Origin of the sequence: Pseudomonas sp. B20(2017), assembly GCF_002113125.1 — a bacterium.
Taxonomy (GTDB): Bacteria; Pseudomonadota; Gammaproteobacteria; order Pseudomonadales; family Pseudomonadaceae; genus Aquipseudomonas.
Genome location: NZ_NEJP01000027.1, coordinates 1 through 56,051, shown reverse-complemented (window position 1 = coordinate 56,051; position 56,051 = coordinate 1). Strand labels below are relative to the sequence as shown.

General features: G+C 59.4%; 55 protein-coding genes and 2 pseudogenes. 30 read left to right on the top strand and 27 right to left on the bottom strand.

Features of this window, described 5'->3' with window-relative positions; genetic code table 11:
* Positions 1-123 precede the first annotated feature (123 nt).
* The 7 genes and pseudogenes from CAF63_RS27795 (at position 124) to CAF63_RS27765 (ending at position 10,770) form a co-directional block, all read left to right on the top strand.
* Positions 124-554 (top strand): annotated as a pseudogene (locus CAF63_RS27795) (bleomycin resistance protein).
* Between the two features lie 159 nt (positions 555-713).
* Positions 714-824 (top strand): annotated as a pseudogene (locus tag CAF63_RS27790) (gamma-glutamylcyclotransferase); the annotation flags it as partial.
* Between the two features lie 21 nt (positions 825-845).
* Positions 846-1,538, top strand: a complete 693-nt coding sequence (locus CAF63_RS27785) for a phytanoyl-CoA dioxygenase family protein (protein WP_085690559.1) — start codon at positions 846-848, stop codon at positions 1,536-1,538.
* Between the two features lie 57 nt (positions 1,539-1,595).
* Complete coding sequence (locus CAF63_RS27780) at positions 1,596-2,513, top strand: helix-turn-helix domain-containing GNAT family N-acetyltransferase (protein ID WP_085690558.1); 918 nt, start codon at positions 1,596-1,598, stop codon at positions 2,511-2,513.
* A gap of 192 nt (positions 2,514-2,705) precedes the next feature.
* Positions 2,706-4,964: a hypothetical protein gene (locus CAF63_RS27775; RefSeq protein WP_178081334.1), complete on the top strand. Its 2,259-nt coding sequence runs from the start codon at positions 2,706-2,708 to the stop codon at positions 4,962-4,964.
* Complete coding sequence (locus tag CAF63_RS27770; RefSeq protein ID WP_085690557.1) at positions 4,954-6,459, top strand: MBL fold metallo-hydrolase; 1,506 nt, start codon at positions 4,954-4,956, stop codon at positions 6,457-6,459. Before CAF63_RS27775 ends, CAF63_RS27770 begins: the two co-directional genes overlap by 11 nt.
* A gap of 168 nt (positions 6,460-6,627) precedes the next feature.
* Positions 6,628-10,770: a CheR family methyltransferase gene (locus CAF63_RS27765; protein WP_085690556.1), complete on the top strand. Its 4,143-nt coding sequence runs from the start codon at positions 6,628-6,630 to the stop codon at positions 10,768-10,770.
* Between the two features lie 4 nt (positions 10,771-10,774).
* Here the strand turns inward: CAF63_RS27765 and CAF63_RS27760 are convergent, their stop codons facing one another.
* Together CAF63_RS27760 and CAF63_RS27755 are read right to left on the bottom strand one after the other, a co-directional pair.
* Positions 10,775-11,314, bottom strand: a complete 540-nt coding sequence (locus tag CAF63_RS27760) for a hypothetical protein (RefSeq protein WP_085690555.1) — start codon at positions 11,312-11,314, stop codon at positions 10,775-10,777.
* A gap of 118 nt (positions 11,315-11,432) precedes the next feature.
* A complete protein-coding gene (locus tag CAF63_RS27755) occupies positions 11,433-11,978 on the bottom strand; it encodes a GNAT family N-acetyltransferase (protein ID WP_085690554.1) in 546 nt (181 codons plus the stop codon).
* Between the two features lie 517 nt (positions 11,979-12,495).
* On the opposite strand from CAF63_RS27755, the gene CAF63_RS27750 reads away from it, so the two are divergent.
* On the top strand, positions 12,496-12,858 hold the full coding sequence (locus CAF63_RS27750) for a DUF6124 family protein (RefSeq protein ID WP_085690553.1): 363 nt from the start codon (positions 12,496-12,498) through the stop codon (positions 12,856-12,858).
* 136 nt (positions 12,859-12,994) lie between these two features.
* Here CAF63_RS27750 and CAF63_RS27745 read toward each other — a convergent pair whose 3' ends face one another.
* Positions 12,995-13,933 carry a LysR family transcriptional regulator gene (locus CAF63_RS27745; RefSeq protein ID WP_085690552.1) on the bottom strand — a complete coding sequence of 313 codons (939 nt, stop codon included), beginning with the start codon at positions 13,931-13,933 and terminating at the stop codon, positions 12,995-12,997.
* A gap of 228 nt (positions 13,934-14,161) precedes the next feature.
* On the opposite strand from CAF63_RS27745, the gene CAF63_RS27740 reads away from it, so the two are divergent.
* From CAF63_RS27740 to CAF63_RS29105, 6 genes are all read left to right on the top strand, one after another.
* A complete protein-coding gene (locus CAF63_RS27740; protein WP_085690551.1) occupies positions 14,162-14,752 on the top strand; it encodes an NADPH-dependent FMN reductase in 591 nt (196 codons plus the stop codon).
* Positions 14,753-14,766: 14 nt separating this feature from the next.
* Entirely contained in the window at positions 14,767-15,633 is an 867-nt protein-coding gene (locus CAF63_RS27735; RefSeq protein ID WP_085690550.1) for a pirin family protein, read from the top strand.
* On the top strand, positions 15,623-16,255 hold the full coding sequence (locus CAF63_RS27730) for a malonic semialdehyde reductase (protein ID WP_256574557.1): 633 nt from the start codon (positions 15,623-15,625) through the stop codon (positions 16,253-16,255). The genes CAF63_RS27735 and CAF63_RS27730 overlap by 11 nt, the downstream gene beginning before the upstream one ends.
* A 13-nt stretch (positions 16,256-16,268) precedes the next feature.
* Positions 16,269-16,895, top strand: coding sequence for an NADPH-dependent F420 reductase (locus CAF63_RS27725; RefSeq protein ID WP_371807425.1), 627 nt, complete (start codon positions 16,269-16,271; stop codon positions 16,893-16,895).
* Positions 16,892-17,077 carry a hypothetical protein gene (locus CAF63_RS29110; protein ID WP_256574556.1) on the top strand — a complete coding sequence of 62 codons (186 nt, stop codon included), beginning with the start codon at positions 16,892-16,894 and terminating at the stop codon, positions 17,075-17,077. Before CAF63_RS27725 ends, CAF63_RS29110 begins: the two co-directional genes overlap by 4 nt.
* A 176-nt stretch (positions 17,078-17,253) precedes the next feature.
* Positions 17,254-17,547, top strand: coding sequence for a hypothetical protein (locus CAF63_RS29105; RefSeq protein ID WP_256574555.1), 294 nt, complete (start codon positions 17,254-17,256; stop codon positions 17,545-17,547).
* Between the two features lie 214 nt (positions 17,548-17,761).
* On the opposite strand, the gene CAF63_RS27715 is transcribed toward CAF63_RS29105, so the two are convergent.
* Positions 17,762-18,967 (bottom strand): MFS transporter, encoded by a 1,206-nt coding sequence (locus tag CAF63_RS27715; protein ID WP_085690580.1) that lies wholly within the window; start codon positions 18,965-18,967, stop codon positions 17,762-17,764.
* Positions 18,968-19,120: 153 nt separating this feature from the next.
* Between CAF63_RS27715 and CAF63_RS27710 the strand changes: the two genes are divergently transcribed.
* The gene (locus tag CAF63_RS27710; RefSeq protein ID WP_085690547.1) at positions 19,121-20,047 is read left to right on the top strand and encodes a LysR family transcriptional regulator; all 927 of its coding nucleotides are present in this window, start codon (positions 19,121-19,123) and stop codon (positions 20,045-20,047) included.
* Positions 20,048-20,225: 178 nt separating this feature from the next.
* Here the strand turns inward: CAF63_RS27710 and CAF63_RS27705 are convergent, their stop codons facing one another.
* From CAF63_RS27705 to CAF63_RS27690, 4 genes are all read right to left on the bottom strand, one after another.
* Positions 20,226-21,143: an AraC family transcriptional regulator gene (locus CAF63_RS27705; protein ID WP_085690579.1), complete on the bottom strand. Its 918-nt coding sequence runs from the start codon at positions 21,141-21,143 to the stop codon at positions 20,226-20,228.
* 81 nt (positions 21,144-21,224) lie between these two features.
* Positions 21,225-21,482, bottom strand: a complete 258-nt coding sequence (locus CAF63_RS27700; RefSeq protein ID WP_039773158.1) for an Atu4866 domain-containing protein — start codon at positions 21,480-21,482, stop codon at positions 21,225-21,227.
* 19 nt (positions 21,483-21,501) lie between these two features.
* On the bottom strand, positions 21,502-21,798 hold the full coding sequence (locus tag CAF63_RS27695) for a hypothetical protein (protein WP_085690546.1): 297 nt from the start codon (positions 21,796-21,798) through the stop codon (positions 21,502-21,504).
* Between the two features lie 177 nt (positions 21,799-21,975).
* Entirely contained in the window at positions 21,976-22,740 is a 765-nt protein-coding gene (locus CAF63_RS27690; protein ID WP_011333890.1) for an SDR family NAD(P)-dependent oxidoreductase, read from the bottom strand.
* A 285-nt stretch (positions 22,741-23,025) separates the two neighbouring features.
* Here CAF63_RS27690 and CAF63_RS27685 point away from each other — a divergent pair, with 285 nt between their 5' ends.
* From CAF63_RS27685 to arsH, 7 genes are all read left to right on the top strand, one after another.
* Positions 23,026-23,970 (top strand): AraC family transcriptional regulator, encoded by a 945-nt coding sequence (locus tag CAF63_RS27685; protein WP_085690545.1) that lies wholly within the window; start codon positions 23,026-23,028, stop codon positions 23,968-23,970.
* A gap of 180 nt (positions 23,971-24,150) precedes the next feature.
* The gene (locus CAF63_RS27680; protein ID WP_064595909.1) at positions 24,151-24,885 is read left to right on the top strand and encodes an SDR family oxidoreductase; all 735 of its coding nucleotides are present in this window, start codon (positions 24,151-24,153) and stop codon (positions 24,883-24,885) included.
* Positions 24,886-25,042: 157 nt separating this feature from the next.
* Positions 25,043-25,510 carry a metallophosphoesterase family protein gene (locus CAF63_RS27675; RefSeq protein WP_085690544.1) on the top strand — a complete coding sequence of 156 codons (468 nt, stop codon included), beginning with the start codon at positions 25,043-25,045 and terminating at the stop codon, positions 25,508-25,510.
* 44 nt (positions 25,511-25,554) lie between these two features.
* On the top strand, positions 25,555-26,175 hold the full coding sequence (locus tag CAF63_RS27670; protein WP_085690543.1) for a LysE family translocator: 621 nt from the start codon (positions 25,555-25,557) through the stop codon (positions 26,173-26,175).
* Positions 26,176-26,292: 117 nt separating this feature from the next.
* Positions 26,293-26,640: a metalloregulator ArsR/SmtB family transcription factor gene (locus CAF63_RS27665; protein ID WP_085690542.1), complete on the top strand. Its 348-nt coding sequence runs from the start codon at positions 26,293-26,295 to the stop codon at positions 26,638-26,640.
* A gap of 9 nt (positions 26,641-26,649) precedes the next feature.
* Positions 26,650-27,120 carry an arsenate reductase ArsC gene (locus CAF63_RS27660; RefSeq protein ID WP_085690541.1) on the top strand — a complete coding sequence of 157 codons (471 nt, stop codon included), beginning with the start codon at positions 26,650-26,652 and terminating at the stop codon, positions 27,118-27,120.
* 11 nt (positions 27,121-27,131) lie between these two features.
* Complete coding sequence (gene arsH / locus CAF63_RS27655; RefSeq protein WP_085690540.1) at positions 27,132-27,821, top strand: arsenical resistance protein ArsH; 690 nt, start codon at positions 27,132-27,134, stop codon at positions 27,819-27,821.
* A 54-nt stretch (positions 27,822-27,875) separates the two neighbouring features.
* Here arsH and CAF63_RS27650 read toward each other — a convergent pair whose 3' ends face one another.
* From CAF63_RS27650 to CAF63_RS27630, 5 genes are all read right to left on the bottom strand, one after another.
* A complete protein-coding gene (locus tag CAF63_RS27650; protein WP_085690539.1) occupies positions 27,876-28,226 on the bottom strand; it encodes a copper-binding protein in 351 nt (116 codons plus the stop codon).
* Positions 28,223-31,381, bottom strand: a complete 3,159-nt coding sequence (locus CAF63_RS27645; protein WP_085690538.1) for an efflux RND transporter permease subunit — start codon at positions 31,379-31,381, stop codon at positions 28,223-28,225. Before CAF63_RS27645 ends, CAF63_RS27650 begins: the two co-directional genes overlap by 4 nt.
* The gene (locus CAF63_RS27640; protein WP_085690537.1) at positions 31,378-32,625 is read right to left on the bottom strand and encodes an efflux RND transporter periplasmic adaptor subunit; all 1,248 of its coding nucleotides are present in this window, start codon (positions 32,623-32,625) and stop codon (positions 31,378-31,380) included. Before CAF63_RS27640 ends, CAF63_RS27645 begins: the two co-directional genes overlap by 4 nt.
* A complete protein-coding gene (locus CAF63_RS27635) occupies positions 32,622-33,878 on the bottom strand; it encodes a TolC family protein (protein ID WP_085690536.1) in 1,257 nt (418 codons plus the stop codon). Before CAF63_RS27635 ends, CAF63_RS27640 begins: the two co-directional genes overlap by 4 nt.
* Positions 33,879-33,977: 99 nt before the next feature.
* On the bottom strand, positions 33,978-34,319 hold the full coding sequence (locus CAF63_RS27630; protein ID WP_085690535.1) for a hypothetical protein: 342 nt from the start codon (positions 34,317-34,319) through the stop codon (positions 33,978-33,980).
* A gap of 159 nt (positions 34,320-34,478) precedes the next feature.
* Here CAF63_RS27630 and CAF63_RS27625 point away from each other — a divergent pair, with 159 nt between their 5' ends.
* On the top strand, positions 34,479-36,869 hold the full coding sequence (locus tag CAF63_RS27625) for a DUF3772 domain-containing protein (protein ID WP_085690534.1): 2,391 nt from the start codon (positions 34,479-34,481) through the stop codon (positions 36,867-36,869).
* Positions 36,870-36,897: 28 nt separating this feature from the next.
* Here the strand turns inward: CAF63_RS27625 and CAF63_RS27620 are convergent, their stop codons facing one another.
* The 5 genes from CAF63_RS27620 to CAF63_RS27600 form a co-directional block, all read right to left on the bottom strand.
* A complete protein-coding gene (locus CAF63_RS27620) occupies positions 36,898-37,062 on the bottom strand; it encodes a DUF2986 domain-containing protein (RefSeq protein ID WP_085690533.1) in 165 nt (54 codons plus the stop codon).
* A gap of 114 nt (positions 37,063-37,176) precedes the next feature.
* The gene (locus CAF63_RS27615) at positions 37,177-37,641 is read right to left on the bottom strand and encodes a nuclear transport factor 2 family protein (protein WP_085690532.1); all 465 of its coding nucleotides are present in this window, start codon (positions 37,639-37,641) and stop codon (positions 37,177-37,179) included.
* A 66-nt stretch (positions 37,642-37,707) separates the two neighbouring features.
* Positions 37,708-38,685 (bottom strand): trans-acting enoyl reductase family protein, encoded by a 978-nt coding sequence (locus CAF63_RS27610; RefSeq protein ID WP_085690531.1) that lies wholly within the window; start codon positions 38,683-38,685, stop codon positions 37,708-37,710.
* Positions 38,682-39,083, bottom strand: coding sequence for a VOC family protein (locus CAF63_RS27605; protein ID WP_085690530.1), 402 nt, complete (start codon positions 39,081-39,083; stop codon positions 38,682-38,684). Before CAF63_RS27605 ends, CAF63_RS27610 begins: the two co-directional genes overlap by 4 nt.
* A gap of 15 nt (positions 39,084-39,098) precedes the next feature.
* Positions 39,099-39,842 carry an SDR family NAD(P)-dependent oxidoreductase gene (locus CAF63_RS27600; protein ID WP_085690529.1) on the bottom strand — a complete coding sequence of 248 codons (744 nt, stop codon included), beginning with the start codon at positions 39,840-39,842 and terminating at the stop codon, positions 39,099-39,101.
* Positions 39,843-39,980: 138 nt separating this feature from the next.
* On the opposite strand from CAF63_RS27600, the gene CAF63_RS27595 reads away from it, so the two are divergent.
* Positions 39,981-40,877, top strand: a complete 897-nt coding sequence (locus CAF63_RS27595; protein ID WP_178081333.1) for an AraC family transcriptional regulator — start codon at positions 39,981-39,983, stop codon at positions 40,875-40,877.
* Between the two features lie 8 nt (positions 40,878-40,885).
* On the opposite strand, the gene CAF63_RS27590 is transcribed toward CAF63_RS27595, so the two are convergent.
* Positions 40,886-41,581 (bottom strand): tRNA (adenine(22)-N(1))-methyltransferase TrmK, encoded by a 696-nt coding sequence (locus CAF63_RS27590; protein ID WP_085690528.1) that lies wholly within the window; start codon positions 41,579-41,581, stop codon positions 40,886-40,888.
* Between CAF63_RS27590 and CAF63_RS27585 the strand changes: the two genes are divergently transcribed.
* Positions 41,566-43,140: a PBS lyase gene (locus CAF63_RS27585; RefSeq protein WP_256574554.1), complete on the top strand. Its 1,575-nt coding sequence runs from the start codon at positions 41,566-41,568 to the stop codon at positions 43,138-43,140. The genes CAF63_RS27590 and CAF63_RS27585 overlap by 16 nt on opposite strands.
* A 13-nt stretch (positions 43,141-43,153) precedes the next feature.
* On the opposite strand, the gene CAF63_RS27580 is transcribed toward CAF63_RS27585, so the two are convergent.
* Positions 43,154-43,750, bottom strand: a complete 597-nt coding sequence (locus CAF63_RS27580) for a LysE family translocator (RefSeq protein ID WP_085690526.1) — start codon at positions 43,748-43,750, stop codon at positions 43,154-43,156.
* 51 nt (positions 43,751-43,801) lie between these two features.
* The gene (locus CAF63_RS27575; RefSeq protein WP_085690525.1) at positions 43,802-44,638 is read right to left on the bottom strand and encodes an AraC family transcriptional regulator; all 837 of its coding nucleotides are present in this window, start codon (positions 44,636-44,638) and stop codon (positions 43,802-43,804) included.
* Positions 44,639-44,805: 167 nt separating this feature from the next.
* On the opposite strand from CAF63_RS27575, the gene CAF63_RS27570 reads away from it, so the two are divergent.
* Both CAF63_RS27570 and CAF63_RS27565 read left to right on the top strand, forming a co-directional pair.
* Positions 44,806-45,000 carry a PLDc N-terminal domain-containing protein gene (locus CAF63_RS27570; RefSeq protein WP_039773123.1) on the top strand — a complete coding sequence of 65 codons (195 nt, stop codon included), beginning with the start codon at positions 44,806-44,808 and terminating at the stop codon, positions 44,998-45,000.
* 211 nt (positions 45,001-45,211) lie between these two features.
* A complete protein-coding gene (locus tag CAF63_RS27565; RefSeq protein WP_085690524.1) occupies positions 45,212-46,276 on the top strand; it encodes an alpha/beta fold hydrolase in 1,065 nt (354 codons plus the stop codon).
* A 21-nt stretch (positions 46,277-46,297) separates the two neighbouring features.
* Here the strand turns inward: CAF63_RS27565 and CAF63_RS27560 are convergent, their stop codons facing one another.
* The gene (locus tag CAF63_RS27560; RefSeq protein WP_085690577.1) at positions 46,298-47,323 is read right to left on the bottom strand and encodes a GlxA family transcriptional regulator; all 1,026 of its coding nucleotides are present in this window, start codon (positions 47,321-47,323) and stop codon (positions 46,298-46,300) included.
* A 408-nt stretch (positions 47,324-47,731) separates the two neighbouring features.
* On the opposite strand from CAF63_RS27560, the gene CAF63_RS27555 reads away from it, so the two are divergent.
* The gene (locus tag CAF63_RS27555; RefSeq protein ID WP_085690523.1) at positions 47,732-49,042 is read left to right on the top strand and encodes an MFS transporter; all 1,311 of its coding nucleotides are present in this window, start codon (positions 47,732-47,734) and stop codon (positions 49,040-49,042) included.
* Positions 49,043-49,115: 73 nt separating this feature from the next.
* On the opposite strand, the gene CAF63_RS27550 is transcribed toward CAF63_RS27555, so the two are convergent.
* From CAF63_RS27550 to CAF63_RS27535, 4 genes are all read right to left on the bottom strand, one after another.
* Positions 49,116-51,104, bottom strand: a complete 1,989-nt coding sequence (locus CAF63_RS27550) for a U32 family peptidase (RefSeq protein ID WP_085690522.1) — start codon at positions 51,102-51,104, stop codon at positions 49,116-49,118.
* 275 nt (positions 51,105-51,379) lie between these two features.
* The gene (locus CAF63_RS27545) at positions 51,380-51,760 is read right to left on the bottom strand and encodes a RidA family protein (protein WP_007955413.1); all 381 of its coding nucleotides are present in this window, start codon (positions 51,758-51,760) and stop codon (positions 51,380-51,382) included.
* 101 nt (positions 51,761-51,861) lie between these two features.
* Positions 51,862-52,593 carry a DUF72 domain-containing protein gene (locus CAF63_RS27540; protein WP_085690521.1) on the bottom strand — a complete coding sequence of 244 codons (732 nt, stop codon included), beginning with the start codon at positions 52,591-52,593 and terminating at the stop codon, positions 51,862-51,864.
* Entirely contained in the window at positions 52,590-53,021 is a 432-nt protein-coding gene (locus tag CAF63_RS27535; RefSeq protein WP_085690520.1) for a DNA methylase, read from the bottom strand. Before CAF63_RS27535 ends, CAF63_RS27540 begins: the two co-directional genes overlap by 4 nt.
* Positions 53,022-53,478: 457 nt before the next feature.
* Between CAF63_RS27535 and CAF63_RS27530 the strand changes: the two genes are divergently transcribed.
* Positions 53,479-53,862, top strand: coding sequence for a DUF6124 family protein (locus CAF63_RS27530; protein WP_085690519.1), 384 nt, complete (start codon positions 53,479-53,481; stop codon positions 53,860-53,862).
* 679 nt (positions 53,863-54,541) lie between these two features.
* Positions 54,542-55,237: a transposase gene (locus CAF63_RS27525; RefSeq protein ID WP_085690518.1), complete on the top strand. Its 696-nt coding sequence runs from the start codon at positions 54,542-54,544 to the stop codon at positions 55,235-55,237.
* 266 nt (positions 55,238-55,503) lie between these two features.
* Here the strand turns inward: CAF63_RS27525 and CAF63_RS28705 are convergent, their stop codons facing one another.
* On the bottom strand, positions 55,504-55,812 hold the full coding sequence (locus CAF63_RS28705; RefSeq protein WP_143492496.1) for a hypothetical protein: 309 nt from the start codon (positions 55,810-55,812) through the stop codon (positions 55,504-55,506).
* Positions 55,813-56,051 lie beyond the last annotated feature (239 nt).

The following is a 56,051-nucleotide window of genomic DNA, read 5'->3' as shown; positions in this document are numbered from 1 at the left end:
ATTTTCGATGCGTGCAGCTTTCGGTGCTCCCCTATTCGCGCTTACCACGCGCCCTACTCGCATTGCCGCGGGGAAGAGGTCTGGCGCCGCCGTCCCGACTTCATCGAAAAGGAATTCCACCCCATGATTGAACGCAACAAACGGGTTCCAGAATTAATGGTCACGAATCTGCAGGCCAGCCTCGTTTTCTGGGTCTCCTGCCTGGGATTCAACGTCGCTTATCAACGCCCGGAAGATGGCTTCGCTTATCTCGACCTGAATGGCGCTCAGGTCATGCTCGAACAGATTGAACCAGATGCAGGCCAGTGGCTGACGGCGGATCTGAGCAAGCCTTTCGGAAGAGGCGTCAATCTGCAGATCGACGTTGAGGCGGTTGCTCCCATCATCGAAAAATTGGGCGCCCTCAAGTCTCACTTTATAAAACCTGCAAAGACACGTGGTATCGCGCTGACGATGTTGAAGTCGGCCAGCGTGAATTTCTCGTCCAGGATCCGGACGGTTACCTCTTAAGACTGGTAGAACGTCTGGGCGAACGCCCTGTTTGCCCGATTTGATCAAGGAAGATAAAAACAATGAAAAACGCTTACGGCATCATTTGCGGGGACGGAGGCGCTCGTTCGCGTGAGCAATCCAGCAACAAGTGGTGGCGTTGATCGACGGATTCCTGAGCCGGTCGACGCAGAACTGATCGCGGTGTTGCCTGCACATCGCGGCACTGGACCGCGCTGGATGAGTTTGAAGGGGCTGAGTATCAGCGCGTGTTGACCAAGGTGACGCTGGACGACGGCGCAATCGTCGAGGCTTTTGTCTACGCTCTGCGCTAGCCAACAAAACCGGGGACGTCTGTGGCTGACCGCGAGCAACTCCACCGAAACGGCTACGTGCTGCTGCGCCAGGCAATTGCGCCGGCATGGCTGGACAGGCTTCGCGTTGTCTTCGATGCAGGCCTGAAGCCTTCAAACGAATGGCCCGTGCCCCGCGGCATCGACTGGCGCCATTCACAGCTGGACACTGACGCCACCGTACAGACCGTGTGCCGACTGCCACACTTGCTGTCGGTCGTGGGCGAGTTGATCGGCGAACGCTTCTTCCTCTCTCAGGTCGAGGGCCGCGAACCGCTCGCCAATGGCGGCCTCCAGCAGTTGCACCGCGACTTGTCGGTGCAACGCCCCGGCGACACCGTCAACGCGCTGGTGTACCTCGACGATTACGGCCCCGAAAACGGCGCAACCCGCCTTGTTCCCGGCAGCCATCGCCCTGCACCGAACGACCCTGCGTTCGACTTCACTGACGAGTCCCGAGCCGTGCAACTGACGGGCAACGCGGGCGACATCCTGATCTTCGATGCCGACCTGATTCACGCCGGGAGCCTGAACGCCAGCGGCACACGCCGGCGCTCCCTGTTGATCACCTTTTTTTCCGAATCGCTCTATGCAACACACCTGGAAACGGTGAGCCTCAGAAGCATACGAATGGACACGACTGAGCGGTTCGATCCGGAAGACTTTGCGTTCGGGATCATCAAATCATTCATTTGACTTGTTTGCTTTAGGCAACTATATAGTTGCCTAAAGCAAACATATGAGCATCACGCCATGTCTACGATTACCGACCGCGCCGACATCGTCCGCCAGTTCAACCGTTTCTACACCCATCAGATCGGCGTGTTGCAGGAACACCTGCTGCAAAGCGATTACTCGCTGACCGAGCTGCGCATCCTTTATGAACTCGCCTCGGGCGGTGACCTGACCAGCGCCGACCTGCGGCAGATGCTCAGCCTGGACGCTGGTTACATGAGCCGGATCATCAGCGGTTTCGACAAAAAGGGTCTGATCCAGAAAGTCCCTTCCGCCACCGATGCCCGCGCGAGTCAGTTGCACATCACCGATCTTGGCCGCGAGATCCTGGCCCCACTTGAGCAAGCCTCCCGGCAAGAGGTCGTCACCCTGCTCGAACGCCTGACCGAGCCGCAGCAACTGCAACTGATTGCGTCCATGAAGCAGATCCAGGCACTGCTCGAAGGCGGCCAGCCGACGACCTACCTGCTGCGCGATCCGCAACCCGGCGACATGGGCCTGGTGGTGCATCAGCAGACCGCAATCTACAGCCGCGAATACGGCTGGAATTCGGAGTTCGAAGCGCTGGTGGCCGAGATCGTCGCCAAATACCTGCGCGAGTTCGACCCCACCGGCGAGCGCTGCTGGATTGCGGAAAAGGACGGCAAGGTTGTGGGTTCGGTGTTCGTCGTCCGCCACGACGAAACCACCGCCAAACTGCGCATGCTCTACGTCGATGCCAGTGCACGGGGCCTGGGAATCGGCAACCGACTAGTCGAGGAGTGCCTGCGCTTTGCCCGTGATGTCGGCTACAAAAAGATGATTCTGTGGACCACCAGCAATCTGGTGGACGCCCGCCGGTTGTATCAGCGGGCGGGGTTTGAGCTGGTTGAGGAAGAGCCGATATTCAGCTTTGGCAAGGAGCTTGTCAGTCAGACGTGGGCGATTGAATTTTAGGATTCGATTCTTTCGACACAGACGCGAAGCGCCCAAGGTTTGGTGCCTGTTCTGCGTAATCCAGAACGCACCAAAGCCTTGGGCGTTTTGTTTTTTCGAGTGCGGGAAAGCGGAGTCGTTTCCAGGACTGGAAGCCATTGCAAAATGGGCTAGAACCATTCAGATCGGTTCACTCATCAAGGGAGAGAAGAGATGGGGCAACAAAAGGCAAACAAAGCGCAAGCGCCAGCCTCTGCCAGGGATCTTCAGAAACCCTCTGCTTCGCAATCCGGATGGGGCTGGCTCGACATGATCCTGGGCGACGTCCGTCTTGGTTCGGGACAGCCACCCGAGACAGTCGAGATGTTCGCGCTCGAGTTGACACAGATGGCCCAGCGCAACCGGCTGGTAAATGACGCGATCCCGGACAGCGATGGCACCACCAGCGTTGCACCGGCCTTGCTCAACCGTTACCTCGAAGTGGCACTGGATGCGGGCAATCCATCGCCACCGTTGAAAGCCTTCCTGGAGCAACAGCTGGGCCGTCGACAAGCCACCGCTACCCCGGCAGTGGTCACCCCGGGACCTAGAATAGAGCGCAAAGCCAAAGTGCTGCCCACACCACCGCGACGCTTGCGGGTGTATGCACTGGATCCTTCCATCGCCAAGACACTGGATTCTGTCGATATCAACCAGACCGTCATCCACGTCCCTTGGGAAGAAGATCTCAAGCCCGGCCCGGTTGGCGAATACCTGGAGATTGTCGACATTGACCCGGCCTCCGATCGCCTTTACGACCCGGTCAACCTGAATGATCCAAAGCTGTTGGCTCAAGATGGATGGCCGCCCTCCGAAGGCAATCCCGAATTCCATCAGCAGATGGTGTACGCCGTCGCGATGAAGACCATCAAGAACTTCGAGGAAGCGCTTGGCCGGCGGGTTCTCTGGGCCGCGCGATGGGCAAACGTCACCGGCGCAAACGGTCAATCACAGCTCAAGGCCTACACGGTGCGCCGTTTGCGAATCTACCCTCACGCGCTGCGCACCGACAATGCCTATTACAGCCCTGACAAGGTTGCGCTGCTGTTCGGCTACTTCCAGTCTCAATCCGATCCGGCCGGTAACACACCCGGCGGCACCATGGTGTTTTCATGCCTGTCGAGCGACATCATTGCCCATGAAATGTCCCATGCGCTGCTGGACGGTCTGCACCGGCGTTTCCAGGATGCATCGAACCCTGACGTGCCGGCCTTCCACGAAGCCTTCGCCGACATCGTCGCGATCTTCCAGCACTTCTCGATTCCCGAGCTGGTGCGTTTTCAAGTGCGCCAGGCTCACGGTGTTCTCGACGCGGCCAAACTGTTGGGTTCGCTGGCCAAGCAGTTTGGCGAAGGGACTAACCGTGGAGGCCCGTTGCGCGACTATCTTGCCAAGGGTGAGAAGCCCAAATATCCCGACGAGATGGAGATGCATGCGCGAGGTTCGATCCTCGTATCGGCGGTCTACGAGGCGTTTCTGAGCATTGTCGACCGTCGTACAGCAGACCTGATCCGTATTGCCACGAATGGCACCGGCCTCCTTCCCAAAGGCGCTCTCCCTCCCGATCTGGTCGAGCGACTGACGGAGGAAACCTGCAAGGCTGCGCGGCATGTCCTGCGCATATGCATCCGTGCGCTGGATTACTGTCCCGCTGTGGACATTACTTTCGGCGAGTATCTGCGGGCGCTCATCACCGCGGACATCGATCTGGTCGCCGTGGACAGATTCCACTACCGCGTCGCTTTCATGGACGCCTTCCGCAAACGCAACCTGCTGCCCCGAGACGTGCGAACGGTCTCGGAGGAATCGCTAGCCTGGGGCACGCTCGCCAATCCCCGGCCCGAGTGGCTGGCAAAACTGGTGGAGGATCTCGACTTCGGATGGGATCTGAAGCTTGACAGAGAAGAAGTCCAGAGGCTCAACGAGACCAATCGCTGGAAACTTTGGACACGGCTCAACGACCTTTTGAAAAAGAATCCTGAGCTGTACGTGGAGTTCGGTCTGCTTCCCGGTGTGCCGAGGTACTCCGCCGATGGCGTACTGGAACAGGCCGCGCCCCCCGGCGGAACCACTTTCGATGTCCCCAGCGTGCGCCCTGCACGCCGCGTGACACCCGATGGCGGGTTTCAGACCGAAGTGGTTGCAACGATCATGCAACGCCGACCAGTTCCTGTGGACCCGAATAATCCGAACGGTCCGCAAATGTGGTTCCGTGGCGGCACGACACTCATCCTGGATCCGCGTAAGAACGCCTGCGAAGTCCGTTACGCCATCGTCAAGAACAGCGGCAGCGAAAGCCGTCTGGCCCGACAACGACAACAAGCCTCAAGCGGCTCCATGAGCGCTCTGCAGGCCCTCTATTTCGCGTCCGAGACCGTTGAACCGTTCGCGCTGCTGCACGCTTCAAATGGAGGATTCGGCCATGCCCAATAAGCATCCGGGATTTACTATCCGTCATTACTGCCAAGGCATCGGTGACTGTCATCTGCTGCGCTTCGAAAAAGACAACGGCGAACCGTTCTGGATGCTCATCGACTGCGGGATTCACACGTCGATCAAGGGCGGGTCGCAAATCATCGACGACATCGTCGCCGACATTGCCACGCAAACCAAAGGCAAAATCGATGTCGTGGTGCTGACGCACGAGCACACCGATCACATCTCTGCTTTCAGGGAATCGTCGAACCGGTTCGAGAACATCAAGGTCGACGAAGTGTGGATGGCCTGGACGGAATCGCCGACGGACCCTGACGCTCAAGAGCTGGACAAGTTCAAGCAGCAGGCCCTGAGCGCGCTCTCGGGCGCCAGTCGACAGTTACACGGCGTGGCACACCTTGAATCGGCAAAGGCGACTGCGCCACTGCGTGAGGGCATCGACGAACTCCTGGCGTTCAGCTTCGGTGCCCAGGGCGAAACGGTGCGCGGGATGCGGGATGCCGCCGGCCGCCTTGCCAGCAAAGGCATCAAATACCTGGAGCCAGGCCAGGCCCCTATCGATATTCCCGGCATGCCCGCGGTACGGGCGTACGTGCTGGCACCGTCGCGAAAACCTGAATACTTCAATATCGTGGATCGGGTTGGCGAGCGCTATCAGATGGCAAGTGATGAGAATGGGCTGCGCGTTGCCGAGACGCTTTCAAGCGCATTCTCTGCGGCTGCAACAGGCAGCGACTTCACTGACCTGACCGCCCCTTTCGACCCCAGCCAGGGCACCCCGCTGGCCGAAGTGCAGCAGTCGGGCAAGTCACGCAACTCCGTGGCCGCGTTCGCGCAAGCTCACTACTACGGCCCAAGCGAACGCGCGCCGCTTATAGCCTCCAGAAAACGCGTGAAAACCACCGACGCCAACGAAACCGATCAGGCCTGGCGCAGGATCGACTTCGACTGGATGAGCGCTGCCGGCTCGCTGGCGATGCAGCTCGACAACAAGACCAACAACACCAGCCTCGTACTCGCCTTCGAGATCGTCGAAACCGGTCGTGTCTTTCTCTTCGCCGCCGATGCGCAGATCGGCAACTGGCTGAGTTGGCAAGATGCAAACTGGACGATGGCGGACGAAAGCACCGTGACCGGCACGGACCTGCTGAACAGGACCGTCTATTACAAGGTGGGGCATCACGGCAGCGAAAACGCGACTGCCAAAGCCAAAGGGATCGAACTGATGACGAGCCAGGACCTCACGGCCTTCATCCCCACCAACGAGGACGATGCAAAAAATGTGAAATGGGGCGAGATGCCCTACCACTCACTCATGGCAGCACTTGATGCCCAGTGCGGTCCGCGCGTCGTTCGCGCCGACAACCCGAAACTCTTGGCTGGTCAGGTGCCTTTTGACGCACCCTCCGGATCCATCCATGCAGTGCGGGTGGGTACGGTCGGTAACGGTGGGGATCAACGCCGGACATGGGTCGAGTTTGACGTTGGGTAGCGTCGCAGGACTGACGTGGTGGAAGGCTTAAGCGCTGCAGTACTGGCATAGCGCAACCACTCACTGGGGGTCGCTCAGCCAAAATCCGGACATTACCACCAAGGATTTTGGAGTAGGATGGATGGAATGCCGGCAAGGATTTTGCTGCAATCACCAAGGCGCCGCCCCATGAAGTCTTCCGCTGAACGCTCCTCCAATGTCCCGAAGCGCAAAGAGCTGATTCCCAGCACCCTGTCTTTTCCGGTCGTGGGCATCGGCGCGTCAGCGGGTGGCCTGCAAGCTATCAAGTCGTTCTTCAAGCAAATGCCTGCGGACAATGGCATGGCTTTCGTGGTCATTCTTCACTTGTCGCCCGATCGCCAGAGCATTGCTCACAACATCATTCAGGAAGTCACCACGATGCCTGTGCGGCAGGTGATCGAAACGATGCACATCGAAAAAAACACGGTGTATGTCATTCCTCCGGCACATGAGCTTTTGATGAACGATGGTTATCTCGCGGTAACCCCCTCGAATCGCCAGACGGGCTCACATACCGTGATAGACCTGTTCTTCCGCGACCTGGCGGATGTACACAAGGAGCGCGCGTTTTGTCTGGTGATGTCCGGCACAGGTTCTGATGGCGCGGTCGGGCTTTCGCGGATCAAGGAGCAAGGGGGCGTCACTATCGTCCAGTCGCCAGAGGAAGCGGAGTTCGATGGAATGCCGCGCGCAGCCATTGATACGCAGATGGTCGATCTGGTGCTTCCCGAAGAAGAGATGCCGCAGAAACTCCTGGAGCTCTGGCGCAACTCACAAACCATTACATTGCCGACCGCGAACGACCCGCAATTCAAGGTGGCCGCGCCAACAAGCGAGCGCGACGCGGCCATTGCCGAACAATTGCTGCAAGACATTCTTTCGCAGTTGCGCACGGGCACCGGCCACGACTTCAAGCACTACAAGCGCGCCACCGTGCTGCGTCGAATCGAACGGCGTCTGCAGGTGACTGCCCAACCGGACCTGAATGCCTATTACCACTACCTGCAGGCCCATCCGGAAGAAACCAAAGCGTTGCTGGCTGACATGTTGATCGGCGTGACCAATTTCTTTCGTGACCGCGATGCCTTCGACGCGCTTGAGCACAACGTCATTCCAGGTCTGGTGAGCTCACTGCAGGACAGCCTGCCGTTGCGCGACGAGATTCGTGTCTGGTCGGCGGGATGCTCCACCGGCGAGGAGGCTTACAGCCTGGCGATGCTGTTGAGCGAGGAAATATCCTCGCGCGATTGCGCCGCCAAACTTCAGGTTTTCGCTACCGACATCGATGATCGCGCCATTGCCTATGGTCGCAACGGTGTTTATCCCGAGGCCATCAGCACCGATGTGCCTCACACGTACATGCGCCAGTATTTCACCCGCGATGACCAGCACTATCGGGTTCGCAAGGAGATCCGCGAAAAGGTGCTGTTCGCCAAACACAGCCTGTTGCTGGACCCGCCGTTTTCGCAGATCGACCTGATCGTCTGCCGGAACCTGCTGATCTATCTCGATCGCGAAGTGCAACGCGACATCATGCAGATGTTCCATTTTTCCTTGAAACCGGGTGGTTACCTGTTCCTCGGGTCCTCGGAGTCAGCTGATAGCTGTCCGGATCTGTTCGCCCCGGTCGACAAGCGTAACCGTATCTTCCGCGCCAAAAGCGTGTCAACCAGCACAAGGCGCGCGATGACCATGCCCCGCAGTGGCTATACACGAACCACGGTCGCCGGCAATTCCCCGGAAGCGGCAGCCGAGCGCAAGAACTCGTACGCTGACATTCATCTGCGGGCACTGGAAAAAGCCGCTCCCCCGAGCATCGTCGTCGATACCAATGCCAACATCCTGCACATGAGTGAAGGTGCAGGTCGTTTCCTGCGTTACGTGGCCGGGGAAATCTCTCGCAACCTGCTGACACTGGCCCACCCCGATCTTCGCCTGGAAATCCGCACGACCCTGTTTCAGGCGAATCAGACAGGCCTGCCGGTGACTTCGCGCAAAGTTCGTATCGAACGTGAGAAGAACAATTACCTGATCGACCTGACGGCCCATCCCTTCAAGGATGACGAGACCGACCACGAATACGTATTGGTGATATTCGAAGAAATGCAGGTCGAGCCCAACGTTCTGGCGGAGTTCGTCGCCAGTCAGACCGACAACCAGTTGCTGGCGAATCTGGAGCATGAGTTGCAGCGAACGAAGCTGCACTTGCAGGAAACCATCGAGCAATCGGAGGTTTCCAGTGAAGAGCTCAAGGCTTCGAACGAAGAGATGCAGGCCATCAACGAAGAGTTGCGCTCGGCCACCGAAGAACTGGAAACCAGCAAGGAAGAACTGCAATCGATCAACGAGGAGCTGTTGACGGTCAACCACGAGCTCAAGACCAAGGTTGAAGAAACCGACAAGATCAACGATTACTTGCGCAACCTGATCGCCTCCACCGATATTGCTACGGTGTTCATCGATCGCAACATGCGTATCCGCTGGTTCACCCCCAGGTCCACGGACATTTTCAGCATGTTGCCCCTCGACAAGGGACGCTCGTTGCTGGACATCACGCATCGACTGAATTACCCGGACATGGCCGAAGACGCCGCTACAGTGTTCGAGTCGCTGAACATGATCGAACGGGAAGTCAGCAGCATCGACAACCGCTGGTACATCGCGCGTCTGCTGCCTTATCGCTCGAGCGAAGATCACATTGATGGCACCGTCCTGACGTTCATCGACATCACCAAGCGGCGTGCGGCCGAAGACGAGTTGCGCCTGGGCGAGGAACGCATGCGCCTGGTGGCTGAAAGCACGCGTGAATTTGCCATCATCATTCTGGATGAAAACGGTGTGATCACCGACTGGAACACCGGTGCGGAACTGATCTTCGGTTACACCAAAACCGAAGTGCTCGGCGAATATTACGACCTGATATTTACCCCTGAGGATCGTGCCTCGGGCGTGCCGGAATCCGAACTGAGCGCGGCCCGGGTGCATGGCCGTGGCGAGGATGAGCGCTGGCATTTGCGCAAGGATGGCAGCCGGTTCTATTGCAGCGGCGAAGTCAGCCAGCTCAAGAGCGAAAGCCTGCAGGGGTATGTGAAGATTGCCCGTGACCTGACCGGTCACAAACGCATGCACGACGAGCAGTCCCAACGCCTGGCCGAAACCCAGACCAGCAGTCACCTCAAGGACGAGTTCTTCGCGGTGATGTCCCACGAACTCAAGCACCCGCTGAATCTCATTCAACTCAATGCCGAACTGTTGCGCCGCCTGCCCCTGACCAAAACAGCCGGCCCGGCCATGAAAGCCGTGAACACCATTTGCGATGCCGTAACCAGCCAGGCGCGGATCATCGACGATCTGCTGGATGTCGCAAGGGTGCGGACCGGCAAGCTCAAATTGCAAAAGCAGACTGTAGATCTGTGTCGCACGCTTCAGGATATCTACACTGTGGTCCTCAATGATCAGCACCCGTGCGAAATCACGCTTCAGGTCCCGCAACCGCCGGAAGCACCACTGATCCTCGAAGCCGATAGCACGCGCATTGAGCAGATCATCTGGAACCTGGTCAACAATGCCCTGAAGTTCACCCCCGAAAACGGGCGCGTCGAGATCATTGCCCGGCGCGTGGATAACATGGCCCGTGTTGACGTCATCGATTCGGGCGTGGGGCTCGCGAAAGACAACCTGAAGAACGTGTTCGACCTTTTCAGGCAAGCCGACAACCAGCACACCCGCCATCAACGCGGTGGCCTGGGCATTGGTCTGTCATTGGTTCGCCAGCTGGCAGAAGCTCACGGGGGTACTGTAGAGGTTAATTCCGAAGGCATTGGCCATGGGTGCACATTCACTCTGTTCCTGCCGCTTGCCTCGCAAATCGCACAGCAGGACGAAAGCGCCCGGACCACAGGTGATCAGGGTCGCTTGAGCGATCGAAAAATCTTGCTGCTGGATGACTCGGAGGACGTCCTGGAAATCCTGAAGATGCTTCTCGAAATGGAAGACGCCGACGTGGACGCATTCAGTGATCCGCTACTGGCTTTGAGCGCTGCTGAAAACGGTAATTATTGCTTGATCGTTTCAGATATCGGCATGCCGGTCATGGACGGCCATGCGTTCATTCGAGCCGTACGCCAGTTTGCTCATCTGCAAGACACACCCGCCATTGCTCTGAGCGGTTATGCCACCAGCGCTGACCAGATCAAGACCAGAGAATCGGGTTTCAACTTTCACGTCGGCAAGCCGGTTTCCCATGATGAATTCATGAACGTGATTGACGAGGCATGCAATGCGCGCTGATTGATCAGCGTAGATAAGTGCGTGGAATGGATGCCCGGCGATCGATCGCTTGCTGCAGGCGATCTTTATGTTCGGCCCATACGTTATCGGCAACGGTGGGCCGGCGCATCAAGTCAAGCATGGCCTCCTTGGCCGCGAGGTATTCCTCCCACGCATCTTGCGACTGAAGTTTCAAACGCTCCAGCTCGCACATTTCCATGCGTCTCAAGGCCATTTTGGTGTCATCGAGAATAACCGGGCTCAAGGTGAACTGGGGCAGATGAGGAGCCTTGAAGACCTCCGATGCCACGATGATCTGACGGGCACATTGCACGCCCCACTCAATTGCCGACGAAAGCGTATCGCCCGCCAGGCGTTCCTGAAACGCCTCACAGACCGCAGCGCCCTCTGCGGTGTAGATCCCGACAAATACCTGAGTCATCCGCTGGGACGTGAGGCGCGCCTGAACCTCGATCTGTCGTCCATCGCTGAGAAAGTCTTCATGCGTTTTTCCAGGCATACGCTTGTCGACCCATAGCCAGTACTGCGCGCCTCGACGTCGCATCGCACACCCCTCTTTTTGGGAACTCAGTTAGGCACAGGTTGATCTGAATTGCCAAGCCGGCGGTCGGCGGACCATCAATTGCCGTCAATGCTGACTCATGGCATTCCTCTTTTACGGCTCACAGAGCGTTTAGCCACTCGCTCCGCGTCATCTCCCATACCTCAACCTGCATGGCCCCGCAGACAAAATTCCCGTCCCGCGTGCCGATCATGCGCATGCCTTCATGCTGGGAAACCTTGCGCGAGCCGAGGTTGGCGGCAGCCTTGGGCACCTGCATGACCGGGCGTAACAATGTTTCGAACCAGTAAGCATTGACGACCTTACAGGCTTCACGCATGTAACCTTTGCCCTGATATTGCGGAGCGAGCCAGAAGCCTCTGTTGTTGCCAGGCTGGTCATACAGGCTGATGCTACCCATACGGCATTCAGGTTGAGTGCGCGTGCTAATCATCCAGTGCCACTCTTGTCCCGCAGCCATGGCAGGCAGAGCGATATCGCGCACGTAAACCAGCCCGCCATCCGACGGATAGGGCCATGGGACGCGACTGTCCAGATACCGAACAACCTCCCATTGCGGGAACAACTGCTGCACAGCCGCCGCATCGGACAGGCGTAGCGGCGTGAGGATCAGGCGGCTGGTGTATAGCGCGGGGAAGCAATCCATGGCATGAAATCCTTTGTGATCTCCGTGGCGTGTGTGAGCAGTACTTTCTCAGACCATTGGCGAGAGTGTCGAGTGTCAGCTTTCGGCTCGCCCTGCTGGTAAATAAATCAGTCGCCTTGTCTTTTTATTGAAGGAGCCATCGAACGTTGTTTAAGGGTTTCTGCCATTGCTGTTTAAAGACACTCTGCGTTACTTCCTCAAGGCTACAACGACTTGCGTCATTGCCTACGACTACGCCAGAATCCGCCGGCTTGTGCGTCTGGGACGCGGGTTCTATCGTTTCCGGGTCACTGAAAAACGGTGATGGGGTTTGGTAGCCCGCTTCGTTCTAGACTCATGGCGTCACCGTGTGCAGCCCTTTCTCGGGGCTCGGATTTCATGGTGGTCATGCGTGGGGCTCATTCGTGGGCGCCGGGTTCTAGTGCGACCGGTCTACCAACCCGCGTATGGCCGCCACCCAACGTTTGGTAGCGAAGGGTGATGGTTCCTTTTGGTAATCGCGCTAGAGGATTCATCCATGTTCAAACCAACACCCAACCCACCAGAAACCGATCCGGTTTCCCCCTACAAATTCCCCGATTCACGAACCCTGAACGAAGCCGCCGAACGCGCCCTTGATCACTACCTCACTCCGCAGCAACGGATCATGGGCAGCCACCACAAACACGACCCCATGTATCTGGCCAACCCGGCGTACAACACCGAATCCCTGCTCGCCAACGCCAGTGAATCATTGGGATCGGCGAGCGAAATGCTTAACAACTTTGCGGCCACGCTGGAACCTGCCCATCGCAAGACTGCGATCGGGATTGCGCAGCTGGTGATGTTGAGTGAGTTGGCGGTGAATCAGGCGTTGGATCATGTTGAGGTGAAGAGCTAAACGTTTGTCTTCTGCGGGCGGGTAAAACGCGTCGGCAGAGAGAGTGAGCGTTGACCGAAGCTGCCATGGGGAATGGCAGCTTTCGGCCAAAAGCAGCCATTTGTGATCGGCAATTTCCGTGTTCGATTTGAGCCTATCACTTTCTTTTGGGCAATGACTTCTCGGGTTGCTTATCGATTTTCATCAAACCCATTTCCTTGATGGTGTTAGCTGCGAATTCGATGAACGCGGACACTGCACGAGGCAGTTGTCGGCGGCTGTGGTAGACAAAATGCACGCCTATTGCGCCCGAGGTGAAATCAGGGAGTACTTCCTTCAATCGCCCTGCATCGACGTGGGCGGCGCTGAGTGCGGCAGGTAGCAGCGCGATGCCCAATCCGGCCAGCGCACCTTCAAGCTGAGCCGAAGCCGTATTGGCCTGAAACGGTCCGTCCACTTCGATGGTCGCTGCTTGATTGTTGACACCGCCCAGCCGCCAGGTGGTGCGGGGGCCACCGTGAGACGGTGAGGTGATGCAGTGATGGGCGACCAGATCAGCGGGCTGTCCTGGGACGCCATGCGCCACCAGATAGCCTGGACTCGCCACTAGAGTTTGATAACTCGTGCCAAGCTTGCGTGCGAGTAGCGATGGATCGCGATCACCTCCGCGCATGGCTACGTCGATTCCTTCGCCCAGCAGATCGACTCGTGCGTCATTCAGCTCGAACTCGAGACGCACTCGCGGGTGCTCAGAGATGAATTGCGCAACAGCCTGTGCCGGAAACCAGTTGAAAAAATCCACAGGAGCAGCCACACGAACGCGACCAGCAATCTGAGCAGAATCACTGGTCACCTGACCCGCAACCCGCAGCAACGCATCAATCTGATCGGCGGATTCGGCGTAAAAGTTGGTCCCGGCATCAGTTAACACCAATCGCCGCGTGGTGCGCTGCATCAGCCGTGTACCCAACGCGGTTTCCAATAGTTGCACACGCCTGCTCGCAGTACTCGGCGGCATGCCGAGACGCCGCCCGGCTTCGGCAAAACTCCCCGCCCGAACGACTTGAACAAACAGCGCGACATCATTCAGATCCACGTGATTACCGCCTTATGTGCATGAGTGAGATTGCCCCGTCCATCCCAAGTCGGACACGAAACGGCTGGCTCGCTCTTAAGTGCACAGCCCGGTGTCACCAATTTAACTCTATTACACTCATTTATGAACGAGTGCATCTCACCGGCCCATCTTTCTGAATTATCGGAGACTTCCTAAAGTGGGCTCCATGGCGCGCAGGCGCCTCCCCCATTTTCTAGGAGACTCACCATGACCACCGTTTCCGTCATCGTTGGCAGCGCTCGTGACAGCCGCTTCTCCAGCACTCCGGCCAACTGGATCAAGCACCATCTTGAACAGCGCCAAGGGCTGAAGGTCCGCTTGCTTGACCTGCGGGATTTTGATCTGCCCTTCTTCGACAGCGCCATGCTTCCTGGCTTTCCTGGCCGTCCGGCGTATGAGAACGAAAACGTGCGTCGCTGGACTGAACAGATCGCGACCTCCGACGCGTTCGTGGTGGCCACCGCTGAATACAACTTTGGTCCGCCCGCTGTTTTGAAAAATGCACTGGACTGGGTTTACCCGGAATGGAACCGCAAACCTATCGGTTTCGTGAGCTGGGGCAGCGTTGGCGGCGCTCGCGCCGTGCAGCAGCTGCGCGAAATCGCGACCGAACTTCAGATGGCAACGATTCGCACAGCGGTGCATATCCCCGTCAACGCGATTTACGCCCATTTCCAGGGCAAAACCGACGAGATCGAGTCGGCATTGCAGGCTCAGGACGATCAGGCAGGTCGCATGATCGATGACTTGCTGTGGTGGTCGCATGCCCTCGAAAACGCCCGCACCGCAACCGTTTGATCAAGGAGATCACCATGGCCCACACCGCTGAAAAAACCACTGTGCAACTTCGTCAGATCACCCATCGCACCCATGGTCGTCGTAACGGTCCAGCCGTACGCCTGATGAGCCCGTCTGACTTTGGCCAGATACTCAAACCGTTCGTGTTCCTGGATTTCTTCGATATGCAGGGCCCTCCGTTCGTGGGTGAACTCCATCCCCATTCCGGCATTGCCACCTTGTCTTACCTGATCGACGGCCGCATGGACCTGATTGATCCGGACGGTACCACTGTCGTGCTGCCCAGCGGCGGTGTCGAGTGGATGCAAGCGGGCCGCGGCATGTGGCACGGCGGAAGCGTAGGGGATGAGAATCATGGTCGGGTGCGTGGCTTCCAGCTCTGGGTCGCCCTGCCGCCCGAGTCGGAACTGGGGCCGACCTTCTCAGCGTTCCAGAAATCCGAAGACATCGTCAGCACTGGACCGGCGCAGGTTCTGTTGGGAAGTTACGGGAACGCGCGCAGCGCCATCGACGCCCCGTCACCCATGAACTTCCTGGCGGTGACACTAAAGGCCGGTGCGCGCTGGACCTACGTATCGCCGAGCGGACATACGGTGCTCTGGGTGTCTAACGTCGAAGGGAGGCTTCTGGCCAATGGCGAAGAGCTTCAGCCTGAAGAATTGGTGGCATTCGAACGATGCAGCCAGCCAGTCCACTTCGAGGCCTTGACGGACACCCAGCTCATCCTCGGTTCTGCCGTTCCTCACAATCACGATCTCGCATTGGGCTATTACTCCGTCCACACCTCACCGCAGGCGCTGAAAGTCGGAGAAGCGCACATCCAGACCATCGGTAGACAATTGGTAGAAGAAGGCCGCCTTGACCGCCGGCATGTCCGATAAAACCTGCAAGGAGAACGCTATGTCAGCTCGGTCTGCCATCACACAAGACGCCTTGGCGCAACTGTTCACTGACGCACGATCCCATCACCATTGGACAGACAAAGCGGTGTCGGACGAGTCGCTCAAAGCACTTTATGAGCTGGCCAAATGGGGCCCGACCAGCGGAAATTTGCAGCCTGCCCGGATCGTGTTCGTGCGGTCCATGGAAGGCAAGCAAAAGCTTTATCCCGCGCTTGAGGGCATGGGCAGTAATCCCGAGCAGGTTCGAGCGGCGCCGGTTACGGCCATCGTCGCTCAAGACTCCAGATTCTTCGATGAGGCACCTCGACTATTCCCGAGAATGAACTTCAAGCCGATGTTTGAGGCTGACGCCGCCTTTGCCGAGTCGATTGCCTACCGCAGCAGCTCATTGACCGGGGCGTACCTGATGATCGCCGCTCGTGGGCTGGGGCTGGATGTCTGTCCCATGTCCGGTTTCTACAACGCGATCATCGACGAAGCGTTCTTCAGCGGGACGTCATGGAAGGCCAACTTCATTTTCACCATCGGCCATGGTGATGACGCCCGCCTTTATCCACGTGATCCGCGGCTCTCCTTCGAAGAAGCCTGCCGCTTCGAATAGATCCCTTTGCGCAATAAAAGGAGCAGACATGAAAACCATCGGCATCATCGGCGCCGGACAAATTGGCAACGCCATCGCTCAGCAGCTCGCGCGCTTGAACATTGAAGCCACACTGGCCAACAGCCGAGGACCTGAAACCCTCCACCACCAGGTCAGGCAGCTTGGCCCTTCGATCAAGGCAGGCACACGCGAGGACGCGGCTGCCAAGGACATCGTGTTTGTAGCAGTGCCCTGGAACCAATTGAAGGAAGCACTCACGGGTCTGCCGGACTTCGAAGGACGCATCGTGGTGGACACCACCAACCCACTGCAAAAGCAGCCTTTCGCGGCGATCGACATCGGTAATCACGCCTCTTCAGCGCTGGTCGCGCAGATGGTCCCTGGTGCCCGTTTGGTGAAGGCGTTCAATCACCACGCCTATTGGAATCTGGCAGCCGAGCCCTCGAAAGAGGGCGGTCAACGCATTCTGTTTTACGCAGGTGAAGATGCGGCAGCCAAGGCCGATATCGCGTCTCTGATCGAGCGTCTGGGGTTCTTCGGCGCCGATATGGGAGATATCGAAACGGGCAGTCGAATCTTCCAGCCGCCGACAGGTCCGCTGGCAGGTCCAAATCTCGTGAAAATGGAGTTGCAGGCATGAATGAACTGTTCACACCCATGAACCTTGGCAGCGCATCGCTTCAAAACCGCATCGTCATGGCGCCGATGACACGAGCCCGCGCCAATGGCGATGGGTCCCCGGGACCCCTGGCTGCTGAATACTACGCACAGCGCGGTAGCGTGGGGCTCATCATCACCGAAGGCACTCAGCCCTCTGATTGACGGCCAAGGGTATCCTGCTACGCCTGGCATCTATACGGATGCACATGTGGCAGGCTGGCGAGAGGTCACCAACGCTGTGCGCATTCGCCTGTCGCCCGGCTTTGGCGGGATGGGACTGAACCATGGTGATGAGGGCCCTGATCTGTATCGTTATCTAGTGGGTGAACTCGACAGGCTTGGCCTCGCGTATCTGCATATCGTTCACTACGGGCGGCGACGCGCTTTTGCATGATCTGCGCAAGCTCTGGCACCAAGCACTTATTTTGAACCGGCCTGATCGGCCACATGAAGACATCGGGAAAGATGTCGCCAGTGGTCTGGCAGACCTTGAATCGTACGGGCAAATGACGCTCGCCAATCCAGATTTTATTCACCGATTGAAAAGCGGTGCCCCACTCAATACCGCCGACCCCAGCACCTATTTTGGCAGCAGCCCGCTAGGCTACGCGGATGGGTACACCGACTATTAGTCATTGGCGTGATTGCTCATCCCTTACGAAGGACAGACACCAATCCACGGCCGCCTATTGCTGCCTTGGTGAACGGCTCCTAATGGCCGATTGCAGCCCTTCATGAGCGGCAGAATTCGGCCAGGAGCAGGCGTTCGTGAAGGGCCCAATTCGAACCACAGCGGCATTGATAAGGTGATCTTTTGATTCCCACTGTCTGTCTTATTACTACCGTTCAATCAGAATCCATATCCGTGATATCGCTCAAATTGGAAGCTCCCAGGAAGTAGAACAGTCCACCTGCAACAATGAAGAGCCCAAGCATGTAGAAGATGTAGTGGGGAGGCTGAGTCGCCAATACGATTCCGCAAAGCACCGGCCCCAGCGCCGCGCCGAGGTTGGACAGGTTTTGTGCTCCGTAATACATACCGCGCAGGTTGTCCGGAGCGATTCTGTCGATGAACATATACTCGGCGGGGAATACGATGATCTCGCCGACGGTAAAAATGGCTATGGAAATGATCCAGAGCACGATAGAGGTCGACAGGGCAAACCCCGCCAACCCGATCATGAACATACTCAGTCCCGCGACCAGCCACAGATTCAGATGCCTGTGAGAGATCTTCCTGCCTATGCAGTATTGCAAGCTGATCACCATCAGCGCATTGGTCGCCACAACTGTACTGATGATCTGGTAGGTGGATTCTGGTGTCGTAGTGACCACCAGATATTGGGAGAGATAACCGGTGAACTGGCCAAAAACCACCGCACTCAGCAGTCCACCAAGGGTGAAACACACCAACCGATAATCTCGGAGTAACAGTTTTCCCACGGCCAGAAACGGTACTGGTTTCTGAGCTGAATCGGTAGCGCTCAGGTCTCTATTGCCCCAAACGAAATAGATGAAGAAGAACCCTGCGCCAAGCCCGGCTGATAACAGGAATGGCAAGCTGATATCCAGTTTGGCCATGCCAGCGCCAAGAAACGGGCCTACGGCATACCCGATGTTGGTCAACGTATATTTGATCGAGAAAACTTCGCTGCGATCAATGACGGGAAGCAGGCTGCCAAATCCTGATTTAATCGCGATATCAATGACCGCATAAGCCAGGTTAATCAGTACCAAGCAGCTGTAGAACAGCCAAAGTTCGCGAGCCAGAAACGTCCCGAGGAACCCCAGCGTGAACACGCCACTGAAGGCCAGGATCAGCCGGTAACTGGACATTTTGTCGACCAGAAAACCACCATAAAGACTCAGTAACGACCCAATGATCAGTGTGCTGCCTATAACCAGGCCGATATCGGCGACGCTTAAGCTGAAACTGCCCGAAAGGTAAATAACCAGATAGGGCAGAGTAATTGCACGCGCCAAGGTCAATATCAGAGACGCCGACAGCAGCAAATTTATTGTTGTCGGATAGTTTTTTAGCGTGGCCAGCATCCTTGCCTCATCGTTCAGCAGGTTGTTTTTTATGGTGTTCGGCAGTCGCATCGGGTTATGGACGCGCGGATCAAGCTTACTGGGGAATTGCGTTCTGATTTATGATGTTTTTTACCAGATCGAAAGAACTCAGTTCATGAATGCGGGGCGTCCATGTTTTCCTCCGAACGTTTAAAGGGCATTGATGTATTTGTCTGCGTTGCCGACTCCGGCAGCTTTAAAGGCGCTGCCGAGCGGATGAATCTGACGGCTTCGGCAGTCAGCAAAGGAATCGCTCGATTGGAGAGCAGGCTTGGGACTTCGTTATTCCATCGAACAACTCGAAGCTTGTCACTTACGGGTGCGGGGATTGCGTTCTATCGCACATGCACAGGCGTGCTGGCTGAACTCGAAGAAGCTGAGCTGTCCCTACTTTCCGAAAACACAGAGCCTCGTGGCAGGATCCGCATTGACATTCCAGGTGCATTCGGCCGCCTGCAGGCACTTCCGATTATCCTGCGATTCGCCCAGGAACATGCGCTGCTGCTCCCGCACATTTCGTTTTCCGACCGTGTCATCGACCCTATCGAGGAAGATTTCGATATCGTCGTGCGCATCGGTGGTTCGGACGTTTGGCCCGACACATTGGGGCACCGCTATCTGGGCAGTGAGTGGCATATCTTCTGTGCGTCTCCCGCCTATTTGAGTAAGCACGGCACGCCCTTGACCGATCGCGACCTGGAACATCATCAGTGCATCGCTTACGGCTGGGCGGATGGGACGGTTAGCCCTTGGAGTTTTTCAGGAAAGCATCCGGGTGAAATTGAACGCAGGGCGATAGCCGCAAAATTCGTTGTGGGAGACGGCGAAGGTCTGGCGATCGCGGTATCGGCGGGATGCGGGATCGCGCAGTTACCGTCATGGTTGATCGAACGTCAGCTTGAAGAAGGGACATTGGTTGAAGTACTTCCCCAGTTGGCAACCAATGGCCAGGCGATCAATCTGATTTGGCTAAAGAGCCGTCAGGCGCTTCCCAAGGTAAGTGCATTATTGGAGGCGCTTGCCGCTGGTTTGGTGCCGTCTGCTAGCAAAATTCAATGACCGCTTATGGCCGTTAGCGGTCCCTCACACGCGACCGCTACCGGCCAAAAGCAGACATTCAAACGACAGCCCTAGACGAATATTATAAGAAAAGACCGCCGGCGAATCGGACTCCAAAGCGATCTCCGATTTACTAATCGCATAGCACCACTCCAGCCATAGGTAGCTGATCAGGTTTTCACGCAGGGTGGCGAACTCGGCCGGCATCTCTGGATGGCGGACACCCAAACTGGCGACTGTATTCCCGGCTGAATTGCGAAGGGCTTTCATAGCCCACTCGATAACAGGCGCTCGCCACATCCAGCCCTTCGCCGAGCAATAGACGGCGCGCTTCCTGCAGGCGCAGTTGTTTCTGATACTGCAGCGGACTCATGGCGGTCACTGCCTTGAAGCGATGATGCAATGTGGAGTTGCCCAAATTGGCGACCCGGGCGAGTTCTTCGATGCGTAAGGGTTGGGTGTAGTGGTTATTCAACCAATCGATTGCTCGGGTTATCCGTCGTGTTTGCGAGTCGCCGAGGGCAAGCTCATATAGACGGCGTCCGTGCACGCCTCGCAGGAGACGGTAATACAACTCGCGAAGGGCAAGTGGTGCCAGCATGCCTATGTCTTTCGGTGTTTCCAGCAGCCGGACCAGCCGCAGCATTGTTTCCAGCAGGGGCACATCGACTTTCTCAAGGAAAAGACCAAGCTCCGGCTCGTCCGGGACGCCCGCCGGTGGAGCGTCGGCGATTACCTGAGCGATTTCCGTGGGCTCGAAATCAAACCGGATACACAGGTAGGGCGCCTCCGGGCTGGCCATCAGCACGCGGCCGGACACCGGAAGGGTGACCGAAACCACCAGGTAGCTGAGGGGGTCGTACAGGTAGTGGTCGTCACCCAGGCCGATTTCCTTTTGTCCTTGCACGATCAGGCAAAGTGCCGGTTTGTGTACGGTATGGATCAGTTCCGAAGGTGCATCGAAACGGATGACATGCAGGGGAGCTATGGCGGTCTCATAGACCCCAGGTGTGATAAAGCGTTGCGTCAGCAGGCGAACCAGTTCGTCACGGTAGACGGCTGTGTTTTGAAGGATGAAAGCATCGCTCTGTTCCATTTCAAGGCTCTCACAAGTGTTCATGAGCGTCTGCCTGAAGCTTTTCAGGCAGACGATATTCACCCGTCATCATCAAAGTACTCATTGCCGATACAGGATCATTCCGGCGTGATACAGCACGTCGTCATGAAAGTGGCCATCAGCGGTGAAGCCGGTGTCGTCCCAGTACTGGATGTAATCACCGACCAGTTCATAGCGGCCCTGATAGGCGCTCTTGTTTTTACCACGGGCCTCGTCGTAACGACCAGTCGTCAGAAGTTCATGACGAATGAATCCGTCCGCGGTAACCCACATGCCTGCGTAACGATGGTCCTGAGTGGTTTTTTTGGCATCTTTCATCACTTTTTCCCTCGGATGTTCAGACTGAGCCGATACGCCCTAAAGCCGTGCGATCAGAGCCGTTTTCGGCAACGCGAAAACCCGGAGTGCGGTCACTGCCACATTCAGTTACGCGCATGCCGGGCGTGTGGTCCGAACCATCTGCGGCAACGCGGAACCCGGGAGTGCGATCACTGCCGCCTTCAGTAACGCGCATGCCTGGCGTTCGATCAGCACCGTCAGCGGCTAGGTACAGGCTGGTCGAGGAAAGGTTGATCGCGCAGGCCACCATCGCGCCGATCACCAGTGAAAGGGAAAGCCGTTTTGCGTTTTTCATTGTTCAGTCCTCATTGACGTTGTTCATCTGAGCGGCCTGCCGTGGCCTGTGTGTGCATCCGTTGCGTGCTTTCAGATTACGTAGCCGAGCGCAGCGGTGTTAGGACGAAACTGCCGCAGATTTGCCTGATCCTCTCGGGCTGGTCGGGCATGTCCTGCGGCGCGTTTGTGCTGCGGCTCAGCCGGCCGTGACAGTCATGCCGCCGTCGGCCATGACCACCGAACCAACCATGAAGCTGGCCCGATCCGAGGCGATGAACGCGACCACTTCGGCGATTTCTTCCGGTTGGGCGGCGCGGCCGATCGGCGCCGCTTCGCCATGTTGGGCGAGAAACGCAGGGCCATCGTCGACCACATTGTTGAGGATGTTGGTCACCACATCGCCGACACCGACAGCATTGACGCGGATGCCGTGGCCAATGACCTCAAGCGCCAGGGTGCGCGTCAGTTGGGCAAGCGCGCCTTTGGAGGCGGTGTAGGCCGCAATGGTGGGGAAGGCGAAATAGGAGGCGTAGGACGCGATGTTGACGATCGATCCGGATTTGTTGGGCATCATCGCTTTGACCGCCTCCCGGCTATGCAAAAAGGCCGCCGTGGCGTTAACCGCCTGAATGCGTTCCCAGTCTTCGCGTGTCATGTCGATGACCAGTTTGTTGATGATGATGCCGGCGTTGTTGACCAGAATGTCCAGCCGTCCGAATTGCTCGACGGCCAGGGCGACCGCGCGTTCGGCTGCCCCGTCCTGAGTGATGTCGGCCACCAGGGGGACCAGGCCGGGGCGGGCCAGTGCTTCCACCTCAGGGTTTATATCTTCAGCAATGACCTGGGCGCCGCGGGCATGCAGCAGCAGTGCGATGGCCTTGCCGATGCCACTGGCCGCGCCAGTGACCAGCGCGACTTTACCAGCCACTTCGTTTGGGGTGCTGTTCTTGAAGTCGGTCATGATGTTCTCCAGCGATTTGATCGAGTAGGAATAAGCCGTGTTGGCGTCGGCGAGGCGCTTTCATCGGCGACGGGCCTACTGTCTCGCAGCGAGGCAAAGTCGGCTTTCGTGAGATTGCCCACGCTGTCGGGGTTTTGCGCTGAATGTCAGTGAGGGAGGTTCGGTGCTCGATTCAACCCACGGTAAAAGCCCGATATCATCGAGCCGGTCATCGTGACACGGCGTGCGGGCAAGCATCGGAGACCTGTCGGGCTTCGCACAGCCGAATCTGAAAAGGACGAGTCCATGGCAAATACCGGGCATACCTCCCAAGACGCGTTGTCGACATCCTCTCGAGACTTGCGCATCAATGGCGAGTCGATGGGTGAGTTCCTGCCAGGCGAACCTCAGGCGTTACCCTCGCGCCCGGAAATCACGGACGTGGTGATTCAGCTGTTTACCCATCGCAGCGTTACTGAGCCCATTCTCGTGCCTGCAGTGGTGGAACCGCTGCTAGTCCTGGTTCTGGCCGGGGCGGCGACGGTAGAGGAGTGCGCATTGGGTGGCGAGTGGGAAGCTGCAGATGTCAGTGCTGGCGATTTTTTCCTCACCAGTTCCGATGAGCCGTATGAAATGCGCTGGCAGACGCACGGAGGCGATACCTTCGAAGTCATGCATCTTTATTTGGGGCTGCCCTTGATCGAGCAAGCGTCTCGAGAGCTGTCGGGCCAGCACGCCGGGCCTGTGCGTTTGCGCGATGTTTCAGGGGCACGGGACGGGCGCGTCGCGTTTGTCATGGAGCAGTTGCGCACCGAGCTGCTCCTGGAACGCTCGCCCAGCGCGCTTTTCGCCCGCTCTCTGGCGCAGGCGCTGGCCGTGCATCTGGTGCGCAGCTATCTCGCTGAAAGCCAGCCCGGGCGTCGGGTCAGCGCCTTACAAGCCTACAAGCTGCGCAAAGTCACCGACGCCATGCGCGCGCAACTGAGCGCTGAATTCAGCCTGGCAACACTGGCCAGCCTTGCCGATCTGAGCGAGTACCACTTCAGCCGCCTATTCAAGCGTGCGACGGGGCTTTCGCCATCGCAGTACTTCATCCGCTTGCGCATAGCTCGTGCGCGGCACCTGTTGTTGGAAACCCGTCTTAGCGTCATCGACGTCGGGCTGGAGGTCGGCTACTCGAGCCCCAGTCACTTCTCGCAGGTCTTTCGTCGTGAAGTGGGCGTAACGCCCAGCGAATTCCGTGGGGCCTGAGCGGCGCTTCATTAAAAATTTGCAGGCGCCGCACACAGACACGAATAGGCAAAAGTGGCGCAGGTTTCGGCACGCGTCGAACAGGTCTGCGCCCTTAATCTTTTCGACGTACCTCGCAGCACCGACCGCGTCTTCAGCGGTCGGTGCTGAACTTCAATGCAGAGAGCAGGAGCTACGGATATGTCGAACATTCAAAACAAAGTTGTCCTGATTACCGGTGCAAGCAGCGGTATTGGCGAAGCTGCCGCCAGGTTGATCGCCGCCAAAGGCGCGCATGTGGTCCTCGGTGCCCGCCGTACCGAGCGTTTGGACAAACTGGTCAGCGAGATCCAGGCCGAAGGTGGTTCAGCAAGTGCCTGCGCACTTGACGTTACGGATCTGCAATCGATGCACGCCTTCGTGGCGTTCGCCAAGACGCAACATGGCAAGGTCGATGTGATCATCAACAACGCGGGCGTGATGCCGTTGTCTCCGCTGGCCTCGTTGAAGGTCAACGAATGGAACCAGATGCTCGATGTCAACGTGCGTGGCGTATTGCACGGTATTGCCGCTGTCCTGCCGGACATGCAGGCGCAGGGTTTCGGTCAGGTCATCAATATATCGTCGATTGGTGGCCTCGCGGTTTCTCCGACCGCTGCGGTCTACTGCGCGACCAAATTCGCGGTCAGGGCTATCTCGGATGGTCTGCGTCAGGAAACGGACAAGATCCGCGTCACCGTGGTGTGCCCGGGGGTTGTTGAGTCCGAATTGGCGGATACGATTTCGGACGATGTGGCTCGCGAGGAAATGAAAGCCTTCCGCCGTGTGGCGCTCAATGCAGACGCCATTGCGCGAGCGCTCGCCTATGCCATCGAGCAGCCTGATGATGTTGATGTGAGTGAGATTGTGGTTCGTCCAACCGCCAGTCCACATTGAGGAGTATTGGGCGAAAGGCACAAACTGGTCGGAGGCAGTCGCTTAGGAGCGGCTGCTCCTATCAGGAACGGCAACTAATAGTCGACAACGTAGCTTGCCGATGTCCGCTTTTGGCCGAAAGCAGCCACTCCCACTAGCCCCCCTGGAGGTCTGCCCCATGAAAACCGCCCTAATCTCCGACACCCACAACCTCCTACGCCCCGAAGCCCTCGCCGCGCTCCAGGGCTGTGACCAGATCATCCACGCCGGCGACATCGGCAACCCCGACATCCTCGCCCAACTGGCCAAAATCGCCCCCGTCCACGCCGTGCGCGGCAACAACGACCTCAACAGTCCGTGGGCCAAAAACCTCCCCGACCTCCTGACCTTCACCCTCAACGGCTGGCCAACCCTCCTCGTCCACGACATCGCCGACGTCCCCGCCGATCTCGATCCGGGCATCAAGCTCATCATCACCGGCCACTCCCACAAACCCCGCATCGAATGGCGCGGTGATCGTCTCTACGTGAACCCCGGCAGTGCCGGCCCTCGGCGGTTCAAGTTGCCGGTCACGCTGGCGATCCTCGAGATACAACCCGACCGCATCGAACCGCGCCTGATTTCCCTGCTGGATCCCCCCGCCTGAAACAGCTACCGTTCCCCGATCCAGAAAAGGGAACCCGCACCATCATGTCCATCGCCGACAACCTCCTCGCTTTCACCCTAGCCGCCACGTTGCTGACTCTGACGCCCGGTCTCGACACCGCGCTGGTGCTGCGAACCGCCACCGTCGAGGGCAAACAGCAGGCCTTGCGTGCCGCGGTGGGAATCAACGCAGGATGTCTGTTGTGGGGCGCGGCGGTGGCATTTGGTCTGGGGGCGTTGATTGCGGTGTCGGAGCTGGCCTACAACCTGCTCAAATATTGCGGCGCTGCGTATCTGGCGTGGCTGGGGTTGAACATGCTGCTGCGCCCTCGCCGTTCGCTGGCTCCGGCCGAGGCCGACGGCAAGCCGGGGGCGAACTGGTTCTTGAAAGGCATGCTGGGGAATGTGCTGAATCCGAAGATCGGGATTTTCTACGTGTCGTTCCTGCCGCAGTTCATTCCGCAAGGCCAGCCGCTGGTGCCGTGGACGTTCGGGCTGGTGAGCATTCATGTGGTGCTCGGGCTGATCTGGTCGCTGGTGCTGATTGGCGCGACTCAGCCACTGTCCGGGTTTCTGCGCCGAGAGAAAGTGATTCGCTGGATGGATCGCACCACCGGGATGATTTTTGTGCTGTTTGCTGCACGGCTGGCGTTCAGCAAGCGCTAAGACATCTGCGCAAAACAAACCTTAAGTCGAGAGCTGCCACTCCACCAAACTCAAGGCTTGCCCACAACATATGGATATCCGTATATTCGAACAACCATATATTCTGAAGACATCGTCATGCTCAACCCCGCCTCCGTTTTCAAATGCCTCGCCGACGAAACCCGCGTCCGGGCGACTTTGCTGATCACCCGCGAAGGTGAGTTGTGTGTCTGCGAGCTGGTCTGTGCACTCAACGACAGTCAACCAAAAATCTCCCGTCATCTCGCGCAGTTGCGCACCTGCGGTCTGCTGCTGGATCGTCGTCAGGGTCAGTGGGTTTATTACCGGCTCAATCCGGATCTGCCGACGTGGGTCCGCACCTTGCTCGAAACCACGCTCGCCGCCAACAGCGCCTGGCTGGAAGAAAACAGCGCCCGCCTCGACGCAATGGGCGACCGTCCACTCAATACTTCCGCCTGCTGCTGAGGATCAATCATGCGCGTTCTATTCATGTGCACCGCCAACAGCTGCCGCAGCATTCTCTCGGAGGCGATGTTCAACCATCTGGCGCCAGCCGGTTTCGAGGCGGTCAGTGCCGGCAGTTTCCCCAAAGGCCAGGTGCTGCCGCGCAGCCTGACCACGTTGCAAGCCGCCGGCATTTCCATCGCCGGGTTGAGCAGCAAGGGCAACGAAGCCTTCGAAGACAACCCGCCGGACATCGTCATCACCGTGTGCGACAAGGCCGCCGGTGAAGCCTGCCCGGTGTACTTCGGCCCGGCCCTGAAAGCCCATTGGGGGCTGGAGGATCCGTCGGATGTGGTCGGCGATGAACGGACCATCGATGCCGCCTTCCACGCCACCCTCGCCCGAATCGAAACCCGCTGCCGGGCCTTTTTTGCCCTGCCCTTCGCCCAACTTGACCGTGATGCCCTCAAGCGCGAGCTCGACCGCATCAGCACGCTGTAACCGGAGCCGACATGACCGACTTACCCAACCTCGATCCCTCACTGGTTCAAACTACCTCTCGTGACGAAGGCGCCCACAAGCCGCGCATCCTTTTGCTGTACGGTTCGACCCGCCCACGCTCCTTCAGCCGTTTGCTGGTCGAAGAAGCCGCCCGCCTGCTGGAGCACTTCGGTGCCGAGACGCGAATCTTCAACCCTTCGGGCCTGCCGCTGCCGGACGATGCTCCCGGCGATCACCCGAAAGTCCAGGAACTGCTCGAACTGATGCAATGGTCCGAAGGTCAGGTCTGGTGCTCTCCCGAACGTCACGGCGCCATGTCGGCGGTGTTCAAGGCGCAGATAGACTGGGTGCCGCTGGCTCTGGGCGCAGTGCGTCCGACTCAGGGCAAAACCCTGGCGGTCATGCAGGTCTGCGGCGGTTCGCAGTCGTTCAACGTGGTCAATCAACTGCGCGTGCTGGGCCGCTGGATGCGCATGTTCACCATCCCCAATCAGTCGTCGGTGCCCAAGGCCTATCTGGAATTCGACGAAGGCAATCGCATGAAACCCTCGGCGCTGTACGACCGGGTGGTGGACGTGATGGAGGAACTGGTGAAATTCACCTTGTTGCTGCGTGATCGCCCGGATCTGGTGGATCGCTATTCCGAGCGCAAGGAATCGGCGGAGGAATTGATGCAGCGGGTCAATCAGCGGTCGATCTGAAAGATTGAATAGAAACCGGCGCGATGATTCGCGCCGGTTTTTTACGTCACACGCTTACTTGTTGATCGACACGATGGTCGCTTTACTGCCCTCCATCTGGAACGAAAACTTCACCCGATCGCCCACCGCCAACCCGGCCAGTTGTTCATGGGTTGCCGCGAAGCCCATGGTCATCGGCGGCCACTGCAACGCCGCAACAGCACCATGAGCGATGGTCACGGTGTGCTTTGTGACATCAATGGCCTTGATCGTGCCTTCGGCATTCGCGGCCGCAGCCTGTTGAGTGGCGGGCTGTATCTGCATGCCCTGCATGTCATCCATCTTCATGCCGGGCATGTCCTCGGCGTGAGCGGTCAGTGCGAACGCAACCAGCGTACCTACAACAGTGATCGGGATCAGTTTCATGAGGTTTTTCCTTCAGATTGGAGGGTTCCAGCGGACAAGTGACGGCGGCGCATCAATCGATACGCCGCCGGAATGACAAACAGGGACAACAACGGCGCCGTGACCATGCCGCCGACCATGGGCGCGGCGATGCGGCTCATGACTTCGCTGCCGGTGCCGCTGCCCAGCAGAATCGGCAACAGGCCAGTGATGATCACGGCTACGGTCATCGCCTTGGGGCGCACGCGTTGCACGGCGCCTTCGCGAATCGCCGCGATCAGTCCGCGCTCAGAGTGATCGCCGAGGCCATCTCGTTCGGCCCAGGCGTTTTTCAGGTAGAGCAGCATGATCACGCCGAACTCGGCCGAAACGCCGGCCAGCGCAATGAAGCCCACACCGGTGGCGACCGACAGGTTGTAGCCCAGCAGATACAGGAACCACGCGCCGCCGCTCAATGCGAACGGCAATGTGGCCATGATCAACAATGCTTCATCGAAGCGAGCAAACGTCAGGTAGAGCAGCACGAAGATAATCAGCAGCGTGGCCGGCACTACCAGTTTCAGCCGCGCGTTGGCCCGCTCCAGAAACTCGAACTGCCCCGAATAGTTCAGGCTCATGCCGGGCTGCAATTTCACCTGTTCACTCACTGCGCGACGCAGATCGGCCACCACCGAAGCGATATCCCGCCCGCGCACGTCGATGTACACCCAGCCGGACGGCCGGGCATTCTCGCTCTTGAGCATCGGCGGGCCGTCCGTGACCTTGATTTTCGCCAGCATACCGAGGGTGATCTGGCTGCCGGAAGGCGTGTAGATCGGCAATTGCTCCAGCGCGCCGGGCGAATCACGCCACGCTCTTGGATAACGGATGTTGATCGGAAACCGCGCCAGCCCTTCGATGGTTTCCCCGACGTTTTCCCCGCCAATGGCTCCGGCGACGATGGATTGCACATCGCTGATGTTCAGCCCGTAGCGGCCGGCGGCGTTGCGGTCGATATCCATGTCGATGTAGCGGCCACCGGTCAGGCGCTCGGCCAGTGCCGAACTGACGCCGGGCACACCTTTGGCCACGCGTTCGACAGCCTGGGTCACGGCGTCGATCTGGGCCAGATCGTTGCCGGCGACCTTAATGCCGATCGGGCTTTTGATCCCGGTGGCGAGCATGTCGATGCGGTTGCGGATCGGCGGAATCCAGATATTGGTCAGCCCGGGCACTCGTACCACGCGATCCAGTTCTTCCACGAGTTTTTCCGGGGTCATGCCCGGGCGCCATTGATCGTGGGGCTTGAACTGGATCGTGGTTTCGAACATTTCCAGCGGTGCCGGGTCGGTGGCGGTTTCCGCGCGGCCAGCCTTGCCGAACACGTGCTCGACCTCGGGCACGGTTTTGATCAGACGGTCGGTCTGCTGCAACAGTTGCGCGGTTTTTTGCGCCGACAAACCCGGCAAGGCCGAAGGCATGTACAGCAGATCACCCTCGTCCAGCGGCGGGAGGAATTCACCACCGAGCCGCGAAATCGGCCAGGCCGCGCTGACAAACACCAGCAATGCCACCAGCAAAGTGAATTTCGGCCGGCGCAACACAGCATCCAGCGCCGGCTGGTAGATCCGGATCAGCCAGCGGTTGAGCGGGTTGTGGCGTTCATCCGGAATCCGTCCGCGAATCCAGTAGCCCATCAGCACTGGCACCAGCGTCACCGACAATCCCGCTGCCGCCGCCATGGCGTAAGTCTTGGTGAACGCCAGCGGGCCGAACAGCCGCCCTTCCTGGTCCTGCAAGGTGAACACCGGGATGAACGACAGCGTGATGATCAGCAAACAGAAAAACAGCGCCGGCCCCACCTCCGCCGCCGCGTCGGTCATCACCTGCCAATGGCGCTCGCCCTTGAGCGCCTGCCCCGGATTGGCCGCGTGCCACGCCTCGATTTTCTTGTGAGCGTTCTCGATCATCACCACCGCCGCATCGACCATCGCACCAATGGCGATGGCGATCCCGCCCAACGACATGATGTTGGCGTTCAAGCCCTGATAACGCATCACGGTGAAAGCGATCAACACACCCACCGGCAACGAAATGATCGCCACCAGCGAAGAGCGCAAGTGCCAAAGGAAGATCCCGCACACCAACGCGACGACGATGAACTCTTCGAGCAGTTTGTGGCTGAGGTTTTCCACCGCGCGATCGATCAGCTTGCTGCGATCGTAAGTGGTGACGATCTCCACGCCGGGCGGCAGGCTGCTTTTCATGTCATCGAGTTTGGCCTTGACCGCCGCAATGGTCTCGCGGGCGTTCTTGCCGCTGCGCAGAATCACCACCCCGCCGACGGTTTCACCCTGGCCGTCCAGCTCGGTGATGCCTCGGCGCATTTCCGGCCCGGTCTGAACCGTCGCGACATCGCCGAGGGTTACCGGTACGCCACCCCCTCCGAGTTTTAACGGGATCGCCCGAAAATCATCAAGCGTCTTGAGGTAGCCGGAAGCCCGCACGATGAATTCGGTTTCGGCCATTTCCAGCACGGCGCCACCGGTTTCCTGATTGGCCTTGCCGATGGCTTCGCGCACCTGCGCAAGGGGGATGCCGAGGCTGGCCAACCGCACCGGATCGGGCTGCACCTGATACTGCTTGACCATCCCGCCGACGGTAGCAACCTCGGCGACGTTGGGCAGGGTCTTGAGCTCGAACTTGAGGAACCAGTCCTGCAACGCCCGAAGCTGCGCCAGATCATGCCCGCCGCTGCGATCCACCAGCGCATATTGATAGATCCAGCCGACGCCGGTCGCATCCGGGCCCAGCGCCGGTTTGGCGCTGGCCGGCAGGCGACTCTGGATCTGGCTCAGGTACTCCAGCACCCGCGAGCGCGCCCAGTATTGATCGGTGCCGTCCTCGAACAGCACGTACACGAAGCTGTCACCGAAGAACGAATAACCGCGTACGGTTTTCGCCCCCGGCACCGAGAGCATGGTAGTGGTCAGCGGATAGGTCACCTGATTCTCGACAATCTGCGGCGCCTGTCCGGGGTACGGCGTGCGGATGATCACCTGCACATCGGACAGATCCGGCAGCGCATCGATCGGCGTGCTCTGCACCGACCACACGCCCCACCCCGTGACAAACAGCGTCGCCAGCAGCACCAGAAAACGGTTGGCGACGGACCAGCGAATCAGCGCGGCGATCATGGCTGACTCCCCGAAACGTTCCCGTCTGTTTCAAGCGGCTCGGCGACGATGCCCTTGAGACTGGCCTCGGAATCGAGCAGGAACTGGCCGGACGTCACGACGCTCTGCCCCTCTGCCAGGCCGTCGAGGATCATCGTTTTGTCGTCACCTTCCTGGCCAAGGCGTACCTCCACCGGGCGAAAGTGCCCCGCGTCTTCGGCGAGCATGACCAAGGCGCGCTTGCCGGTGCGGATCACGGCTTCACTCGGCACCCACAATTGACTCTGCCCGGTCGATCGGTTCAGCCGCACTTGTGCCGTCATCCCCGGCCGTAAGCTGCCATCGACATTGGCCAGTTCGACCCGCACGCGCAGGGTGCGGCTGTCCGCGTTGGTGTCCGGCAGAATCGCGCTGACAGTTCCGTTGAACACCCGGCCGGGAAAGGCCGGCAGGCGCGCTTCAACGGCCTGGCCCACGGCAACCGAACCGGTCTGCGATTCCGGCACCGCCACGGCGAGCCAGACGCTGTTCAGCCCGTTGACCCGCGCCAGGGTTTCACCGCTCGCCACGGTCATGCCCACCCGCACGTCGAGTTCTTGCAGTACACCGCCCAAAGGGCTGGTGACCGTCAGTTCGGGCTGCACCTTGCCGCTGCGCTCCACTTGAGCGATCAGGCTTGAGGGCATCCCGGTCAGCCGCAACCGCTGGCGCGCCGCCGCGATCAGGTCGGCATCACCGCTGCGCCTGAGCGCCAGAAACTCGCTCTGGGCCGCCGTCCATTCCGGCACGAGGATGTCTGCCAACGCCGCGCCAGTCGTGAGCACGTCCCCCGGCGCACGGGCGTAGACCCGCTCGACAAACCCGTTGGTACGCGCCTGGATCACCGCGACATCGCGCTCGTTGAATGCCAGCACGCCGCTCACATCCAGGCTCGACATGAAGGCGCCGCGACTGACCGGCGCCACACGCAGGCCGAGGTTCTGACTCAGCCCCGGATCGATGCTGACGGTCGCATTATCTTCGCCGCCGCTGGCGTATCGGGGCACCAGTTGCATATCCATGAAGGGAGACTTGCCCGGTTTGTCGAACCTTTGCTGCGGGTACATCGGGTCGTACCAGTACAAGGCTTTGGGCGCAGTGCTCGGCGCCGGGGCTGAAGCCGTTAAATCATTCATTCGATGATAGGCCAATCCGTAACCGCCACCCACGCCCACCGCCAGCGCAAGGCCGGCCAGCCACACGCCGTTCCATTTTTGAAAATTCACAGGCTGGTCTCCCCATAAGCGAAATGCAGGCGCGCAGCGGTCAGCGCGCGCTGTTCTTCCATGTCGATCTGTTTGAGGCGAGCCTCGATGAGTTCGCGGCGGGCGTTGACCACCGCATTCAAATCGCCCTGGCCGGCGCGATAACTGGCCAGGCTCAGATCGACTTTCTCTCTGGCCAGCGGCACCAGGCTTTCCTCGGTGCGGCGCACGGCCCGTTCGAGGCGCTGGTAGTCGGCCAACTGGTTTTCCAGTTGCTCGGTGTGCTCGCGGGACAGGGCTTCGCGCTCGGCTTGCAGTTGGATGAGTTCGGCCTGTCTGGCAGCGATTTTCGGGTTCTGGCGCGTCTTGGGAAACAACGGCAGATCCCAGGAAAACTGCACGCTGACCATGTCGCCAAACTCACGGCCACGATGCTGGTAATCCACTTCCCAGCTCCAGTCGGACTTTTTCTCGGACACTGCCTCTTGCACCTTGGCCTCGGCTTCGCGGGTCATGGGGGCGAAAGCGGCCAGTTCAGGATGGTGTTGCAGCTGATGATTGAAGGTCGAGGCATCGACCGGCCACGCGGGCAAACCGCCCTCGGGCTTGTCGTTAGCGGCGGCGCCGATCCAGCGTTTCAGCGCGGCTCGGGCTTGGGTGCGTTCAAGGGTCAGATTGTCCTGTTGCTCGGCGAGTCGGGCCGCTTCCTGCTTCGGTGTCACCGCGTCAGCAGGTTGCGCGCGGCCACCGGCAATCTGCGCCCGGACGGTCTCGCTCAGCAGACGGTTTTCCTTGAAGAGGTCCTGGAACAACGCCTCTTTGCGCTCGACCGAATAGCCGCTGATCCACGCCAGCGCCGTCGCCTGGCGGACCTTCAAGCGCTCGACGCGTCGCTCGGCAGCCGCGCGCTCGATGGCGGCGTCGGCAACTTCGATGCGCGCCTTGCGTTTGTCTGCGTTGGGCATCTCCTGCCGGTAACCGACCATCTGCATGGTCATGAAATCCTGATCGACGCTCCAGCGATCCGGGCCGCCCACGGGGTAGTTCTGCAAACCGAGCAACAGCTTGGGATCGGGCAACTCGCCCGCCGGAATGGCCGCGCTGCTGGCAGCCTGGATTTTCTGATCTTGTGCGGTCAGCGACGGCGCATTGTTTTCGGCCAGCCGCAGCGCGTCATCGAGTGTCAGCGCGGCGGCCAAACCCGGCCACGCGAGCACGCTTGCCGCAAGGCCAGCCACCAGAGGCCAACCCGAGCAATTGCACTTGAATGTCATGTTTACGATTCCTGTGATCGTCCACTGCGCGCGGCGAAAAACACGCGCACAGCCAAATCACTCCGCCAGGGCGGAATGAGCTTCAAGGGGAGACAGGAATCAGATGCGGGGCGGTCGCCAGACCCCGGACGGGGCCGCTACGGGGAGGGAATCACTGAAGAACGAATGCGTGACGGGACTGAACACGGTAACGGGCGGCTTGAGGATCGCGACTTGCAGCAGACCGCCGGTCTTGCACTCCTGGCCGGGTTTGCAGGGGGAACCATGGTCGACAGGACTTTTCATGTCCTGGCAGCAATCCATGTTCATGCCGTCCATCATCGCCATGCCCATGGCTTGCATCGGGCAGGGTTCTGTCGGTGCCTGCACACCCGCCATCCCGCTGAGGGGAAGCGCCAGGCTGATCAGGAAAACGAGACAAAACCGCAGATAGCGTTTCATGGCCGGGAGTCTAGTTGTGAAAACGGGCGCCCACAATGGGCTGCCCGGCGATCTCACCGGACACGCATTAAGCCAGGATTAGCAGCAGAAAATGATGCAGCAGGCGCCCGATCACCTAACCTCAATGTTTGTGTGATCAACCGGAACCGGCCAGCCCCCATGCGCAATGCATTGAAGTCATTGATGTTAATCGCCTTGATCCTGTTCGGCTCGGGCTTGGTGGCGGCGTCGGCCGCCGATTTGTCCGGCACCCCGGACGTCAGTACCAGTGCCCCGCTCCCCGGCGTCACGCAAAGCGATCTGCAAGCCCTTCAACTGCGCCTCGACGGCCTCAAGCAGCAGATATCGTCCGCCAACAACTACAACCAGCTCGAAGGCCCGCAGGATCGGGTGCAGACGTTCATTCTGGACATCGATCGGCTGTCGGCCTCGCTGCTGCCTCAGCAGGCGCAACTGACCGTACAGTTGGGTGTGCTCGGCGCCGCTCCGGCCGAAGCGGTCGCCGCCGAACAAGCCGATATCGCGGCGCAACGGGCGGCGTTGATCGAGCAGAAAACCAAAGTCGATACTGCGCTGAAGAATCTGGCGACACTCAAACAGAGCGCCACAGACCTGATCACACAGATCGCCGGTATCCGCCGCACGTTGCTCGAAAGCGAACTGACGCTCAGCACCCACAGCATTCTGAATCCCGGCTTTTGGGCTCCCCTTGTCAATCCGTCGGCAGATGATCGCCAGCGTCTGAGGCTTTTCGTCGATCAGGTGCAACAGACCGGCGCGCAAGCCTGGCAACCGAGTCAGCGCCTTTACACCGCCCTGCTGGTGGTACTGGCCTTTGTCGTCTGGACGCTGGGTCGGCGGCTGGCCGACCGCTGGCTGGCGTGGGTATGCATTCACCGCATGCCGGAGGGCCGGCTGCGCCGCAGTTCGCTGGCGTTCGCCTCGGCCCTGGCGACACTCGCGACCACCGCCATCGCCCTGCAATTGCTGTATTACGCCTGCACTCGTCACGTGCCGTTGCCGCCGATGCTGGCGACATTTTCCGATGAGTTCGGGAAAGTGGTTTATGCCTGCGTGCTGATCACAGGGCTCAGCCGCGCGTTGCTCTCGACCGAGCATCCGTCCTGGCGACTGCCGGCGGTGGCTGACCCGGTGGCGCTCGCGCTACATCCCTACGCGCGGATTCTCGCCGCGACGCTGCTGGTGCTGGTGACGGCAGTGCAAGTCAGCAATGCCGCCGGCATGAGCAGTCAGATCGTGCTCGCAGGCAGAGGCATCATTGCGCTGGCGGTGCTGGGCATCGTCACCACGCTGCTGCTGCGCGTCGGCAGGGTGCGCAAAACACTGGCCGCAGCCGGTGACACCCAAGTGGCGGGCAACACCTTCGCCGGCGTGGTTTACACCATCGCCACCCTGGCGATGGTGCTGTCGTTCGGCGCCCTGCTGACCGGGTATGTGTCGCTGGCGCGGTTCATCACCTACGAACTGGTGTGGGCGTTCATCGTGTTTTCCGGGTTTTACCTGCTGATGCAACTGCTCAAGGACAGCTGCGAGTACTTCTTCTCGCCCCGCCACTCCAGCGGCAAGGCGCTGAAACAACTGTTGGGCGTCGGCGACCAGCGACTCGAACAAGCCTCGACCCTGCTGGCCGGTTTCGGTCGGGCCGCGCTGTTGCTGCTGGCGGTCATCACGCTGTTTGTCGGCGGGATCGGCACCACACTCGGCCAACTGGCCAACAACATCGGCACGATCCTCGGCGGCGCCGGTCTGCGCAAGCTGAACATCGTCCCCGGCCACTTGCTCAACGCCGTGCTGGCGCTGCTGATCGGCATCTACCTGATCCGCGCCCTGCGCCGCTGGCTCGACAACGAGTTTCTGCCCAAGACCGACATGGACCCGGGCATGTGCGCTTCGCTCAGCACGCTGTTTTCGAACATCGGTTATGCGGTGGTGATCCTGCTGACCCTGTCATCGCTGGGCGTGCAATGGACCAACCTGGCGTGGATCGTCAGCGCCCTGTCGGTGGGCATCGGCTTCGGCTTGCAGGAGATCGTGAAGAACTTCGTCTCCGGGCTGATCCTGCTCACCGAACGCCCGGTCAAGGTCGGCGACCTGATCAGCATCAGCGGCGTAGAGGGCGACATCCGCCGGATCAACGTGCGCGCCACCGAAATCCAGCTCAGCGACCGCTCGATCGTGATCGTGCCCAACTCGCAACTGATCTCGCAGAACCTGCGTAACGTCACGCTGGGTGGCAGCGCCCAGGGCGTGGCGACACTGGAGCTGATGTTCCCGCTGGATATCGATCCCGAACAGGTCAAGAGCCTGCTGCTCGACACCTACAACGAACACGAAACCATCCTCGAAAAACCGGCACCGTTCGTGCGCTTCAGCAAGCTGACGCCGGACGGGATTACGTTGACGGTGACCGGGTATGTGGCGAGCCCGAGGATTGTCGGGACGACCAAGAGTGATTTGCTGTTCGAGATTCTCAAGCGGCTGGGGGCGGCGGGGATCGAGCTGGCCAAGCCTGCACAGCCGGCTGGCTGAGGGGAAGCGCTGCGCTGTTCCTGCCTGATCAGGACTCAGTTGTGTCCACTGTCTCGGGAGCGGCCTCGGCCGCCAGTTTCAGACGATCCGCCTTGCTGATGTACTTCGGCTTGTTGCTCTTGGGTGCCAGTTTGGCGTTGGCCTTTCTGGATTTTTCCTTGAAGAGTTGCTGCAGTTTCTTCTGGCGGTTCATGGTCATCTACCCGGCTGTAAAGGCTTGAATGATAACAGCTGAATCAGCCGGCGCAGAGACAGGCGAAACCTTACGCTCAATCAAGCCTTCACGCTAACCGGCTCGCAAATCCGGTTAAACGCCGGAGAGCACCCCGGGGTCGCCCGTGCGCCACACATTGTCAACCGTGACGCTTTGAATCAGCCAGGCGTCGCCTGCCCGCACCAGTTTTACGTCGTAACGGTTTTTCATCAGGTAGTGCCGTGAGTGATCACTTTGCGGCACGTGCTGGGCTTCCACGAGTGCATCAACCTGCGCCCGATCGCCAACGACGCTGACTCGCGGATTACTGACAGAGTGCGTTGTGTCGATGCCGGCAAGTGAACCTGAAAGCGCCGCCACGATGGTCTGGCGCCCCTGTAGAACAGGGTATTCGAACCCGGCCTTTGCAGCGGCAGGCCGGAAGTCGGAAATCGCATCTTCGGTAAACGCCGAAGCCAGCAATACTTCGTCGCGCAGATCGATTCCGGCGGCAAACCGGTACAGCGTTTCAACCACCGCAAGTTTGTCTGCGGTGTCCTGCAACTGTGTGGATGACATATTTGAAGCCTTAGGTGAAGTGAGCTTGAGGATTTCGCCAGGCGCGGGCCGAAGCGGACTCGCGTTTCAGAAATCAGTAACGGTTGTGCCTGCAATGCTTTCGGCGAACCCGATGCCGAACACCCGGGCCGGCGTTTCAAAACCCGGTCGTCGCTCCCCGCTCAACACTCGACGCGCGGCTTCGACAGCCGCGAGCGGTGTGTAGGTGTAGCCGTTGACGGTTTCGATCACCGAGCGTGCGACGCTGCCGTTGGCGCCGCTGACTTCAGCCACCGCTCGGGCGCGATGTACCTCGCGCTGTTCGACGCTCGGGCCGTCGGGCAGTTGCGACAGATCGCCGTCCGGGAACGCGTCACCGCTGATATGCACGAACATGGCGATATCGGGAATGCCGGTGGACTGCCAGCCGGTCACCAGGTCACCGAATGACAGCGGTGCGCAGAGCACCGGCCCGTTGCCAAAATCGAAGTGACGGGGCTGTGCGTCAGGCGTTGCGACCAGTTGTCCATCGACCCGCATCAACAGGCCTGCACCAATGATTTCGCCGACACTCAGGGCCGATCCGCGCGACATCGAACCCGCGACCTGCAAGGCGATTTTCAATGAACGCGGCTGCGGCACCCGCCGAGCGACATGCATCGCCAGACAATCGGTCGGCACCACATCCCAGCCAACGCCGGGCAGCAACATCACGTTCGCACTGGCGGCTTGAGCACCCAGCTGCTCGGCGCGCCGATAGACATTGATCTCCGCAGTGATGTCCAGATAGTCGACACCGGCCTGGATGCACGCCTGCATCAAGGCGTCTGCCGTCTGGGCGAACGGGCCCGCGAAATTCAGCAGTACCGCGATGCCCTCCAGGGCTTGTGCGGCCTGTTCATCGGGTTTGAACACCCGAAAAGGCACATCCAGTTGTGCTGCAAGCGACTCGAGCTTTTCGGCCGTGCGCCCAGCGATGACCAGATCCAGACCCTGTGCCTTGGCATGTTCGGCCGCCATGCGCCCGGTGTACCCGGTCGCGCCGTAGATCATCAGTGTGCTCATTGGCCGTGCTGCCATTTTTTGAAGACGAATTCGAGGCTGTAACCGTCCGGATCGAGGACGTTGGCAGCGTAGTAATCGGGGTCGTAATGCAGACGTGCGCCCGGAGCGCCGTTATCGACAGCGCCACTGTTGATTGCCGCCGCGTAAGCTGCGTTCACTTCGGCCTTGCTGTTGGCGACAAACCCGACATGCACCGCCCGCCCCTCTACCACGCCTGCGCGCAACCAGAAAAACATCCGGCCATGGGCACCGAAACCTTTCAGATCCGGATGGCCGGGCGGGCCGTCCTTGCCGTCGTAATCAAGCCTTGCGGTAATGCCCAGCGGGGTCAGTGCTGCGGTGTAGAAATCAATGGAGCGTTCGATGTCGCTGACTGACAAAAAGATGTAATCAAGCATGGAGCCACCTCGCATTCAAATGAAATAGCCGCCCGCGACTTCGATGGATTGGGCGTTGATCCAGCCGCCCTCCTCGGACAGCAACATGGCGATGACGCGCGCAACATCCTGCGGTTCGCCAACCCGGCCCAGAGCCGTTTGCGAGGCGAGCAATGCCTCGAATTCGTCGTTCAAACCACCGCCCAGCTCGGTTCGGATCGCTCCCGGCGAAACAGCGTTGGCCCGTATGCGCCGGTCCGCGAACTCCTTGGCCATGTAGCGGGTCAACACCTCGAGCCCGCCCTTGAACGCTGCATACGGCGCAACCCCGGCGGTAGCGACCCGGGTGGTGGCGCTGGTCAGGTTGACGATGCTGGCGCCCTCGCCCATCAGCGGCAACAAGGTTTGCGTGAGGAAAAACGGGCCTTTGAGATGAACGTTCAACAAACCGTCGAACTGTGCCTCGGTGACGGCTGCCAGCGGATTGAACAAGCCATGGCCCGCGTTGTTGACCAGTCCAGCCAGCGTAGCCACGCCCCAGAGGCTGTCGAGGTTATGTCTTACGGCATCACGGAAACGGTCGAATTGACTGACATCCGCAACGTCCAGCTCAAGCGCCACGGCTGTGCCGCCCGACGACTGAATCCGCTGCACGACAGCGGCGGCTGCATCGGCATTGCTCTTGTAGGTCAGGATGACGCCCATCCCGAGGCGGGCACAGTGTTCGGCGGTACTGGCGCCAATGCCACGGCTGCCACCGGTAATCACGATAACGCTCATGCGTTGCTCCAATGTCTCTGTGGTGAGTGACCACAGTAGCCATCGGCTTCGAGGCGAGCGCAGCCGATCCTCTTCGAAACCTGCCTGTTTCTGCTTTTTGCTTGCGCGGGAGTGATCGCGTAGGTTCAGATGCGTGGCATGAATAACCAACTGAAAAAACTTCGCGCCCTGGCGCAACACGCCGAAAACCGCCGCACGGAGACGGGTATCCCGCGCGTCGCCATGGTTCAGGGTGAAATCCCCGAGCACATGCTGGCAGCCGTTTACGAACCGATGATCAACCTGATTCTGCAGGGCAGCAAATCCATGACCATCGCCGACCGCACGCTTCACTACGACCCGGCGACCTACTTCGTCATGTCCATCGATCTGCCGGCGGTGGGACAGGTTCACCCCTCAGCGAGCGGCGAGCCTTACCTGGCGGTCAGCCTGACGCTGGATCCGGTGGTGCTGACGACCCTGCTGGCCGACTTGCCCAAACCGCTCGGGCAACATGAACAGGACAGCGGGTTTTCGGTCGCTGCTGTCACGCCTGAGTTGATGGATGCCTGGGTGCGCATGTTGCACCTGATGGGGAGGCCGGAGGAGATCGCGGCCCTCGCGCCGGTCTACGAACGGGAAATTCTGTATCGCGTCCTGCAAGGCCCCCACGGCTGGATGCTGCGCGACATCGCGGCCCCCGACAGCGCCATGGCCCGCGTCAACCTGGCCATTCAGCACATTCGTCAGGACTTTGCCGAACCGATTCGCGTGGACGCATTGGCGCAGCTTGCGTCGATGAGCGTGTCAGCCTTTCATCGACATTTCAAAGCCGTCACGGCGCTGAGCCCGTTGCAGTATCAGAAGCGTGTTCGCCTGCTTCAGGCCCGGACGCTGATGGTGGCCAATGCCAGCAGCGTCACCCGCGCAGCGTTCGAAGTCGGTTATGAAAGCGCTACGCAGTTCAGCCGCGATTATACACGGGTGTTCGGCCTGCCACCTTCGCGGGATGCGGTGCGGATTCTCGGGGAAACCCGAAGCAGCACGCAGCACTGATCAACCTTTTACGCCAGTACGTCAGTAATCCAGCGTACCTGCTGCTTCAGATCCTGCACCTTGCGCTCGCACACCCCATGCCGTGCCCGCCCGAAATGAGCCAGCGTCTGCTGCTTGTGCAGCAGCCGGTGCTGCCATTTGCTGACAAACGCCGGACTGCGCGCCTGCAACTGCAGCGGCCCGAAGTACAGTTCCTCGGCGGTATAGGAAACCGGCCCGCCCCGCTCGGCCACGATGATTTCGTAGTAGAAGCGGTTCTCCCGCAGGACTTCCTCAACGAGGATGCGGTAGTCGTTGTCCATCAGCCATTGGCGCAGCGGTTGCTCGCCGCCGTTGGGTTGCAGGATCAAACGTTCGCGGCCGCTCAAGCGCGCCTTGCCGGCATCGAGGATGTCGCGGATGGTCTCGCCGCCCATGCCACACATCGTAATCGCCGTGATCCCGTCTTCCGGTTCGACGGCCATCAAACCATTGGCCAGGCGCACGGTGATCTGCTGCTCAAGATCGTTTTCGCGCACGGTACGTTGCGCCGAACGGAACGGCGTCTCGGCCATCTCTCCCGCCACCGCCGCCGTGATCGCGCCACGGCGCATCAGGGCCACCGGCAGGTAACCGTGATCCGAGCCGATATCGGCCAGCCGCGCACCGACGGGCACATGCGCCGCCACTTGCTCCAGGCGCATGGACAATGTCTGTTCGTTCAACCGCAACCCCTTTCACTCTGAACGTCCGGCACTGGTGGCCGGATCGGGGCGCGATTCTGGGGGGCAATGGCGGGGATTTCAAATGCGTGTGGTCGCAATCGCACTACGCCACACCAATCGCTCATCAGCCAATTGCTCCTGCGACCGCAAAAATCAGTAAAGTGGCGACCCTGCACCCGGACGACTACAGAAAGGAACAACGCGTGACATCTCCAAGGGACTGGCTGGACCGGCTGAGGAACAAACCCGTGACCGAGCCCACATGGGTGGAGCACCGGCGCATCGAAGCGCTGGAACTGCTCGCAAATGCCAATGGCAGTGGTACCTGGATAGAACTCAGCACCCACTACAACGGGTTCGTCCGGGAAGTTGCCGTGAGAGAACTCAGTCGCGATTGCTCCCCGCAGGCGCTTGTAGCCCTGATAGAACGGCTCAACGATTGGGTGCCACAGATTCGCGATCTGGCGCTGTCCGGTCTGAACAGCTATCTGAGTCCCGCCCAAGCGCCCGCGTTGTTGTATGCGCTGGAGTCGATTATGGCGCTGGCGGCGCGGCAACGGGTTGACCATGCCCCCACCTACACCGCCGCACGCACTGTTCTTCAATCACCGGAAATCCGCGATGAAGTCTTCGCAAACTTTCTCACGCGGCAAGGCAGAGCCGCGCGCTATCTGTTCACGTTGCTGCTGGAAACGGATTTCGACCCGGAAAGACTTCTGCGCAGCGCTCTGGCTCATCGAGAGCTGACCGTAAGGCTGGCTGCGGTGTCGGTCTGCCAGGATCTACCGCCAGCGCAGGCTTCGCCGTTGCTGCTTGAGGCCCTGGCGCGGCCGGGAGCCAAGGTTCGTGTCAGCATACTGCGCGCGCTCCTTCCTTTATCTGACGATCCACAACAGCTGCTGCGATTGGCTTTGCTCGATCCTTCGCCGGCGATTCGCAGCCTGGCGCGTTGGGCAGCACCACGTCACGGGATCGACGCATCCGAGGTGCTGGCGCAGCGACTCAGCCAGGATTTCCCCGCCCACAAACGCGAATGGCTTGGCGTACTGGGCCTGGCTGCCGAGCTTGAAATCGGGCTCCAGAAGCACTGGCTGACTGAAGCGCTGGCCTCCATCTACCCCTCCGTGCGGCAGGCTGCGATTCGCGTGCTGGGCGACGAAGATCTGCCGCAAATGCTCGGGGCGCTGAGTGATCCATCGGAAAAAGTGTACCTCGCCGCCTACGCGCTATCAGACAAGCAGCCCTGGGCCGCGCTGAATACCGGGGTCGCCGCGAAACTGGATTGCGAATGGCATGACCTGCCCCCGCAACGCAGCCGGGCGATCTTGGGCTTGATGGCGAACTGGCAGCAGATCGCCTATCTGTTGAAACGGCTGGAGGCAGAACCCATGGTTGAAACATTCTGGCTGCGGCAGGTGGATCTCTGGTGCGATCGCCAGTATCAGGTTTTCGACCCGGTCACCTCAAATGACCAGCGCAGCGCGTTGGTGCAACAGCTCAGAGCGCTGGCCGCCAGCGGTCTTATTCAGAGTGACAGGGTTGCGCTCTTTACCGACTGATGTGTGAGCCGAGCTAAACCAGCACCGTCAACCAAGCCGACAGCAACAACAAAAACGCCAGCCCGGCGTTCATGCGCGTGAATGCCTGTGGCGAGCCAAAGAACCGTGCGCTGCCCACGCCCAGTAGCGCCCACGCCGTCATGCACGGCAGACTGACCAGCAGAAACGCCAGCGACAACAGCACCATCCGGGCGGTGTCCTCGCTGCCACCGGCAAACACGCTCACGACCGCCACGGCCATCATCCACACCTTGGGATTGATCAACTGCAGGCCGGCGGCGCCGAATACGCTGAAGCCGTCATCAGCCGCTGTCGCCGAGTCCAGCGACGGCGGCGTGCTGCGAAAGATTTGCCAGGCCAGCCAGCTCAACCAGAGCACGCCGGCCCAGGCCATGGCCTGCTGCACACGGGGATAGCGCAGCAAGGTTTCCCCCACCCCAAGCCCGACCACCAACACCACCAGCGCCGCCGACACACATGCGCCGAAGATGATTGGCAGCGTGGCCGTCATGCCGCGCCGTGAGCTGTGGCTCATCACCAGAATATTGGTCGGCCCCGGGGTGATCGAGGCGACGAAGGAAAACAGCAGAAAGGGTAACAACGATTCCATGACAGGACTCCCGGATCAAGACAGGAGGCCATGGTCGCGGTTACGCGGGGTTCAGTCTGGAAGGTTTGAGCAGCGCTTGCGGTAGTCCGCCGGCGTCAGGTGATAGGCACGGCGAAACCAGCGCCCGAGATGGCTTTGATCGGCGAAACCGAGGGTGCTGGCGACGGTGGCGGGTGTTTCGCCGCGCGCCAGCAACTGTCGGGCGCGGGCCAGGCGCAACTGAATCAGGTAGGCGTGCGGCGCCAAACCGAAAGCCGCCTTGAAAGCCCGGGTCAGTCGAAAGCGATCAACCCCGCAGGCCTGGGCCACATCGTCCAGCCCGATGTCATCGAAGGCGTGCGCATGCAGATAGTCCCGCGCCACATGGGCCACCCATGGCAGGCGCGGATCGAACGGCTGGCGCTTGCGCCAGTCGAGGTGGGACGTCAGCGAGCCAAGCAAGGTGTCGATGGCGGTCTGGCGCACGATGCGCAGGTCGCCTTGATGCAGGGCGTTGAAGGCCTGATTGATGGCCGTGGACAGGCGCGAATCCTGACTAAGGGTATCGGTGAACCCGAGTTGGCTATTGTCCGGCGCATGCTCGAACAGCACGCGCAATTCGCGCTCCAGCCAGTGCGGGTCGAGGTAGAGCATGGAATAGGTGAAGCCCTCCTCCGTCGGGGCGTGCCCGTCGTGGATCTCCCCCGGTTCCAGCATGAAAATCTTGCCCGGCGTACTCAGATGGCGCACGCGCCGGCAATGAAACTGCTGCACGCCCTGCTCGGTGACGCCCACCAGAAAGCTGTCATGCCAGTGTGGATCGTAGGCATGGCCCTGGAAATGGGCACGAATCGACTCGATCCCGGTGTCGGCATCCTGAGACAAGTCGATCCAGTTGCGTTTGTCCACGCAAGGCTCCGAAGGCAGTGGTTGTTCGTCAAGGACGTCTACGTTACCGCGACTTTGCCGATGGGTTTAGAACATTTGTGCACGTGAGCCAGGCAGGCCATTCAGCAAATTTAATGAACCCTGAGTGTCACGGCCCGCCTAAGCCAAAGACCATCAGGAGGTAGCTCATGCAAATTGAAACCACGTGGATCGTGCTGGCCGTCGTGCTTTTGCTCATCGAATTGTGGGCGATCAACAGGGTGCGCAAGAGTGAAGGAAAAGCCAGCAACAAAGGCGTCTGGATCGTATTGATCGTTTTTGTGCCACTGTTCGGGCTGATCGCCTGGGCGCTGGCCGGGCCAAAGCAGGTTACTCAGGCCTGAAAACCCAAGGCAAGCAGGAGCCCCGAACATTCGGGGCTTTTTGTTGGCCGCTGGTTTGTATCCCAGTGTGTACGAATGCCGCCCGGATACATGCCTGGGCATCAGATGACGAAAACGGAAACAGCGCAGATACGTGGACAGCCTTTAATGGACTCCAGATTCGAAGGGTTCAGCCAGAACCCGGCCCTCGCCGATCATAAGGAGACTTGCCATGAAGCACGCACCACACGCCACCGTCACTACCGGGAAAAACCGTCGCCGCCTGCTGGGCCTGTCGATTCTCGCCACCGCGCTGCTGCAGTTCGGTGCGTTCGCCAATGCCCAAACCGCGGCCCCCGAGCCAATCAAGACCGAAGCCGCCAGCGTCAAAGCCGACTTGCCCTTCGGCCCGCTCAAGCATGTGAAAGCCGGCCTGCTGGACGTGGCCTACGCCGAAACCGGCCCGGCCAATGGTCCGGTGGTGATTCTGCTGCACGGCTGGCCGTACGACATTCACAGCTACGACGGCGTCGCGCCGCTGCTGGCAGCCAAGGGTTATCGGGTGCTGATGCCGTACGCTCGGGGTTATGGCGACACGCAGTTCCTCTCCGACAAAACCGTGCGCAACGGCCAACCGGCGGCACTGGCCAGTGACGTGATCGATTTCATGGATGCGCTGAAGATCAAGCAAGCCGTGCTTGGCGGCTACGACTGGGGCGCACGTTCGGCGGACATCGTTTCGGCGCTGTGGCCGGAGCGGGTCAAGGCACTGGTCTCGGTCAGCGGTTACCTGATCGGCAATCAGGCCGCCGGCAAGAATCCGCTGCCGCCCAAGGCCGAGCTGCAATGGTGGTATCAATTCTACTTCGCCACTGACCGGGGTGAGGCAGGCTACGCCAAAAACACCCATGACTTCGCCAAGCTGATCTGGCAACTGGCATCGCCAAAATGGACGTTTGACGACGCCACCTTCGACCGCAGTGCCAAGGCGTTGCAGAACCCGGATCACGTCGCGATCACCGTGTTCAACTACCGCTGGCGTCTGGGCCTGGTGCAGGGTGAAAGCCAGTACGAGGCACTGGAACAGAAACTCGCCACCGCGCCGTCGATCAGCGTGCCGACCATCACTCTGGAAGGCGATGCCAACGGCGCGCCACACCCGGCACCCGAGGACTACGCCAAACGCTTCACCGGTAAATACCAGTTCCGTCTGATCAATGGCGGCATCGGTCACAACCTGCCGCAGGAAGACCCGAAAGCCTTCGCTCAGGCGATCATCGACGCCGATCATCTCTGAAGCGGGACGCGAGATGGCTCGTCATTTGACGAGCCGTTTTTCCTTGGACGGTCGATAACCGAAATAGGCGCTGTAGCACTTGCTGAAATGACTCGGCGACACAAACCCGCACGCCACCAGCACATCCACCTGGGACAGTTCGGTGTGTTGCAGCAGACGGCGGGCCTCGGTGATGCGCAGTTCCATGTAATAACGCTGCGGCGTGGTGCCCAGTTGTTCCTTGAACAGCCGCTCCAACTGACGCCGGGAGCGACCGGCATACACCGCCAGCTGTTCCAGCTCCAATGGCTCTTCAAGGTTGGCGTCCATCAGCTTCACCACTTCACGCAGCGGCGCGCTGACGCAGATGTTCTCGGTCGGTTTGATCCGCCGGTAACGCGATTCCTCGAACGCCAGAATGTCTTCGATGCCTTCGACCAGCGCCTTGTCGTGCAGGCCTTTGATCCAGTCCAGCGCCATGTGGAATGCACCGGACGGACTGGACGCGGTCAGCCGGTCGCGGTCGATCACATAAGGTTCGCTGCTGACCTGGGTTGCCTTGGAAATCTCCGCCAGCGCCGGCCGATGCTCCGGGTGAATCGCACAGCGATAGCCTTCCAGCACCCCTGCCCGGCCCAGGAACCACGCGCCGTTCCACAACCCGGCCAGTATTACACCGGCCTCGGCGGCCATTTTCAGCAGGCCGATGAACTCGTCACTCGCCTTCAATTCCGTGCGGTAACCGCCGCAGATCACCAGCAGATCCAGCTCCTGCAACACATTCGTTTCCAGACGCGAGTCCGGGCGGATTACCAGCCCCAGATCGCTGATCACTTCGCCGTCGCTCAGGCCGAAGGTGCGCGTGGAAAACAGACCGGGGCGCAGCAGATTGGCGGTGACGAGGGTGTCCAGCGCCTGGGTAAAGGCTGGCAGGGAAAAATGCTCCAGCAGCACGAACCCGGTGCGGGTCATGCGTCCCGGCCCGCTGGCGGGCTCGTTCAGGTAGCGAAGGTTCTTGCCCTTCATGCCACCGCTGAATTGGCGTCGTTCGATCAAGGTGTGGTCCATCGGTTTCATTGTTGTAGCGCCATGCTAACTGGCGCCGCAGCAAATTACTCGCGAACGGTGAGTACCGCAGGGGAGATCGTTCCCACGCAGTTGACCTTGATCGTTCCCACGCTCTGCGTGGGAACGATCAGTCACCCAATCCCCGCCGGCCTGCGTCCCAACGTCGCAGGGCCAGCATCTTGGCAAACGCCAGACAAAGCTTAAAATCGCGCCTCCTCTTGCAGCCGCCAAAACGGCGCCTGCCCGCAGCCATGACAACCCTCAGGTTTGAACAGCCGGCCACTTTCACCCAGTGCGCCAGGCTCAATCGCCCTGCCCGTTCGGCGGTCGTTTGTCTTCAACACACTTCGGCTTGGCACCCGCATGCGCAGAGGCGCACGTTCCGCTGTTCGATCACTTGAGGTTTTTATGACACCGCGTTTGCTGGCCATGGCGCTGGCGCCCTTGCTCGGGCTATTCATTGTTGCTTTGGGCAACGGCTTTCTGTCTTCTTTGACCACCCTGCGCCTGGGCGCTGCCGGCGAATCGGCGACGATGATCGGCATCGTGTCCTCGGCCTATTTCGCCGGCCTGACGCTTGGCGCGATCTTCAATGACCGGCTGATCCTGCGCATCGGCCATATCCGTGCCTACAGCAGCTTCGCTTCGCTGATCGCCGCGACCATCCTGCTGCAAGGTCTGTTTTATGACACCTGGGGCTGGGTCGTCCTGCGTCTGATCAACGGCTGGGCCACGGTCGGCGTGTTTCTGGTGATCGAGAGCTGGCTGCTGCTGGCCGGTGACGCGAAGATTCGCGGCCGTCTGCTGGCGCTGTACATGATCGTGCTCTACGGCGCCGGGGTTCTGGGTCAGGCATTTTTGGGGAAAATCACCGGGCTCGGCGACACCGCGCCGTTCATGGTCGCCGGCATGCTGGCGACCTTGTCGGTGCTGCCGATCGTGATTCTGCCGCGGGTTTCGCCGTTGCTGGAACAAGTCGAACCGCTCAAGCCACGGGCGCTACTGGGTGTGTCGCCCACCGGACTGGTCGGCTGCTTCGGTTCCGGCGTGACCATCGCCGCGATCTACACCCTGCTGCCGCTGTACCTGCAACGCATCGGCCTGAACGTCGGCGAAGTCGGCAGCATGATGGCCTGGACGATCCTCGGCGCGATGCTCCTGCAATATCCGGTCGGGCGCTGGTCCGACCGCAAGGATCGCCTGCAAGTGCTGACCGTGCTCTGCGCCGCGTGCACCGTGCTGTCGCTGGTGATCGTGCTGGTGCCGCTGTCCTCGGCCCTGCTCGCGGCGATGCTGTTCCTGCTGGGCGGCGGCGTGTTCGCGTTGTACCCGGTTGCGGTCAGCCACGCCGCCGACCGTGCGCCGGTTGAAACACTGGTGCCGATGATTCAGGGCATGCTGCTGATCAACTCGCTGGGCTCGGCGATGAGCCCGCTGCTGATCTCGCCGGCGATGAACGCCCACGGCGAAACCGGCCTGTTCTGGGCCTTCGCGCTGGTCAACCTGAGCATGGTGACGTTCTTCTTCTGGCGTCGCGGCAAACGTCCGGTGCCGGCAAACCCCGCGCCGTTTGCGGCGGCAGCGACCTTCTCGCCGACCGGCGCCGAGCTGCGGGTGACCGAAGATCTGCGTCAAGCGGCGCAGGAACATCCGCCGATGGTCGATGCGTTGAGCGGCGAAGCGGCGCCGCCAACAGGATCGCGCTACGAAGCCAGTTGAGTTTCTGGCGGACATAAAAAAACCGGTGATTTTTGTCACCGGTTTTTTTATTTATCGCACAGCAGCCTCTGAATCAGTGCGGAGCCCGAGGAATGGTCTTCATCAGGTCTTCAGGGCTGATATGCCCCACCACACTGCCCGGCTGCGGCAGATTCAGGATGTGGCCCTTCATCTTGCCGATCACGTGCATTTCGCACGGTTTGCAGTCGAACTTAAGGGTCAGCACTTCATCGCCGTGAATCAGCTGCATCGGCGCGACTTTGGTTTTCACGCCGGTCACGCCTTTGGCCTGTTTCGGGCACAGGTTGAAGGAGAATCGCAGGCAGTGCTTGGTGATCATCACCGGCACTTCGCCCGCCTCTTCGTGGGCCTCGTACGCCGCATCGATCAGCTTCACGCCGTGACGGTGGTAGAAGTCGCGGGCCTTCTGGTTGTAGACGTTGGCCAGGAACGACAGGTGCGCTTCCGGGTACACCGGCGGTGGCGTGGTCTCGGCCTTTCGCGAACCGCGCGGGTGGGCGGCAACGCGCGCGGCGGTCAAAGCTTCGATCACTTCACGGCGCAACGACTTGAGCTGCGAGTTAGGGATGAAGAACGCTTGCGGCGCATCCAGCTTGATCGAGGTCGCGTGGTACTCGGTGGTGCCGAGCTGGCCGAGCAGATCGTGCAAGGTCTCCAGCGCCTGTTCCGGCTTGTTGGCGACGCCGAACGGGCCGTCCAGCGCGACGCTGGCGCTGATGCCCTCTTCGCTGGTCACGGTCAGTTCCAGACGCTCTTCACGTAGCTTCGCCAGCCAGCTCACGCCGATACGACGCTCAGCGGAGGTCTTGAGCAAGGCCTGCTGCCAGTTGTGGTCGAGGTTGCGGTTCAGCGGGTGGTTCGGCCGCAGCTTGTACAGGCCGTCCGGCATTTCGTTCGGCTCGACGCGGTAGCGATAGCGCTTCTCGCCTTCTTCCTCGAACTCGCCCTTGGCTTCGGCGATGTTGGCGCGGAAACCCACCACTTCGCGCTTGACCAGCACGTTGAGGCCGTCGCCGTTGGACAGCGGCTCGTGAGTGATGACCTGCATATCACGCTTGCCGACTTTCTCGACCGTACCCACCGCCAGACCGGTGAAAGTCGGCGAATCGAACGCGCCGATGTCGATCTTGCGCTCGCTGACGAAGTAGTCGGTGCTGCCACGGTGGAAGGTCTTTTCCGGGTCCGGCATGAAGAAATGCGCGGTGCGGCCGCTGGAGGCGCGGGCCAGGTCCGGACGGTCGTTGAGCACGTCGTCGAGGCGCTGGCGGTAATAGGCGGTGATGTTCTTCACATAGCCCATGTCCTTGTAGCGACCTTCGATCTTGAACGAACGCACACCGGCCTCGACCAGTGCGCGGATGTTGGCGCTCTGGTTGTTGTCCTTCATCGACAGCAGGTGTTTTTCGTAGGCGATCACGCCACCCTTTTCGTCTTTCAGGGTGTACGGCAGACGGCAGGCCTGGGAGCAGTCGCCACGGTTGGCACTGCGCCCGGTCTGCGCGTGGGAAATATTGCACTGACCGGAAAACGCCACGCACAACGCGCCGTGGATGAAGAACTCGATGGCGGCATCGGTTTCATCGGCGATCGCGCGGATTTCCTTGAGATTCAGTTCACGGGCCAGTACCAGTTGCGAGAAACCGGCCTGATCGAGGAACTTGGCCCGCTCAAGAGTGCGAATGTCGGTCTGGGTGCTGGCATGCAGCTCGATGGGTGGAATGTCCAGCTCCATCACGCCCAGATCCTGAACGATCAGCGCATCGACGCCGGCGTCGTACAACTGATGGATCAGCTTGCGCGCCGGCTCCAGTTCGTTGTCGTGCAGGATGGTGTTGATGGTGGTGAAGATGCGCGCGTGATAGCGACGGGCAAATTCCACCAGTTCGGCGATTTCGCTCACCTCGTTGCACGCGTTGTGGCGCGCACCGAAGCTCGGGCCGCCGATGTACACCGCGTCGGCGCCATGCAGGATGGCCTCGCGGGCGATGGCCACGTCACGGGCGGGGCTGAGCAGTTCCAGGTGATGTTTGGGCAAGGACATATGTTTTTTTAGTCAGGCTGTCACGGTCGAGGCGCGCATTGTAGCCGCGAAACGCGTGGCCGGCACGCCTGTGCTGCCGGGTGGCAGCTGCCGACAATGCCCTTAGCACCGCATTCCCTGTGGGAGCTGGCTTGCCCCAGATCCCGCAGACACCCAAAAACCTGTGGGAGCGAGCTTGCTCGCGATAGCAGACTGTCAGTAGATAAAGATGCTGACTGATCCACCGCTATCGCGAGCAAGCTCGCTCCCACAGGGGGAAGTGTCGCTGGGCTGAATCAGGCCTTCGCGGCCATCGCGGTCACTTCCACCTTCATCCCCTCAACCGCCAGCGCCGCCACGCCCACCGCCGCACGCACCGGCCAAGGCTTGGCGAAGTAGCGCTTGTAAACCTCGTTGAACGCAGCGCGATCAGCCATGTCGGTCAGGTAAATGGTCAGGTGCAGCACGCGGTCCATCGAACTGCCGGCCTTTTCCAGCGCGACTTTCAGCGCCTGCAACGTGCATTCGCTTTGCGCGGTGACGTCGCCCAGTTCCAGGCTGCCGTCGGCACGGGTCGGAATCTGGGTCGACATCAGGATGCCGTTGAATTCGGTCACGTCCGAAGAGATCGAGTCTGCATCCGGATCCGGGGTGTAGGTGATGTCTTGGTTGGCCATGGGAAAATCCTTCGCTGGCAGTGAGGACGGCGCCATCGCGCGCCGTTTCGGGCGGCCAGTTTACAGACACGCTCGCCGGTTGGAAGTCCCGACGCGGTGTGTCAGCCCTGCGCCAGTATCCGCCGCAATTCCAGCGCATTGCCGAGTGCCGCGCCACTGGCGGTGTTGTCGAAAATGCACCAAGTGTCGATGCCGTCGACTGCCGCTACCTGCAAATCGCCGGCGAGCCTTTCCAGATACGCCGAGTCATAGGGGCTGTAATAAATGCGCGGCGAGCCATGCAGCCGCCAGTAACGCACGCTGGGCCAGCCGCGCGGAGCCGCATCGGCGCTGATTCGCGAGGGATCGACCACCGCTTGCGCGATGCGATAAGCCATTAACATCAGTTCGGCGGCGGCCCAGGATTCGTGGCGCGGTTCAAGCACCACAGCCCCGGAATAACGCTGGCGCAACTCGACGAAAAAGGCCTCTGCAAGCGCTTCGTCGAACGCCAGCGACGGCGGCAACTGCAGCAGCAGGCAACCCAGGCGATCACCCAGTCCCGAACACTGCTCGAAAAAGGCATCGAGCTCAGGTTCACAGTCTCGCAGACGTCGCTCATGGCTGATCGACTTCGGCATTTTCACGCAGAAGCGAAATCCGTCCGGAACCGACTCCGCCCAACGGGCATAGGTTTGCAGTTTGTGCGGACGGTAGAAGGAGCTGTTGATTTCCACGCCATTGAGCATCGCGGCATAACGTTGCAGATGAGTGCCCTGCTCCGGAAAGGCCGGCCAGTGCTGCCGGGGCAGGCTCCAACCCGCGCAACCAATGAAGATCGACGACGCACTCAAAACAGCACCTTGTCCGCTTCGCGCATAAAGATTTCCACGGTTTTCGGGCCGATGCCGTCGAAGGCTTGCAAACGCTTTTCGAATTCCTGGCGGTCGGCGCTCGCCTCTACCATGTTCATTACGCGTCCGGCGTACTCTTCATTCAGTTTGGCAGCCAGCGCGAGCAGGCGCTCGGCGGTGGTTTCGTCGTAACGCACGTAATGCGCCTCGCCGAGCATCCGCACCAGTTCGCGGTGAGTGCAATTGCCGAGTTTGCGCGGCGTATTACGCTGGTGTCGTTCAACGATCACTCGATAGGCTTCGGCGGCAATTTCGGCCTGGATCCGTTTGCCCATCAGGAAACTGGCGAGCAGCCATTTGAACAGGGCTGACTCGTTCAGCGGATGCAGGTCGATGTGCAAGTCTTGGGCGTTGATGGTTTTGGTCATGCATCTTTTGAGCGAGCGTCGGCGTGATGAGTGCGGGGCTGGCGACGAATGGTTTTGGGGCAAAAAGCGTCAGGTTTCTCCTCGTCGTGTGATGATCGATAAACAGGTTTGGGTCGCGCCGTTTAAAGACATGTCGGAATGCTTCCGGATGCCTACAAATCCTTGCGCCAGAGCCTACCGCTACGCCAGAATCCGCCGGCTTGTGCGCCTTGGGGTCGGCCGGTAACTTGGATCGGGTCACTGATTCGCAGTGATCGGGTTTAGCAGCCCGTCGAGTCAAGCCGTACAAGCCTCTATCAAATCAGTTATCTCTGAGCTTGATGGTGGCTGTGCGCAGGGCACCTTCGGGTGCGCCGATTGCTTGGCTCATCGGTCTGCTAACCTGCGCGCAGCTGCCACCCTAATTCGTTTAGCAGCGAGATGGTTGCAGCCTCACTCCTTAGAGAGGTTAGAGCCAATGTTCAAAATAACTCCGAATCCCCCGGTCACCGAACCGGCCAGCATCACCGACCCAGCATCCCCCTACGAATGCCCTGATTCGAAGCGGTTCCACGAAGCTGCCAACCGCGCCCTCGACTACCACCTCGGCCCGACATCCGCCCACATGATGGCCACGCCCTACTACCCCAACCGCCTCTACCAGGCCAACCCCGCCAGCAACACCGAATCCCTGCTCGCCGACGCCGTCGAAACCCTGGGCTCGGCCAACGTCATGCTCAACAACTTCGTCGACCTCCTCGAAGGCCCGCACCGCAAGACCGCGCAAGGCATCGCGCAGATCGTGATGCTGGCGGAACTGGCGGCGAATCAGGTTCTGGATAACGTGGTGCCGACTGAATAAATCACACTGGCAAAGTTCACCTTCGCTATCACTCAACATCAAAAGGGGGCGATTAAATAAATCTGCCCCTTTTGCTGCCCCTTTTGCTTTGTTTTTTTAAAAAAAATTACTGTCCCTGTATTTGCCTAGCAAACTTTTCACCACCGCTCACTTGGTCAACAAAGATTACGGCCTGCCCCTGCCTCAATGGACCACCCGACTGTACGTCTTCCGAAGAAAATCTATAAGGGTCCGCGCCAGGGACACTTACCTTAATTACCCCCATGTAAGTTCCGTCTGGATTAGCAATCAGGGCACTTACTTTACCTGCCAGTCCACCTGCCATAATATAGCCTCCAAAATTTCATTATCATTCGAAAGAAACAAATTAAAAGGGGACAGATTTATTTTGCCTCCCTTTACCACAATCAAAGGGGACCAATCAAAGGGGACAGATTTATTTTTTGCCCCTCACAAGCAAAGTATCAGCCCAAGCAGCCACAACCACACCTGATAGAACTAACAGTTTTTAATACTAATTCAGAACAACCAAAACTCTGAAAAACCATAAGAGGTCGCAGACACAGACTTATTTAATGGCCTCTCAGCCCACGCGGATACATTCTCTGACACATCCTGCCTGCCTCAGCCTCGCCACCTTCTAAACTTCATACGTCAAAACAAGGACGTAGGAAGACCCATGCCCAGAACGGGACGCATCGTGCTACCGCACTACCCACACCATATCGTGCAGCGTGGCCACAACAGACAGGTCGTTTTCGCCGAGCCAATGGACTTCGAGTGCTATCTCTCTGACCTGCGCGAGCTCAAGGAAGCATTGGGTATAAAAGTTTATGCCTACTGCTTGATGACCAACCATGTCCACTTGCTGCTCGCCCCAGGGGAGTCAACGTCCAGCCTTGGACAGCTCATGAAAGCCCTCGCCGGCCGGATGACGCGGTATCGCAACAAGGTTGAGGGGAGAACCGGGACACTGTGGGAAAGTCGCTACAAATCCAGCGTCGTTCAATCCGACACTTATCTATTGGCTTGCAGTCGCTACATCGAGTTAAACCCGGTGCGAGCCCAGATGGTGGCGCGTGCAGAAGATTATCGTTGGTCAAGTTTCGCTCTGCGTCTGAGCGATTTCTCTGAATCTACATGGCTGGACAAAGATCCCTGCTTTATGGAGCTGGGGCCTACGGATGCCAAACGGCGTGAACGCTATATATCGTTTGTTGAGATGGCGACACCCACCAATGAATTGCAACTCATAAGGGGTGCACTACAGCGAGGCCAACTAACTGGAAACATGAGATTTGTCGACGAAATCGAGGAAATCACCGGAAGACGCATTCATTTAAGAGATCGAGGACGGCCAGAGAAGAGTGCCTAACATCAAAAGGGATCGATTAAATAAATCCGTCCCCTTTTAATACTCTACATTCGACACTATCGCTCGGTTCAACTTCTAGCGCAATGGTCTTACCCAAACTAGCCAGGATTGAAATTTTCATAAAAAAACCATCAAAGGAGTTAAACAACAAGGACAAAATAAGGAGACAGATTGTTTTCCGCGATCAAATAAATCTGTCCCCTTTTAATACTAATAAATCTGCCCCCCTTTTAATACATAGCCCCTTTTAATACATGATAGAAGGCTTATTGATAAGGCCGAGCATTGTCATACTCTAAATGCTGTATGTCTAACTGAATTGGTTTTTTTTCAGGGACTTTTTCCGGCATAGGGTTACAGCTCCCATCAAGCTTAGCCGCATCAGCTCTTGTTAATTGAGGCCCATATCTATTCCTACATTCATTATAGTGAGCTTCAATTGCTTCTTGATCCGTCTGCTGGAAAGGAGCAGCATCGACCTCACGAAAAATACCGAACCCGACTACAGTTATCGAGATGGCGAACCCGAGGTATACTGCCGAAAAGCCAATGCCAATAGGCGCTTTCTTCTTCATAAGATTTATAAACCTCAAACCAGTGAGCAAAATAAAGCAAACAACGGGGGGATTTAATTTCCGCCACTCCACCAGAAAAAATTATCGACATAAAAACCTAAAGTCACACCTGATAGAAATTACAGTTTTTAATACATATTCAGAACAGCCAAAATTCTGAAAAAACATAAGAAGTCCACGAACGGAAACTCATTCAGCTCATTCCGCCCCTGAACCGTCCCCCCCCCCTCTCCATCCAC

Excerpts from the sequence above, each read along its gene's own strand:
- CAF63_RS27780 (WP_085690558.1), top strand. The coding sequence starts at position 1,596 with ATGTCTACGATTACCGACCGCGCCGACATCGTCCGCCAGTTCAACCGT.
- CAF63_RS27775 (WP_178081334.1), top strand. The coding sequence starts at position 2,706 with ATGGGGCAACAAAAGGCAAACAAAGCGCAAGCGCCAGCCTCTGCCAGG.
- CAF63_RS27770 (WP_085690557.1), top strand. The coding sequence starts at position 4,954 with ATGCCCAATAAGCATCCGGGATTTACTATCCGTCATTACTGCCAAGGC.
- CAF63_RS27765 (WP_085690556.1), top strand. The coding sequence starts at position 6,628 with ATGAAGTCTTCCGCTGAACGCTCCTCCAATGTCCCGAAGCGCAAAGAG.
- CAF63_RS27760 (WP_085690555.1), bottom strand. The coding sequence starts at position 11,314 with ATGCGACGTCGAGGCGCGCAGTACTGGCTATGGGTCGACAAGCGTATG.
- CAF63_RS27755 (WP_085690554.1), bottom strand. The coding sequence starts at position 11,978 with ATGGATTGCTTCCCCGCGCTATACACCAGCCGCCTGATCCTCACGCCG.
- CAF63_RS27750 (WP_085690553.1), top strand. The coding sequence starts at position 12,496 with ATGTTCAAACCAACACCCAACCCACCAGAAACCGATCCGGTTTCCCCC.
- CAF63_RS27740 (WP_085690551.1), top strand. The coding sequence starts at position 14,162 with ATGACCACCGTTTCCGTCATCGTTGGCAGCGCTCGTGACAGCCGCTTC.
- CAF63_RS27735 (WP_085690550.1), top strand. The coding sequence starts at position 14,767 with ATGGCCCACACCGCTGAAAAAACCACTGTGCAACTTCGTCAGATCACC.
- CAF63_RS27730 (WP_256574557.1), top strand. The coding sequence starts at position 15,623 with ATGTCCGATAAAACCTGCAAGGAGAACGCTATGTCAGCTCGGTCTGCC.
- CAF63_RS29110 (WP_256574556.1), top strand. The coding sequence starts at position 16,892 with ATGAATGAACTGTTCACACCCATGAACCTTGGCAGCGCATCGCTTCAA.
- CAF63_RS27715 (WP_085690580.1), bottom strand. The coding sequence starts at position 18,967 with ATGCTGGCCACGCTAAAAAACTATCCGACAACAATAAATTTGCTGCTG.
- CAF63_RS27710 (WP_085690547.1), top strand. The coding sequence starts at position 19,121 with ATGTTTTCCTCCGAACGTTTAAAGGGCATTGATGTATTTGTCTGCGTT.
- CAF63_RS27705 (WP_085690579.1), bottom strand. The coding sequence starts at position 21,143 with ATGGAACAGAGCGATGCTTTCATCCTTCAAAACACAGCCGTCTACCGT.
- CAF63_RS27700 (WP_039773158.1), bottom strand. The coding sequence starts at position 21,482 with ATGAAAGATGCCAAAAAAACCACTCAGGACCATCGTTACGCAGGCATG.
- CAF63_RS27695 (WP_085690546.1), bottom strand. The coding sequence starts at position 21,798 with ATGAAAAACGCAAAACGGCTTTCCCTTTCACTGGTGATCGGCGCGATG.
- CAF63_RS27690 (WP_011333890.1), bottom strand. The coding sequence starts at position 22,740 with ATGACCGACTTCAAGAACAGCACCCCAAACGAAGTGGCTGGTAAAGTC.
- CAF63_RS27685 (WP_085690545.1), top strand. The coding sequence starts at position 23,026 with ATGGCAAATACCGGGCATACCTCCCAAGACGCGTTGTCGACATCCTCT.
- CAF63_RS27680 (WP_064595909.1), top strand. The coding sequence starts at position 24,151 with ATGTCGAACATTCAAAACAAAGTTGTCCTGATTACCGGTGCAAGCAGC.
- CAF63_RS27675 (WP_085690544.1), top strand. The coding sequence starts at position 25,043 with ATGAAAACCGCCCTAATCTCCGACACCCACAACCTCCTACGCCCCGAA.
- CAF63_RS27670 (WP_085690543.1), top strand. The coding sequence starts at position 25,555 with ATGTCCATCGCCGACAACCTCCTCGCTTTCACCCTAGCCGCCACGTTG.
- CAF63_RS27665 (WP_085690542.1), top strand. The coding sequence starts at position 26,293 with ATGCTCAACCCCGCCTCCGTTTTCAAATGCCTCGCCGACGAAACCCGC.
- CAF63_RS27660 (WP_085690541.1), top strand. The coding sequence starts at position 26,650 with ATGCGCGTTCTATTCATGTGCACCGCCAACAGCTGCCGCAGCATTCTC.
- arsH (WP_085690540.1), top strand. The coding sequence starts at position 27,132 with ATGACCGACTTACCCAACCTCGATCCCTCACTGGTTCAAACTACCTCT.
- CAF63_RS27650 (WP_085690539.1), bottom strand. The coding sequence starts at position 28,226 with ATGAAACTGATCCCGATCACTGTTGTAGGTACGCTGGTTGCGTTCGCA.
- CAF63_RS27645 (WP_085690538.1), bottom strand. The coding sequence starts at position 31,381 with ATGATCGCCGCGCTGATTCGCTGGTCCGTCGCCAACCGTTTTCTGGTG.
- CAF63_RS27635 (WP_085690536.1), bottom strand. The coding sequence starts at position 33,878 with ATGACATTCAAGTGCAATTGCTCGGGTTGGCCTCTGGTGGCTGGCCTT.
- CAF63_RS27630 (WP_085690535.1), bottom strand. The coding sequence starts at position 34,319 with ATGAAACGCTATCTGCGGTTTTGTCTCGTTTTCCTGATCAGCCTGGCG.
- CAF63_RS27625 (WP_085690534.1), top strand. The coding sequence starts at position 34,479 with ATGCGCAATGCATTGAAGTCATTGATGTTAATCGCCTTGATCCTGTTC.
- CAF63_RS27620 (WP_085690533.1), bottom strand. The coding sequence starts at position 37,062 with ATGAACCGCCAGAAGAAACTGCAGCAACTCTTCAAGGAAAAATCCAGA.
- CAF63_RS27615 (WP_085690532.1), bottom strand. The coding sequence starts at position 37,641 with ATGTCATCCACACAGTTGCAGGACACCGCAGACAAACTTGCGGTGGTT.
- CAF63_RS27610 (WP_085690531.1), bottom strand. The coding sequence starts at position 38,685 with ATGAGCACACTGATGATCTACGGCGCGACCGGGTACACCGGGCGCATG.
- CAF63_RS27605 (WP_085690530.1), bottom strand. The coding sequence starts at position 39,083 with ATGCTTGATTACATCTTTTTGTCAGTCAGCGACATCGAACGCTCCATT.
- CAF63_RS27600 (WP_085690529.1), bottom strand. The coding sequence starts at position 39,842 with ATGAGCGTTATCGTGATTACCGGTGGCAGCCGTGGCATTGGCGCCAGT.
- CAF63_RS27595 (WP_178081333.1), top strand. The coding sequence starts at position 39,981 with ATGAATAACCAACTGAAAAAACTTCGCGCCCTGGCGCAACACGCCGAA.
- CAF63_RS27585 (WP_256574554.1), top strand. The coding sequence starts at position 41,566 with ATGTCTGTTCGTTCAACCGCAACCCCTTTCACTCTGAACGTCCGGCAC.
- CAF63_RS27580 (WP_085690526.1), bottom strand. The coding sequence starts at position 43,750 with ATGGAATCGTTGTTACCCTTTCTGCTGTTTTCCTTCGTCGCCTCGATC.
- CAF63_RS27570 (WP_039773123.1), top strand. The coding sequence starts at position 44,806 with ATGCAAATTGAAACCACGTGGATCGTGCTGGCCGTCGTGCTTTTGCTC.
- CAF63_RS27565 (WP_085690524.1), top strand. The coding sequence starts at position 45,212 with ATGAAGCACGCACCACACGCCACCGTCACTACCGGGAAAAACCGTCGC.
- CAF63_RS27560 (WP_085690577.1), bottom strand. The coding sequence starts at position 47,323 with ATGGACCACACCTTGATCGAACGACGCCAATTCAGCGGTGGCATGAAG.
- CAF63_RS27555 (WP_085690523.1), top strand. The coding sequence starts at position 47,732 with ATGACACCGCGTTTGCTGGCCATGGCGCTGGCGCCCTTGCTCGGGCTA.
- CAF63_RS27550 (WP_085690522.1), bottom strand. The coding sequence starts at position 51,104 with ATGTCCTTGCCCAAACATCACCTGGAACTGCTCAGCCCCGCCCGTGAC.
- CAF63_RS27545 (WP_007955413.1), bottom strand. The coding sequence starts at position 51,760 with ATGGCCAACCAAGACATCACCTACACCCCGGATCCGGATGCAGACTCG.
- CAF63_RS27535 (WP_085690520.1), bottom strand. The coding sequence starts at position 53,021 with ATGACCAAAACCATCAACGCCCAAGACTTGCACATCGACCTGCATCCG.
- CAF63_RS27530 (WP_085690519.1), top strand. The coding sequence starts at position 53,479 with ATGTTCAAAATAACTCCGAATCCCCCGGTCACCGAACCGGCCAGCATC.
- CAF63_RS27525 (WP_085690518.1), top strand. The coding sequence starts at position 54,542 with ATGCCCAGAACGGGACGCATCGTGCTACCGCACTACCCACACCATATC.
- CAF63_RS28705 (WP_143492496.1), bottom strand. The coding sequence starts at position 55,812 with ATGAAGAAGAAAGCGCCTATTGGCATTGGCTTTTCGGCAGTATACCTC.